Origin of the sequence: Cellulomonas terrae, assembly GCF_007990265.1 — a bacterium.
GTDB classification, from domain to species: Bacteria; Actinomycetota; Actinomycetes; order Actinomycetales; family Cellulomonadaceae; genus Cellulomonas; species Cellulomonas terrae.
This window is the reverse complement of sequence record NZ_BJWH01000011.1, coordinates 1-56,137: the sequence shown is the minus strand read 5'-3', so window position 1 is coordinate 56,137 and position 56,137 is coordinate 1. Positions and strand designations below refer to the sequence as shown.

The 56,137-nt window shown below is 72.6% G+C and carries 53 protein-coding genes (1 of these 53 cut by a window edge); 26 read left to right on the top strand and 27 right to left on the bottom strand.

Annotated elements, in window-relative coordinates:
• Both pucL and CTE05_RS11485 read left to right on the top strand, forming a co-directional pair.
• Positions 1–427, top strand: the final stretch of a protein-coding gene (pucL, locus tag CTE05_RS11490; RefSeq protein ID WP_146846273.1) for a factor-independent urate hydroxylase. It extends 467 nt beyond the left edge of the window; the window shows 427 of its 894 coding nt (coding positions 468–894); its start codon lies off the left edge, out of view; it ends in the stop codon at positions 425–427.
• On the top strand, positions 424–897 hold the full coding sequence (locus tag CTE05_RS11485; protein WP_146846272.1) for a nucleoside deaminase: 474 nt from the start codon (positions 424–426) through the stop codon (positions 895–897). The genes pucL and CTE05_RS11485 overlap by 4 nt, the downstream gene beginning before the upstream one ends.
• A 4-nt stretch (positions 898–901) precedes the next feature.
• Here CTE05_RS11485 and uraH read toward each other — a convergent pair whose 3' ends face one another.
• Together uraH and CTE05_RS11475 are read right to left on the bottom strand one after the other, a co-directional pair.
• Positions 902–1,234: a hydroxyisourate hydrolase gene (gene uraH / locus CTE05_RS11480; RefSeq protein ID WP_146846271.1), complete on the bottom strand. Its 333-nt coding sequence runs from the start codon at positions 1,232–1,234 to the stop codon at positions 902–904.
• Entirely contained in the window at positions 1,231–1,695 is a 465-nt protein-coding gene (locus tag CTE05_RS11475) for a 2-oxo-4-hydroxy-4-carboxy-5-ureidoimidazoline decarboxylase (RefSeq protein ID WP_186814836.1), read from the bottom strand. The genes uraH and CTE05_RS11475 overlap by 4 nt, the downstream gene beginning before the upstream one ends.
• Positions 1,696–1,745: 50 nt before the next feature.
• On the opposite strand from CTE05_RS11475, the gene CTE05_RS11470 reads away from it, so the two are divergent.
• On the top strand, positions 1,746–2,360 hold the full coding sequence (locus tag CTE05_RS11470) for a nucleotidyltransferase family protein (RefSeq protein ID WP_222595468.1): 615 nt from the start codon (positions 1,746–1,748) through the stop codon (positions 2,358–2,360).
• Positions 2,357–2,737 (top strand): YciI family protein, encoded by a 381-nt coding sequence (locus CTE05_RS11465; RefSeq protein WP_146846269.1) that lies wholly within the window; start codon positions 2,357–2,359, stop codon positions 2,735–2,737. Before CTE05_RS11470 ends, CTE05_RS11465 begins: the two co-directional genes overlap by 4 nt.
• 196 nt (positions 2,738–2,933) lie before the next feature.
• On the opposite strand, the gene CTE05_RS11460 is transcribed toward CTE05_RS11465, so the two are convergent.
• A complete protein-coding gene (locus tag CTE05_RS11460; RefSeq protein WP_146846268.1) occupies positions 2,934–3,311 on the bottom strand; it encodes a VOC family protein in 378 nt (125 codons plus the stop codon).
• A gap of 53 nt (positions 3,312–3,364) precedes the next feature.
• Between CTE05_RS11460 and dinB the strand changes: the two genes are divergently transcribed.
• Complete coding sequence (gene dinB / locus CTE05_RS11455; RefSeq protein ID WP_371863368.1) at positions 3,365–4,555, top strand: DNA polymerase IV; 1,191 nt, start codon at positions 3,365–3,367, stop codon at positions 4,553–4,555.
• Positions 4,556–4,557: 2 nt separating this feature from the next.
• Here the strand turns inward: dinB and CTE05_RS11450 are convergent, their stop codons facing one another.
• Positions 4,558–5,961, bottom strand: a complete 1,404-nt coding sequence (locus CTE05_RS11450) for a dicarboxylate/amino acid:cation symporter (protein ID WP_146846266.1) — start codon at positions 5,959–5,961, stop codon at positions 4,558–4,560.
• A 95-nt stretch (positions 5,962–6,056) separates the two neighbouring features.
• Here CTE05_RS11450 and CTE05_RS20295 point away from each other — a divergent pair, with 95 nt between their 5' ends.
• The 4 genes from CTE05_RS20295 to CTE05_RS11435 all read left to right on the top strand — a co-directional run bounded on the left by CTE05_RS20295 (position 6,057) and on the right by CTE05_RS11435 (position 8,416).
• Entirely contained in the window at positions 6,057–6,203 is a 147-nt protein-coding gene (locus tag CTE05_RS20295) for a hypothetical protein (RefSeq protein ID WP_186814835.1), read from the top strand.
• Positions 6,204–6,264: 61 nt separating this feature from the next.
• A complete protein-coding gene (locus tag CTE05_RS11445; RefSeq protein ID WP_146846265.1) occupies positions 6,265–7,134 on the top strand; it encodes an alpha/beta fold hydrolase in 870 nt (289 codons plus the stop codon).
• A 66-nt stretch (positions 7,135–7,200) separates the two neighbouring features.
• The gene (locus CTE05_RS11440) at positions 7,201–7,509 is read left to right on the top strand and encodes a DUF5808 domain-containing protein (protein WP_146846264.1); all 309 of its coding nucleotides are present in this window, start codon (positions 7,201–7,203) and stop codon (positions 7,507–7,509) included.
• 82 nt (positions 7,510–7,591) lie between these two features.
• The gene (locus CTE05_RS11435; RefSeq protein WP_146846263.1) at positions 7,592–8,416 is read left to right on the top strand and encodes an alpha/beta fold hydrolase; all 825 of its coding nucleotides are present in this window, start codon (positions 7,592–7,594) and stop codon (positions 8,414–8,416) included.
• Between the two features lie 45 nt (positions 8,417–8,461).
• Here the strand turns inward: CTE05_RS11435 and CTE05_RS11430 are convergent, their stop codons facing one another.
• From CTE05_RS11430 to CTE05_RS11395, 8 genes are all read right to left on the bottom strand, one after another.
• Entirely contained in the window at positions 8,462–9,724 is a 1,263-nt protein-coding gene (locus CTE05_RS11430) for an alkaline phosphatase (RefSeq protein WP_222595467.1), read from the bottom strand.
• Positions 9,725–9,872: 148 nt separating this feature from the next.
• Positions 9,873–10,847, bottom strand: coding sequence for a class I mannose-6-phosphate isomerase (locus CTE05_RS11425; protein ID WP_146846261.1), 975 nt, complete (start codon positions 10,845–10,847; stop codon positions 9,873–9,875).
• Positions 10,844–11,788 (bottom strand): DUF4432 family protein, encoded by a 945-nt coding sequence (locus CTE05_RS11420; protein WP_186814834.1) that lies wholly within the window; start codon positions 11,786–11,788, stop codon positions 10,844–10,846. The genes CTE05_RS11425 and CTE05_RS11420 overlap by 4 nt, the downstream gene beginning before the upstream one ends.
• Positions 11,785–12,975 (bottom strand): ADP-dependent glucokinase/phosphofructokinase, encoded by a 1,191-nt coding sequence (locus CTE05_RS11415; RefSeq protein ID WP_146846259.1) that lies wholly within the window; start codon positions 12,973–12,975, stop codon positions 11,785–11,787. Before CTE05_RS11415 ends, CTE05_RS11420 begins: the two co-directional genes overlap by 4 nt.
• Positions 12,976–13,008: 33 nt before the next feature.
• Positions 13,009–13,869, bottom strand: a complete 861-nt coding sequence (locus CTE05_RS11410; protein ID WP_246123551.1) for a ketose-bisphosphate aldolase — start codon at positions 13,867–13,869, stop codon at positions 13,009–13,011.
• Positions 13,870–13,921: 52 nt separating this feature from the next.
• Positions 13,922–14,806, bottom strand: a complete 885-nt coding sequence (locus CTE05_RS11405) for a carbohydrate ABC transporter permease (RefSeq protein ID WP_146846258.1) — start codon at positions 14,804–14,806, stop codon at positions 13,922–13,924.
• Position 14,807: 1 nt separating this feature from the next.
• Positions 14,808–15,770, bottom strand: a complete 963-nt coding sequence (locus CTE05_RS11400; protein ID WP_146846257.1) for a carbohydrate ABC transporter permease — start codon at positions 15,768–15,770, stop codon at positions 14,808–14,810.
• Between the two features lie 78 nt (positions 15,771–15,848).
• Complete coding sequence (locus CTE05_RS11395) at positions 15,849–17,138, bottom strand: ABC transporter substrate-binding protein (protein ID WP_146846256.1); 1,290 nt, start codon at positions 17,136–17,138, stop codon at positions 15,849–15,851.
• Positions 17,139–17,400: 262 nt separating this feature from the next.
• Here CTE05_RS11395 and CTE05_RS11390 point away from each other — a divergent pair, with 262 nt between their 5' ends.
• Complete coding sequence (locus tag CTE05_RS11390) at positions 17,401–18,219, top strand: DeoR/GlpR family DNA-binding transcription regulator (RefSeq protein WP_146846255.1); 819 nt, start codon at positions 17,401–17,403, stop codon at positions 18,217–18,219.
• On the opposite strand, the gene CTE05_RS11385 is transcribed toward CTE05_RS11390, so the two are convergent.
• The 3 genes from CTE05_RS11385 to CTE05_RS11375 form a co-directional block, all read right to left on the bottom strand.
• Complete coding sequence (locus CTE05_RS11385; protein WP_146846254.1) at positions 18,194–18,601, bottom strand: hypothetical protein; 408 nt, start codon at positions 18,599–18,601, stop codon at positions 18,194–18,196. The two genes, CTE05_RS11390 and CTE05_RS11385, sit on opposite strands and share 26 nt — an antisense overlap.
• A complete protein-coding gene (locus CTE05_RS11380) occupies positions 18,598–20,121 on the bottom strand; it encodes an alpha/beta fold hydrolase (RefSeq protein ID WP_146846253.1) in 1,524 nt (507 codons plus the stop codon). The genes CTE05_RS11385 and CTE05_RS11380 overlap by 4 nt, the downstream gene beginning before the upstream one ends.
• A 150-nt stretch (positions 20,122–20,271) precedes the next feature.
• Complete coding sequence (locus CTE05_RS11375; protein ID WP_222595466.1) at positions 20,272–20,835, bottom strand: putative glycolipid-binding domain-containing protein; 564 nt, start codon at positions 20,833–20,835, stop codon at positions 20,272–20,274.
• A gap of 119 nt (positions 20,836–20,954) precedes the next feature.
• Here CTE05_RS11375 and CTE05_RS11370 point away from each other — a divergent pair, with 119 nt between their 5' ends.
• A complete protein-coding gene (locus CTE05_RS11370) occupies positions 20,955–21,377 on the top strand; it encodes a hypothetical protein (RefSeq protein WP_146846251.1) in 423 nt (140 codons plus the stop codon).
• Between the two features lie 55 nt (positions 21,378–21,432).
• Here CTE05_RS11370 and CTE05_RS11365 read toward each other — a convergent pair whose 3' ends face one another.
• Genes CTE05_RS11365 through CTE05_RS11345 form a run of 5 tightly spaced genes read right to left on the bottom strand, consistent with a single transcriptional unit; the run spans position 21,433 to position 27,452 of the window.
• A complete protein-coding gene (locus CTE05_RS11365) occupies positions 21,433–22,236 on the bottom strand; it encodes an HpcH/HpaI aldolase/citrate lyase family protein (protein WP_146846250.1) in 804 nt (267 codons plus the stop codon).
• Positions 22,224–22,691, bottom strand: coding sequence for a MaoC family dehydratase (locus tag CTE05_RS11360; protein ID WP_146846249.1), 468 nt, complete (start codon positions 22,689–22,691; stop codon positions 22,224–22,226). The genes CTE05_RS11365 and CTE05_RS11360 overlap by 13 nt, the downstream gene beginning before the upstream one ends.
• Entirely contained in the window at positions 22,688–23,863 is a 1,176-nt protein-coding gene (locus CTE05_RS11355; protein ID WP_146846248.1) for an acyl-CoA dehydrogenase family protein, read from the bottom strand. Before CTE05_RS11355 ends, CTE05_RS11360 begins: the two co-directional genes overlap by 4 nt.
• Complete coding sequence (locus CTE05_RS11350) at positions 23,860–25,848, bottom strand: acetyl/propionyl/methylcrotonyl-CoA carboxylase subunit alpha (RefSeq protein ID WP_146846247.1); 1,989 nt, start codon at positions 25,846–25,848, stop codon at positions 23,860–23,862. Before CTE05_RS11350 ends, CTE05_RS11355 begins: the two co-directional genes overlap by 4 nt.
• A gap of 5 nt (positions 25,849–25,853) precedes the next feature.
• Positions 25,854–27,452, bottom strand: a complete 1,599-nt coding sequence (locus CTE05_RS11345) for a carboxyl transferase domain-containing protein (protein ID WP_146846246.1) — start codon at positions 27,450–27,452, stop codon at positions 25,854–25,856.
• 115 nt (positions 27,453–27,567) lie between these two features.
• Between CTE05_RS11345 and CTE05_RS11340 the strand changes: the two genes are divergently transcribed.
• The 3 genes from CTE05_RS11340 (at position 27,568) to CTE05_RS11330 (ending at position 30,563) form a co-directional block, all read left to right on the top strand.
• Positions 27,568–28,188, top strand: coding sequence for an SACE_7040 family transcriptional regulator (locus tag CTE05_RS11340; RefSeq protein WP_146846245.1), 621 nt, complete (start codon positions 27,568–27,570; stop codon positions 28,186–28,188).
• 151 nt (positions 28,189–28,339) lie between these two features.
• Positions 28,340–29,305, top strand: a complete 966-nt coding sequence (gene sigJ, locus CTE05_RS11335) for an RNA polymerase sigma factor SigJ (RefSeq protein ID WP_246123550.1) — start codon at positions 28,340–28,342, stop codon at positions 29,303–29,305.
• Positions 29,306–29,387: 82 nt separating this feature from the next.
• Complete coding sequence (locus tag CTE05_RS11330) at positions 29,388–30,563, top strand: NAD(P)/FAD-dependent oxidoreductase (RefSeq protein WP_146846244.1); 1,176 nt, start codon at positions 29,388–29,390, stop codon at positions 30,561–30,563.
• A gap of 52 nt (positions 30,564–30,615) precedes the next feature.
• On the opposite strand, the gene CTE05_RS11325 is transcribed toward CTE05_RS11330, so the two are convergent.
• From CTE05_RS11325 to pdhA, 3 genes are read right to left on the bottom strand one after another with little or no spacing between them, the layout of a single operon-like run.
• Positions 30,616–32,025 (bottom strand): dihydrolipoamide acetyltransferase family protein, encoded by a 1,410-nt coding sequence (locus CTE05_RS11325; RefSeq protein WP_146846243.1) that lies wholly within the window; start codon positions 32,023–32,025, stop codon positions 30,616–30,618.
• Positions 32,022–33,029, bottom strand: a complete 1,008-nt coding sequence (locus CTE05_RS11320) for an alpha-ketoacid dehydrogenase subunit beta (RefSeq protein WP_146846242.1) — start codon at positions 33,027–33,029, stop codon at positions 32,022–32,024. The genes CTE05_RS11325 and CTE05_RS11320 overlap by 4 nt, the downstream gene beginning before the upstream one ends.
• The gene (pdhA, locus tag CTE05_RS11315) at positions 33,029–34,150 is read right to left on the bottom strand and encodes a pyruvate dehydrogenase (acetyl-transferring) E1 component subunit alpha (RefSeq protein ID WP_146846241.1); all 1,122 of its coding nucleotides are present in this window, start codon (positions 34,148–34,150) and stop codon (positions 33,029–33,031) included. The genes CTE05_RS11320 and pdhA overlap by 1 nt, the downstream gene beginning before the upstream one ends.
• A 144-nt stretch (positions 34,151–34,294) precedes the next feature.
• Between pdhA and CTE05_RS11310 the strand changes: the two genes are divergently transcribed.
• Genes CTE05_RS11310 through CTE05_RS11295 form a run of 4 tightly spaced genes read left to right on the top strand, consistent with a single transcriptional unit; the run spans position 34,295 to position 37,381 of the window.
• On the top strand, positions 34,295–35,059 hold the full coding sequence (locus CTE05_RS11310) for a CoA transferase subunit A (RefSeq protein WP_146846240.1): 765 nt from the start codon (positions 34,295–34,297) through the stop codon (positions 35,057–35,059).
• The gene (locus tag CTE05_RS11305) at positions 35,056–35,709 is read left to right on the top strand and encodes a CoA transferase subunit B (RefSeq protein WP_146846239.1); all 654 of its coding nucleotides are present in this window, start codon (positions 35,056–35,058) and stop codon (positions 35,707–35,709) included. Before CTE05_RS11310 ends, CTE05_RS11305 begins: the two co-directional genes overlap by 4 nt.
• Positions 35,706–36,884 (top strand): acetyl-CoA C-acetyltransferase, encoded by a 1,179-nt coding sequence (locus CTE05_RS11300; RefSeq protein WP_146846238.1) that lies wholly within the window; start codon positions 35,706–35,708, stop codon positions 36,882–36,884. Before CTE05_RS11305 ends, CTE05_RS11300 begins: the two co-directional genes overlap by 4 nt.
• Positions 36,884–37,381, top strand: coding sequence for an ATP-binding protein (locus CTE05_RS11295; protein ID WP_146846237.1), 498 nt, complete (start codon positions 36,884–36,886; stop codon positions 37,379–37,381). The genes CTE05_RS11300 and CTE05_RS11295 overlap by 1 nt, the downstream gene beginning before the upstream one ends.
• Before the next feature lie 6 nt (positions 37,382–37,387).
• On the opposite strand, the gene CTE05_RS11290 is transcribed toward CTE05_RS11295, so the two are convergent.
• On the bottom strand, positions 37,388–37,999 hold the full coding sequence (locus CTE05_RS11290; protein ID WP_186814833.1) for a CGNR zinc finger domain-containing protein: 612 nt from the start codon (positions 37,997–37,999) through the stop codon (positions 37,388–37,390).
• 98 nt (positions 38,000–38,097) lie between these two features.
• On the opposite strand from CTE05_RS11290, the gene CTE05_RS11285 reads away from it, so the two are divergent.
• The 4 genes from CTE05_RS11285 (at position 38,098) to recD (ending at position 46,699) form a co-directional block, all read left to right on the top strand.
• The gene (locus CTE05_RS11285) at positions 38,098–38,295 is read left to right on the top strand and encodes a hypothetical protein (protein ID WP_146846235.1); all 198 of its coding nucleotides are present in this window, start codon (positions 38,098–38,100) and stop codon (positions 38,293–38,295) included.
• 138 nt (positions 38,296–38,433) lie between these two features.
• Positions 38,434–41,760, top strand: a complete 3,327-nt coding sequence (recC, locus tag CTE05_RS11280; protein WP_246123549.1) for an exodeoxyribonuclease V subunit gamma — start codon at positions 38,434–38,436, stop codon at positions 41,758–41,760.
• Positions 41,757–45,038, top strand: coding sequence for a UvrD-helicase domain-containing protein (locus tag CTE05_RS11275; RefSeq protein WP_146846233.1), 3,282 nt, complete (start codon positions 41,757–41,759; stop codon positions 45,036–45,038). The genes recC and CTE05_RS11275 overlap by 4 nt, the downstream gene beginning before the upstream one ends.
• Entirely contained in the window at positions 45,035–46,699 is a 1,665-nt protein-coding gene (gene recD, locus CTE05_RS11270; RefSeq protein ID WP_146846232.1) for an exodeoxyribonuclease V subunit alpha, read from the top strand. The genes CTE05_RS11275 and recD overlap by 4 nt, the downstream gene beginning before the upstream one ends.
• Positions 46,700–46,794: 95 nt before the next feature.
• On the opposite strand, the gene CTE05_RS11265 is transcribed toward recD, so the two are convergent.
• The 3 genes from CTE05_RS11265 to CTE05_RS11255 form a co-directional block, all read right to left on the bottom strand.
• On the bottom strand, positions 46,795–47,250 hold the full coding sequence (locus CTE05_RS11265) for a hypothetical protein (protein WP_146846231.1): 456 nt from the start codon (positions 47,248–47,250) through the stop codon (positions 46,795–46,797).
• A gap of 199 nt (positions 47,251–47,449) precedes the next feature.
• The gene (locus CTE05_RS11260; RefSeq protein WP_146846230.1) at positions 47,450–49,729 is read right to left on the bottom strand and encodes a beta-L-arabinofuranosidase domain-containing protein; all 2,280 of its coding nucleotides are present in this window, start codon (positions 49,727–49,729) and stop codon (positions 47,450–47,452) included.
• A 112-nt stretch (positions 49,730–49,841) separates the two neighbouring features.
• Entirely contained in the window at positions 49,842–51,059 is a 1,218-nt protein-coding gene (locus tag CTE05_RS11255) for an ROK family transcriptional regulator (RefSeq protein WP_146846229.1), read from the bottom strand.
• 74 nt (positions 51,060–51,133) lie between these two features.
• On the opposite strand from CTE05_RS11255, the gene CTE05_RS11250 reads away from it, so the two are divergent.
• The 4 genes from CTE05_RS11250 to CTE05_RS11235 are packed head-to-tail and all read left to right on the top strand — an operon-like array spanning position 51,134 to position 55,996.
• Positions 51,134–52,816 carry a glycoside hydrolase family 13 protein gene (locus CTE05_RS11250; RefSeq protein ID WP_146846228.1) on the top strand — a complete coding sequence of 561 codons (1,683 nt, stop codon included), beginning with the start codon at positions 51,134–51,136 and terminating at the stop codon, positions 52,814–52,816.
• A gap of 42 nt (positions 52,817–52,858) precedes the next feature.
• Complete coding sequence (locus tag CTE05_RS11245) at positions 52,859–54,142, top strand: ABC transporter substrate-binding protein (RefSeq protein ID WP_146846227.1); 1,284 nt, start codon at positions 52,859–52,861, stop codon at positions 54,140–54,142.
• Positions 54,143–54,170: 28 nt separating this feature from the next.
• Positions 54,171–55,097, top strand: a complete 927-nt coding sequence (locus CTE05_RS11240) for a carbohydrate ABC transporter permease (protein WP_146846226.1) — start codon at positions 54,171–54,173, stop codon at positions 55,095–55,097.
• A complete protein-coding gene (locus CTE05_RS11235) occupies positions 55,097–55,996 on the top strand; it encodes a carbohydrate ABC transporter permease (RefSeq protein ID WP_146846225.1) in 900 nt (299 codons plus the stop codon). Before CTE05_RS11240 ends, CTE05_RS11235 begins: the two co-directional genes overlap by 1 nt.
• The last annotated feature ends 141 nt before the right edge of the window (positions 55,997–56,137 follow it).

Below are 56,137 nucleotides of genomic sequence, written 5' to 3'. Positions count from 1 at the left end.
GGAGTTCCGCGGCTTCCTCACGGACGGGTACACGACGCTCGCCGAGGCCTCGGACCGGGTGCTCGCGACGTCGCTCGTGGCCCAGTGGCGGTACGCGGGAACCGACCTCGACTTCGACGGCACCTATGCCCGGGTCCGCGAGGTCCTGCTCACCACGTTCGCCGCCGAGCACTCCCTTGCCCTGCAGCAGACGCTGTGGCAGATGGGCGAGGCCGTCCTCGACGCCGTGCCCGAGGTCGTCGAGATCCGGTTCGCCGCTCCGAACAAGCACCACTTCCTCGCGGACCTGAGCCCGTTCGGGCTGGAGAACCCTGGCGAGGTCTTCTTCGCGGCCGACCGCCCGTACGGGCTGATCGAGGCGGTGGTCGTCCGCGACGGCGCCCCGGACGCGGGCGACGCCTGGACGCGATCGGTGGGTGCGCCGTGACCCCCGAGGACGAGAGCTGGCTGTCGCAGGCCGTCGCGCTCGCGACCGCCAACGTCGCCGACGGTGGAGGCCCCTTCGGTGCGATCGTCGTGCGCGCGGGGGTCGTGATCGGCGCCGGTCAGAACCGGGTGACGCGGGACAACGACCCGACCGCGCACGCGGAGGTCCTGGCCATCCGCGCGGCCTGCCGGACGATCGGGACCTTCTCGCTGGAGGGCTCGACCGTCTACACGTCGTGCGAGCCCTGCCCCCTGTGCCTGGCCGCGTGCCTGTGGGCGCGCGTGGACCGCGTCGTGTTCGCGGCCGACCGCACGGACGCCGCTCGCGCGGGTTTCGACGACAGCGTCTTCTACGACCTGTTCGCGTCCGATCCCGCCACCTGGCCGATGCCCGTGCTCGGGCACCGGGTCCCGACGGCGTCGGCGCCGATGGACGCGTGGCTGGCTCGGCCGACGCGCGTCGAGTACTGAGCCGTCAGCTTCCGCGGTACGTCGAGTACGCGAACGGGCTGAGCAGCAACGGCACGTGGTAGTGCTCGTCGGCGACCACGTCGAACACCACGACGACCTCGGGGTGGAACCCGACCTGCCCCGTCGCCGCGAAGTACGCGGCGGTGTCGAAGACGAACCGGTAGCGCCCGGGCGGTACCGCGTCGGGGCCGAGCGACCGCGCCCGCCCGTCGGCGTCGGTCACCTCGGCGGCGAGCTCGGTCCACGCCCCGGAGGCGAGGACCGCGAGGGTCACCGGAACACCCGCGGCGGGCCGGCCGAGGGCGGTGTCGAGGACGTGCGTGCTGAGCCGGCTCATGAGGCGAACAGGGTCGGCAGGCGCAGGAGCGCGATCTGGCGGAGCTCGTCGGCGACCACGGCGGCCTCCTCGGCGTCGGAGAGCCCGAGCCGGCGGTGCAGCTCGGTGAGGATCTCCATGCGGCTGCGGCCGGCGGCGCGGATGAGGAAGATGCGGCCGAACCGCTGCTCGTACGTCTCGTTGCCGACGGCCATGGCCTCGACGAGCGCGGGGTCGTCGGTCGCGGACGCCGCCTGCTCGGCGCTGCTCAGGCCGGTCGCCCGCTCGCCGATCCGGGGGTGGGCGGCGAGAGCCTCGTCGACCTCCGACGGGGTCAGCCGGCGGGCGGCGAGGTCCGCGACACCGACGAGCGCGTCGACGGAGGGGTACGGGCAGCCGGACGCGACCTCGTCGACCCACCGCGTCACGTGCAGGGCGGTCGCCAGGCGCGTCCGCGTCTCGGGTCCGTCGTCGATCGTCAAGGCTGCCTCCCGGTAGCGCTCCGCACGCGCGCACTGGCACCGTACGGGACGTGCCTCCCACCGACGCAAGCCTGAGCGGCATCGTGCTCGCCGCCGGAGCGGGTACGCGGCACGGTGGCCCGAAGGCGCTCGTGGTGCCGTGGCTCGCCGACGCGGTGCGGTTGCTGCTCGACGGGGGCTGCGGCAGCGTCGTGGTGGTCCTGGGCGCGGCGGCCGACGAGGCGCGCGCGCTGGTTCCCGACGACGCGCGCGTCACCTGCGTCGTCGCGCCGCGGTGGTCCGACGGGCTGGGCGCGTCGCTGCGCACGGGTCTGGCGCACGCCGACGGCGACGCCGTCGTGGTCACGCTCGTGGACCTGCCCGGCACGCCCGTGAGCGTCGTCGGGCGCCTGACCACCACGTGGGACCGCAGCACGCTCCGCCAGGCGGTCTACGACGGGCGCCCGGGGCACCCGGTGGTCATCGGCGCTGATCACTGGGCCGGCCTGGCCGACACCCTCACGGGCGACCGGGGCGCTCGCGGCTACCTGGTCGCGCACGGCGTCGAGGAGGTCGAGTGCGGCGACCTGCACCACGGGCTGGACATCGACGAGCAGAGCGTGTCGAGACCTGCTCGCTCTCCGCGTCATGCCCCGACAGCACCCGACCAAGGAGGCACACCGTGAAGTACTTGATCCTCATCCACGCCAACCCCAAGCCGTGGGCGCACCCGACGTCCCGGTTCACCGACGAGGGCCGCGCGCTGGCGGTCGCCGAGCACGACGAGGCGGACCGCCGGTTCGACGGGCTGCTCGGGGAGCTCTCGGCGAACGGCGAGCTCGTCACGGCGGAGGCTCTGGCCGACCCCGCGTCGGCCACGGTGTACCGCTGGCGCAGCGGGGACTCCCTGGCCAGCGAGGGACCCTACGCCGAGACGCAGGAGCACCTGGCGGGGTTCTTCCTCGTCGACTGCGCCACGCGCGAGCGTGCGGAGGAGGTCGCGGCGCAGTTCGCCGGGCCTGGGAGCGTCGCGGAGCTGCGGCCGGCGTACGTCTGGGAGTGAGCGGTCGGGTCTCCCCGCTGACCAGGACGAACGTCCCTGGTGGCTGCGGGGCGGCCCGACGAGGATCGGACGCGTGAACGCACCCTGGTGGCGACTGCCGGACCCGGACCGGCAGACCACGAACGACCGCACCGTCCGCGTCGAGAGCGACGACGACACCGCCGACCTCCTCCCGCCGTTCTACGACTGACGAGCGCTACCCGACGGGCCTCGACCGCGTCGCGAACTCCTCCGACACCGGCGGCAGCAGGCAGAAGAGCAGCCCGACGGGGTCGACCATCACGGCGTAGTCGTCGTAGCGCGTGCGGACGGTCGCACCGAGCCCTTCCAGCCGCGCGATCTCGGCGTCGAGGTCGTCGGTCTCGATGTCGAGGTGGAAGCGCGGGCCGTCGTGACCGCCGAGGCTCTGGGTGGCCACGTGCGGCAGGGACGCGGCGTCGCGCAGGGCGACGAACGGCTCCCCCGGGATCGGGTGCGGGGTCGCGTCGAGGGCGCCTGCCCAGAACGTGGTGACGACGTCGATGTCGGCCGCGGGGGCGTCGATGATGACCTCGCGGAGCATGATCCGGTGCATGGCGGGACCTTAGTGGCTGGCGCAGTGTCAGACCTCTGTTCGAACATGTGTTCGTGCGCTCCACCATCCTGCATGCCGACCTCGACGCCTTCTACGCGTCCGTCGAGCAGCGCGACGACCCCCGCCTGCGCAACCGGCCGGTCGCCGTGGGCGGCGGCGGGGTGATCCTGGCGGCGTCGTACGAGGCGAAGCGCCGCGGCGTGACGACCCCGATGGGAGGCCGGCAGGCGCGAGCGCTGTGCCCCGGACTCATCATCGTCAGGCCACGGTTCGACGCGTACGTCGAGGCCAGCAAGGCCGTGTTCGAGCTGTTCCACCAGACCACACCGCTGGTCCAGGGCGTGTCGATCGACGAGGCGTTCCTCGATGTCGGCGGCCTGCACAAGATCGACGTCGCGCCCGTCGACATCGCGGCGCGGCTGCGCGCGCAGGTCCGGGACGTCGTCGGGCTGCCCATCACGGTCGGCGTGGCGCGCACGCCGTTCCTGGCCAAGGTCGCGTCGCGGGTGGCCAAGCCGGACGGGCTGCTGCTGGTGCTCCCGGCCGACGAGGAGTCGTTCCTGCACCCGCTGCCCGTGGAGATGCTGTGGGGCGTCGGCGAGGTCACGGCCTCGAAGCTGCACGCGTACGGGCTGCGCACCGCCGGGGATGTCGCGGCGCTCCCCCAGTCGGTTCTCGTGGCGGCGCTCGGTCCGGCCGGTGGCCGGCACCTCTACGCGGTCGTGCACGGGCACACGCCGGCCCGGGTCGAGGTCGGCCGGTCGCGCGGTTCCATCGGTGCGCAGCGTGCGATCGGGCACGGGCCGCACGACCAGGCGTTCGTCCGCGCCGCGCTGCTCGGGCTCGTCGACCGGGTGTGCCGACGGATGCGCAAGGCCGACCGGATCGCGCGGACGGTCGTGCTGCGGCTGCGCTTCGAGGACTACACCAAGGCCACCCGGTCGCGGTCGGTCGCCGCCGGGACCGACTCGTCCGAGGACATCGCTGCTGTGGCCCTCGAGCTGCTGGAGGCTGCCGGTCCCCTCATCCGCGAGCGCGGGATCACGCTCGTGGGGGTCGCGCTGACGGGGCTGTCGTCGGACCGGTTCGTGCAGCTGACCCTCCCGCTCGACCACCCCGACCACGGCGGGCTCGACGAGGCGGTCGACGCGGTGGCGGTGCGGTTCGGCACGCAGGCGGTGGTGCGCGCGAGCCTGCTGCGGCGCGGCGAGGGGATCGCCGTGCCGCTGCTGCCGGACGCGTGAGGTCAGCCGACGGCGACCGGCTCCGGTCGACGGTCCTCGGCGTCCACGTCGGCGTCGGCGGGCTCGTCGTCGGAGAACAGGTCCTCCGCCGATGCCGACGCGTACCGCTCCACGTCGAGGATCCCCTCGCGCTTCGCGACGATCGTCGGCACCAGCGCCTGCCCCGCGACGTTCACGGCCGTGCGGCCCATGTCGAGGATCGGGTCGATGGCCAGCAGGAGGCCGACGCCCGCGAGCGGCAGCCCGAGGGTCGACAGGGTGAGGGTCAGCATGACCACGGCCCCGGTCAGCCCGGCGGTCGCGGCGGAGCCGACCACGGAGACGAACGCGATGAGCAGGTAGTCCGTGACCGACAGGTCGATGCCGAAGAGCTGCGCGACGAAGATCGCGGAGATCGCCGGGTAGATCGAGGCGCAGCCGTCCATCTTCGTGGTGGCCGCCAGCGGCACGGCGAACGACGCGTACGAGCGCGGCACTCCGAGGTTGCGCTCGACGACGCGCTGCGTCACGGGCAGCGTGCCCACCGACGACCGGGACACGAACGCGAGCTCGATGGCGGGCCAGGCGCCGCGGAAGAAGCTGAGGATGCCGAGGCCGTTGGTCCGCAGGATCACGGGGTAGACCACGAACAGCACGAGGGCCAGGCCGGTGTAGATCGCGACGGCGAACGACCCGAGCGGCGCCAGCAGGTCCCACCCGTAGGTCGCGACGGCGCGGCCGATGAGGCCGAGGGTGCCCAGCGGCGCGAGGCGGATGACCCACCAGAGGATCTTCTGGACGACCGCGAGCGCCGACCGTGTGAAGCCGAGGAACGGCTCGGCGGCCTTCCCGGTGCGCAGCGCGGCGATCCCGACGACGATCGCGACGACCACGATCTGCAGCACGTTGAACGAGATGCCGGTGGTCAGGGTCCCGTCGTCCGCGGCCTGGGTGCTGGCGCCGAGGCCGAGGAAGTTGCTCGGGATCAGGCCGTTGAGGAAGTCGAGCCAGCTGCCGGTGGTGCCCACCTCGGAGCCCGCCTCGGGGCTGAGGGTCGAGCTGTTGCCCGGCTGGAACACGAGGCCCAGGCCGATGCCGATCGCGACGGAGATCGCGGCGGTGATCGCGAACCAGAGCAGCGTCTGCCAGGCGAGCCGCGCGGCGTTGGTGACCTGCTGCAGGTTGGCGATCGAGGCGACGATCGCGAGGAAGACCAGCGGCGGCACGATCGTCTTGAGCAGCGTGACGAACGACGAGCCGATGGTGTCGAGCGTCGTGGTCAGCCAGTTGGGGTCCCCGGCGGCGGTGGGGCCCAGCTGCAGCGCGACCCAGCCGAGCAGGACGCCCAGAGCGAGGCCGAGCAGGACCTGGACGGAGAAGGACGGGAGGCGCAGCCGGCGACGGCGCGGCGTGGTGGTCTCGGACACGGGGCTCCCCGGGGGGTGTGGCGGCGGCCGGTGTCTCCAGCCTCCGTTCGCAACCGGCCGACCCCGCCGTCTTCTTCCGAGACGGTGGTCACACCGTGAACAGGGGCACGGACCTGACGGCCGTCCGCACGGGCAGCGACGCGGCCGGGTGCGGCACGTGGACGCTGCTGCCGATGGACGACGGGACCTGGACGCTGACCAGCGGCGGGACGACGCAGCCGGTGCGGGTGCTGCTGCCCTGACCTGCGCGGCCGTGACGGCGACGAGATACTGGCGAGACCTCGCCGCCGACAGGAGAACACCGTGCCGAAGACCACGCTCACCCTGGACGTGCCGGGGGCGACCCTCACCTACGACATCCGTGGTTCGCTCCCGGCGGCGGACGGGCGCGTGCCGCTGCTGCTCGTCGGTCAGCCGATGGACGCGTCCGGCTTCGGCACGCTCGCGTCCCACTTCCCCGACCGGACGGTCGTGACGTACGACCCGCGGGGCCTGGGCCGCAGCACCCGCAGCGACGGCGACCTGACGAACTCACCCCAGCAGCAGGCCGAGGACCTGCACCGCCTGATCGGCGAGCTCGGCGGGAGCGTCGACCTGTTCGGCAGCAGCGGCGGCGCCGTCACCGGGCTGCACCTGGTGGCGACACACCCGCAGGACGTCCGCGTCCTGGTCGCCCACGAGCCGCCTGTGCTGTCCGTCCTGCCCGACGCCGCGCAGGCGTTCGCCGCCGAGCAGCGCGTCCAGGAGGTCTACCACCAGCGGGGGTGGGGCGCGGGGATGGCGGCGTTCATCGCCCTGACGTCCGTGCAGGGCCCGTTCCCCGACGACTTCGGCCGCGAGCTGCCCGACCCGGCGACGTTCGGGCTGCCGACGGCCGACGACGGGTCCCGCGTCGACCCGCTGCTCTCCGGCGCCTCGAACGCCGTGACGGCGTATCGTCCCGACGTGGCCGCCCTCACCGGCGCACCGACGCGGGTGGTCGTCGCGGGCGGCGTCGAGAGCCAGGACACGCTGACCTGGCGCACGTCGGCGGCGCTGGCCGACGCCCTCGGGCAGCCGTTGACGGTGTTCCCCAGCAACCACGGCGGGTTCCTCGGTGGTGAGTTCGGCCAGGCGGGCCAGCCGGAGGCGTTCGCCGCCCGGCTGCGCGAGGTGCTCGACGGCGCGGGGTGAGTGCTGGAGGCCCGGCACCCGGCGGGTGGACGATGGGGGTGAGCACCCGCCGACCAAGGAGTCGAGATGGCATCGCAGGACGAGCGCGCGACAGGGATGGACCTCCAGAAGCTGATCCGCCTGATCACCTTGGGACTGGCGGTGGCCGCCGTCGTCAAGGAGCTGCGGACGCCACCCGAGGAACGCCAGTGGAACGGAGTCCTGGGCTTCGTGCCCTACGACTTCCGCGTCCCGACCCTCGCCCGGGTCAAGGAACGCATGTGGGACCCGGAGAGCGCCCACCTGATCAGCCCCCGGGTGTTCGGCGTCGGGTGGACCCTCAACGTCGGCCGGCTGGTCGAGCTCGTCCGGCAGCGGGTCGCCTCCGCCGACTGACGTCCGCCGACGCCTCGCGGCGCCCGTGAGCCACACCTACGCTCGGGAAGGTCTGCGACACCGAGCCACGGGAGTACGTTCAATGGGCACCATCACCACGACGGACGGCACGGAGATCTTCTACAAGGACTGGGGTTCGGGCCAGCCGCTCGTCTTCAGCCACGGCTGGCCGTTGTCGGCCGACGACTGGGACACCCAGCTGCTGTTCTTCCTCCAGCACGGGTACCGGGTCGTCGCGCACGACCGCCGGGGTCACGGCCGCTCCACCCAGACGAGCGACGGCCACGACATGGACCACTACGCCGACGACCTGGCGGCGCTCACCGAGCACCTTGACCTGCGCGACGCCGTCCACATCGGGCACTCCACCGGGGGTGGCGAGGTCGTGCACTACATCGCCCGGCACGGCGAGAGCCGCGTGGCCAAGGCGGTCCTGATCAGCGCCGTCCCACCGATCATGGTGCAGACGGAGGCGAACCCGGGCGGGCTGCCGAAGGAGGTCTTCGACGGTCTGCAGGAGCAGGTGGCCACCAACCGGTCGAACTTCTACCGCGACCTGGCCGCGAACCAGTTCTACGGGTTCAACCGCCCGGGCCGTGAGCCGTCCGAGGCGATCATCGAGAACTGGTGGCGCCAGGGGATGATGGGCGGCGCGAAGGCGCACTACGACGGCATCGTCGCGTTCTCCCAGACCGACTTCACGGAGGACCTGAAGAAGATCACGGTCCCCACGCTGGTGATGCACGGCGACGACGACCAGGTGGTCCCCTACGCCGACTCCGCCCCCCTGTCCGCCGAGCTGCTCCAGAACAGCACCCTGAAGACGTACGCCGGGTTCCCGCACGGGATGCCGACCACGGAGGCCGCGACGATCAACGCGGACCTGCTGGAGTTCCTCCGCTCGTGAGCACCGACGAGGGCGGCGGCGCCTGCCGCCGCCCTCGTCGTGCCGTCAGCGCCGGCCGCGCATCGCGTCCAGGACCACCGTGAACACGTCGGTGTTGTCCTGCGCCCGAGCCAGTCGCTCGGCCCGCGGGCCCTCGGCCGTCAGCGGGGTCGCGGCACCGGTGTGCCCGCCCGTCGTCCAGTCGATCGTGAACTCCAGGTCGCTGTTCGCGATCGGGAACGGCCCGTCCTCGAGGCTCTGGGTGACCCCGGGGTCCGTGCTCGCGGTGTCGCCGGACTCGTCGTCCGGGTCGACGTTCTCGATCGCCATCCCGCCCGTCTCGTGGTCCCCGACGACGACGACGAGCGTGTCCTTGTGCTTCGCGACGTACTCGCGGACCAGCGCCACGGTCGCGTCCAGCGCCTGCCCGGCCTGGATGGTGCGAGCAGCGTTGTTGTTGTGCGCGAACTCGTCGATGGCCTCCTCCTCGACGACCAGGAAGAAGCCCTGCCGGTCGCGCGAGAGGATGTCGAGCGCCTTGGCGGTCATCGTGGTGAGCGGCACCACGGGGGCGTACTCGTCGCCCTGACCCTCCGGGAACTGCTCGAACATCTCCTCGTTGGCGAACAGGCCGAGGACCTTGTCGGACCGCGTCGCTGCGAGCTCGCCGGGGGTGCTGACGTAGTCGTAGCCCAGGCCCTCGGCCCGCTCGACGAGGTTGCCGATCGTGCTCTTGCTCACCTCGGGCCGCGGGTCCGCGGGGTCGTCCGGGTAGGCGCCCGGGTCGCCCACGGGGTACCACCAGTCCTCGCCCCCACCCAGGATGACGTCCGGCTTGGTCACCTCCAGGAACTGCCGGGCGATCTCGGTCTGGGTGCCCCGGTCGGGCACGTGTGACCCGAACGCGGCGGGGGTGGCGTCCGTGACCTGGGCCGTCGTGACCAGCCCGGTCGCCTTGCGCAGGTCCTTCGCGTGCTCCAGGAGCGTCTTGACCGGGTTCCCGTTCACGTCCACCGACACCGCGCCGTTGTACGTCAGAACGCCGGCCGCGAACGCCGTGGCGCCGGCGGCCGAGTCGGTGACGGCATCCTCCGGGTCCAGCGAGTCGGTGTGCGTCCAACCGGCGTACCGCAGCGAGTCCATCTGCAGCTGCCCGTCCTTGCCGACGGTCGCCAGCCGCGTGGCGTCCCGCGCCGCGAGGCTCAGGCCGTCGCCGACCATGAAGATGACGTTCTTCGCGACGGCCCGGTCACCGCCGCGGCCGTGGTCTCGTTCGTCGCGGTCACCGCCACCGGCGATCCCGGAGGTGGTGAGCCCTGCTGCGAGCACGGCTGCGCTGCCGGCTCCTAACCATGCCTGTCGTGAGTTGAGCATCGTGTGTCGTCCCCCGGACTTCGTCGTCCCTCGACGTCCGGCCTGTTCTCGACCGTGCCGTCCATCGTTCGACCGTTCGGGTGACGGCGCATCCCGGGGCGCTCTAGGGACGAGGCGGGCGGCAGACGACGACCTGGAGGTCCCCGTCCAGCGCGACCGGTCCCGCAGCGGCGGGCAGGAGCACCGTGCGCCCTCGACGCAGGGCCGAGGACCCGTCGAGCGTGCCCGCACCGTCGACCACGACGAGCACGGCGAGGCCCGCGTCGAGCACCTGCGGACCGGTCCAGCGCTCCACGCGGAAGAACGCCGCCGCGTCGGGCAGCAGGTCCCCCGACGACGCCGCCGTCGCACCGCGCAGGCGCGCGATCTCGTCGGCGGACCACCCGCGACGGTCGACGGCGCCGAGCGCGACGTCAAACCCGAGTCCCAGGTGTCCGTCGGTGGCCCCGTCGATCGGGAACCCCGACCACTCCAGCAGGATCGACAGGTCGGTCGGCTCCTGCAGCTCCACGACGAGCGCGCCCTCCCCGATGGCGTGCGGGAGCCCCGCGGGGACCAGCACAGCGTCGCCGGCGGCGAGGTCGAGGACGTGCATCGCGCCGAGCATCGCGTCGGTGTCCTGTGTCCGGACCCAGCGCGCCAGCTCGTCGACGCCGACGTCCCGCGCGAATCCGAGGTGCACCCGGGCGGGCTCGAGCACGACCCACGCCTCCGTCTTGCCGTGCGCGAGCCCCAGGTGCTCCGCGGCGAACGGGACGTCGGGGTGGGCGTGCACCGGCAGGCGCTGGCCGGCGTCGAGCAGCTTGACCAGCAGTGCCGGGTCCGACCCGAACGCGGCGACGTGCTCGGCGCCGAGCCACGCCACCGGGTCGGCCTCGATGGCGTCGCGGAGCAACCGGCCGTCGGGCAGCACCGTCAGCCCGACGGGCTCGTGGCCGAACACCGACGTCGCCGAACCCACCCAGTCCTCCGGCTCGTGGCTGGCCGACGGGCCGGTCCCGCGCAGCTCGGCGATCTGGCGACCTCCCGCGTAGAACCTGTCGGCCGGCTGGTTGGCGGGCAGGTACAGCGGCTTCATGACATCCCTTCGACGGCGATGCGGACACCCGTGCGCCAGGTCGCGCCGGGGACGAGGACGGGGGCCCCGGCGTGCGGGAGGTCCCGCTCGGGACCGAACAGCGGGGCGTTCGTGGGCTCCACTCCGAGCACGTACGCGTCGCGCGCGGGCCAGCTCCACGTGCACAGCCGGGGCAGGGTCGCGCCGGTCCAGGTCACGACGAGGTCGGGGAAGAGGTCGTCGCCGACGAGCGTTGCCCGTGCCTCGCGCACGCCCAGGTGCTCGGCGACCACGGGGACGAGGCCGGGCGCCGGCTCGGGGGTGACCAGCGGGTGGCGGTCTGCCGGGAGCGGCTCGCGGACGACCCACTCGTCGGCGTCGACGTCCAGGCGGGCGCCCGGTCGCAGGAAGGGTGCGCCGAGGTTGACGTGGTAGAGCAGCGGGACGCCCACGGACCGGTCCCCGACGTTGCGCACGACGTCGCTGACCTCGACGGCGGGCGTGCCCGTGGACGCCACGACCGACCGCTCGACGAGGATCCGTGGACCGCCCAGCGAGGTGTGCGCGACCGTGCCCGTCACGCAGACCTGCCACCCGTCGCCCACCCGCTCGCGTGACCAGTGCACGTCGGTCGCGGGCGTCAGGTGGTGGGTGCCGTGCTGGCCCGACGAGCCGCGCGGCTCGCCGATGTTGTCGGGGCCGCACGTGGCCAGGAGTCCGCCGAGGAAGCGCGCCTCCCAGTCCCGCCCCGGGCCGGGGTCGACGGGGTTCGGGGACCGCCACGCCACGGGTGTCGAGCCCCACCACGTCGCGCCCAGGTCCAGCCCGCGGCCCGGCAGGACGTCGAACGCGAGCCCGCCCGCGAGGCGCACCGCGATGACCCCGCCACGGTCGTCCACGCTCGCGAGCGCGTCCGGCCGGGAGACGCGGCCGTCGTCCGTCAGCTCGCCCCAGCCCGTCACGGCAGGTCCAGCGCAGCGAGGAAGCCGCCGACGAACGAGTCGCCGAGCCCGATGGTCGTCGGGGTGGCGACGCCGCTCAGGTCGAGGGCGGGAACGACGCACGCGTCGGGACCGAGCAGGTCGGCGACGTCGGACACGAGCTGCTGGGCGGTCGTGCCCGGGGTCAGGGAGGCGGTCGCCGCGTAGTCCTCGGGCGTGAACCCGTCGCCCATCCAGTAGCGGGTGCTCGCCATCGTGATCCCGCCGACGAGCGCGGACCGCAGCGAGGTCGCCCGCTGCCCGACCGCCAGCGCCCAGTACTTGGTGTGCACGACGAGGGTCGGTGCCGGGACGACCTCGTGCAGCTCCCGGACGGCCTTCGCGACGGTCGGCGCGTCGAGCAGGTCCACCGGCCGGCCGAGGTAGGCCTGCATCTCGTCCTCGTTGAGGCTGTAGACGTCCGCGCACCACACCATCTCGTCACGGACGCGCCGGCTCAGCGCCGGCACGTGATACCCCGCGTCCTCGAAGACGACGAGCGCGTCCGGCGGGAGGGCCCGCATCGCGTCGCGCACCTGCGCCAGACGCGACTCGAGCACCGCCGGGTCCTGGATGACGTTGAACGACGACAGCAGGAAGACGTCGGCCGCGCGCAGGGCGTCGGGCAGGTCCGGGGCGATGCGCAGCTCGCGGTGCGGCGGGTCGTTGGCGAAGATGACGCGGTTCGGGTGCGGCGCCACCAGCTCGACGCCACCGACGCGCACGCGTGCGCCCGCCGGGTACTGCACGATCAGGTGCGGGTCGAGGGTGTCCTCGACCGCGCTCGACACGTAGTCGACGGACGCCGGGAGGAGCCGGCGGACGTTGTCGTCGATCGAGACGAGGTGCATCGTGCTCGGGATGCCGAGCACGTCCATCGCGATCGCCGCCCGCACGCACGTCCCCCCGAGCGTGACCTCCTTGGAGAACCGTGCCGCGAACTCCTCGACGATGCCGGAGGAGGCGACGAACCGCTCTCCCCCGACACCGTCGCGGACGAACGCGAGCAGGGTCCGCACGAGGTCGCGCACGGAGTCGACCGGGGCCATCCGGTCGAGGTCGTCCGGGCCGATCCCGAGCTCGGCGGCGAGCTGCTCGAGCACGGCCGGGTCCCAGCGGATCTCGTAGTCGACCGTCCCACCCATGCCCAGCACGAACGTCGTGCTCATCGATCGACTGCCCTCTCTCGCGTCAGGACGTGCTCAGTACAGGTCGGCCTTGCCGGCGGCGTCGAACAGGTGGATCTTCTGCGCCGCGACCTCCTGCATGGCCTCGATGCAGGGCGGCTGGATGAGCAGCGGCTCGCGCAGGCTGGTGTCCGCGAGGACCTCGCGCATCTTGTCGTGGTACGCGACCTTGATGTCGCTGGAGATGTTGATCTTGTTCACGCCGAGCTTGACCGCCTGGCCGATCTCGCCGTCCGGGTTGCCGGAGCCGCCGTGCAGGACCAGCGGGATGGGCAGCAGGGCCTTGATCTGCTGGAGCAGCTCGAGCCGGAGCTCCGGGGTGACGTGCTTGGGGTACAGGCCGTGCGCGGTGCCGATGGCGATCGCGAGGCTGTCGACGCCGGTGCGCTGGACGTACTCGACGGCCTCGGCCGGGTCGGTGAACGCGATCTGCGACATGAGCACGCCGTCCTCGGCCTGCTCGTCGAGCTTGCCGATCGTGCCCAGCTCACCCTCGACGGAGACACCGACGGCGTGGGCGGTCTCGACGACCTTCGCGGTGATCGCGACGTTGTCCTCGAAGGGCTCCATCGACGCGTCGATCATGGCCGAGGTGAACCCGTACTGGATGGCCTCCAGCACCTGCTCGTAGGAGCCGCCGTGGTCCCAGTGGATGGCGACGGGGACCGAGGAGCGGTGCGCGCGCTGGATCAGCGCGGGCAGGGCGTCGCGGCCCAGGTGGGCCACCTCGTCGGGGTGGATCGCGACGATGAGCGGGGCGTTCAGCTTCTCGGAGATCTCGAAGATCCCCTTGCCCATCGCGTAGTCGCTGATGTTGAAGGCGGGGATGGCGAAATAGTTCTCGTTCGCCACCGCGAGCAGGTCTCGGCCGTTCATCAACATGATGTGTGTCAACTTTCCTGTGTGGGTGTTTCTCAGGGAGGGGGGTCTAGATCTTCACGGCGCCGGCGGTCATCCCCCCGATGAAGTAGCGCTGGAAGAAGAGGAAGAGAATGAGAACGGGAATGCAGCCGAGAATGCTCATGGCCATCATCTCGTTCCATTCGTACGAGTGCTGGCCCATGAGGAGCTGGATGCCGATGGGCACCGTGCGCATGTCCTCTGTCCTGGTCAGGGTCAGGGCGAACAGGAACTCGTTCCAGCAGATCATGAACGTGTACACGCCGACGGACACCAGACCGGGCACGGAGATGGGCATGAGAATGCGCCACAGGGCGGTGAGCGGACCGGCTCCGTCGACCTTGACGGCCTCGTCCAGCTCTTTCGGGAGGGTGTTGAAATAGCCCGTCATCATGATGATCGCGTAGGGCAGCGTGAACACCATGTAGGTGAGGATCAGGCCCTGATAGGTGTTGTAGAGCTTGAGCGCGACGACGAGGCCGAAGTACGGGATCAGCAGCGTGATGGGCGGGACCGCCTGGACGGACACGACGATCACGTTGATCGTCTTCTTGCCCCAGAACTCGTACCTGCTGAACGCGTACGCGGCGTGCACCGCGACGATCAGCGACAGCGCGGTCACCGACAGGGCGATGACGTAGCTGTTGAGGAAGAACCGCAGCTTGGTCGGGTCGGTGAGGATCGTCGTGTACGCGTCGAACGAGAAGCCCGGCGTGACGAGGCGCGGCGGGAACTCGAAGATCTCCGGGTTGGTCTTGAACGAGCTGGAGAGCATCCAGACCACGGGGAGCGCGGCGAAGCACGCACCCAGGACCAGAGCCACGACGAGCGCGGCCCGCTGGCTGGTCTTCTTCGGCGGGGTGCGCAGCGCGGGCTGCTCGGACGTGGTGGGGCGGGTGGCCAGCGTGGTCATCTCAGTCCCTCGCCTTCTGGTGCCGCACGTAGAAGAACGCGAGAACCATCGACATGAGGAGCACGAGGACCGCGGACGCGGAGGCGACGGAGAACTCGTACTCGGTGAACGCGAGCTTGTACGTGAAGGTCGAGAGGACCTCGGTGGAGTTGATGGGCCCGCCGCCGGTGGTCATCCAGATCAGGGCGAACTGCTGTGTCGTCCAGATGAAGTCCAGGAGCGCCATCGAGATGATGATCGGCCGCAGCTGCGGGAGCGTGACGTTGCGGAACTGGGCCACCACGCCGGCGCCGTCGACCTTCGCGGCCTCGTAGAGCTCGCGCGGGATGCCCTGCAGGCCGGCCAGCAGCGAGATCATGAAGAACGGGTAGCCGGACCAGATGTTGATGAACGTCACGGCGGCGAGCGCGGTCGACGGGTTGGCCAGCCACTCCGTCGAGCCGTCGGTGATCCCCGTCGACCCGAGCAGGTAGTTGACGACGCCGTTCGGGCTGAGCAGCAGCCGCCACAGGACCGCGACGATCGCCACCGTGAACAGCCACGGCAGGATGTACAGGACCCGGAAGAACGCCTTCGTGCGGTCCTTCAGCAGCGGCGAGTTGAGCATGAGCGCGAACGCCAGGCCGATGACGAAGTGCACGACGACCGACGAGATGGTGAACACCAGCGTGTTGCGCACCGCGGTGAAGAACACCGGGTCGGTGAGCACCTCGAGGTAGTTCTCGAAGCCCACGAACGCGGGGTTCTTGTTGGTGATCACCCGGTCGAGCAGCGAGTAGCTGACGACCATGATGATCGGCGTGATCATCAGGATGATCAGCAGCACCCCGGTCGGGGTGAGGAATCCGTAGGGCGTCAGCGTCCGCTTGATCCGGCCGATGGTGCGGGTCCGGGCGGAGTCGGCACCGGGCGGCGGTGCGGCCTTCACGGGTCCCGCCTTCGCGGGAGTGGCTGTCTGTGACATGGGCTCGCGGCTCTCTCCTGAGGGGGCGGGCCGCGCCGGTCGTGCCTCCGGCGCGGCCCGGGTTCCGGGCTGGGTGGCCTAGAACTCCTCTTCCCACTTGGTCTGGGCCGCGGCGAGCGCGTCCTGCATCGACTGCTGGCCGTCGAGCGCCTTCTGGAACTCCTCACCGAAGTCCCGCATGAGCTGCTCGGCGACGGGCAGGCCCGTGAACTCGTTGGCCGGGAAGCCGGACTGGTAGATCTCGAACGCGGTGCCGAACAGCTCGTCCTCCTCGACGAAGTCGGGGACGGAGGCCGTGTTGCCCGGGAAGGCGTTGGCGATCGAGGAGAGCTCGCTGTTGACGTCCTCGCTCATCAGGAACTCGACGAGCTTGAACGCCTCCTCCTTGTGCTCGGAGTTCTCGGCGATGCCGATGCCCCACGAGGCGTAGGGGATGCCGCGCTCACCGGTGTACCCGTCCTCGGCCGGGATCGCCGAGATGCTGAAGTTCAGGTCCGGGTTGGACTCGCGGATGAGGTTCACGTGGGCGAGCGAGTCGATCATCATGCCGACCCGGCCGTTGCTGAACTCCTCGACCTTGTCCTGCTCCTTCATGGTGAACGACCCGGGTGCGATGACGCCGTCGTCCCAGAGGCCCTGGATGAAGTCCGTGGCGCTGGTGACGTCCTCGTTGTCGGTCAGCGCGGGCTGCCCGCCGTCGAGCATCGACCCACCGGACGCCCACACCCAGGACATGACGTCGTTCTGGATGCCGTTGGGGGCTTCGAGCGACAGCGGGAGGATCCAGCCGTACGTGTTCTCGCTCGTGGTCTTGGCCGCCGCGTCCGCGAACTCGGAACGCGTGGTGGGCGGCGCGGTGACGCCGGCGCCGGCGAGCAGGTCGTCGTTGGTGAACATCGGGTACACGAAGTTCACGACGGGGATCATGTACGTCCTGTCGTCCACCTTGACCTGGCTGGCCAGCTGCGACTCGTCGTAGCCCGCCTCGGACATCACCGCGGACAGGTCCGTGATCGCGCCCTGGTCGGCGAAGTCGCTCACCCATGCGCCGTCCAGGCCGACGACGTCGGACATCGTCCCGGCGGCGGCGCCGGCGACGACCTGCTCCTTCGTCGAGGCGTACGGCCCCGACAGCAGGTCGACCGTGATGCCCGGGTTCTCCGACTCGAACTGGTCCATCAGCTCGCGGAACGCACCGTCGGGGAGCTCGGGCTCCCACCACTGCGAGAACTCGAGGGTGACGTCGCCGCCGTCCTCCCCGCCCGTGCCTCCGCTGTCCGAGCCGCCCCCACCGGAGCACGCCGCGAGTGCGAGCGATGCGACACCGGTGAGTGCAATGAAGCGTCCAACGTGAGCGCCCTTGCCCATGACTCTCCCCATCCTCAGATCCTGCCGCTTCGTGCGACTGTGTGCGCACTTTTGCGTGTTTCCGCCAACGTAGACCCGAGAAACTGCGCCGTCAAGCAGTGCTTGCCCGTCGCAACCACCCTCCGGCACCGCCCTCGCGCGCCTGAGATGTCCCCGATTTCGCCCTGATCTGGGCAGATGACCGATTCCATCGGTGCAGATTGGCTCGATCACACCTTGCGTTTTCTCGCACAAACCCGCATCGCTGTGGTTCAGTACTCCCATGTCTGCGACCTCCGACGGCTCCGCACGCCGCCTGCCCGCGGGCCGCAAGGCCGATCTGGCGGCCTACGTGGCCGAGCAGGGACAGGTGACCGTGGCGATCCTGGCCGAGCGGTTCGACGTCTCCCCCGACACCATCCGCCGCGACCTCGACGCCCTCGACGCCGACGGCGTCCTCATCCGCACGCACGGTGGAGCGATCAGCCCGCAGGCGGTCCCCCGCCCCGACACCGGCGTCGACGTCCGGCTGCGGATCCAGACCTCGGCGAAGGACCAGATCGGGGCGCTCGCGGCCGGCCTCGTGCGCGACGGCGCGTCGCTCATGATCAACGCGGGCACCACGACGCTGGCCGTCGCGCGCCACCTCGCCGAGCACCGCGACCTCACCGTCGCGACGAACTCGCTGCGGTTGCCGACGGAGATCAGCCCGCAGGCGTTCCGCGACCTGTACGTGTTCGGGGGCGTCGTCCGGCTCAGCGCCCAGGGCACCATCGGGGCCGTCGCGTTCCCGACGGAGAACGGCGCCGACCGCGACATCCGCTGCGACCTCGCGCTGATCGGCGTCGGTGCCGTGAGCGCCGACGCCGGCTACTCGACGAGCAACCTCGGCGAGGCCGCGATGATGAGCGCCATGATGGACCGCTCGGCGAAGGTCGCCGTCCTCGCCGACTCGACGAAGTTCGGCCGCCGCCTGTTCGCGCAGATCGCGGAGCTGGGCCGTGCCGACTACCTGGTGACCGAGGCACCGCCGCCAGCGGACCTGGCGGCCGCGCTGGAGTCCGCGGGCGTCGAGGTCATCCTGCCGGCCGACGTCGGCTGATCCGCTCGACCAGCACCGGGGCGACCGCCATCGTCAGCGGGACGAACCCCCACAGGCGGCCGGCCCGCAGGTCGTAGTCGGCGACGAGGTCGGACAGCGGAAGGCCTCGCACGGCTCCGGCACCGAGCTCGAACGCCAGCGTGCCCGCGCTCCACCCGAGCCCGACCCGCAGGGCGGTCGTGCGGTCGGGCAGCGGGTGCCTCCGCTGCAGCACCGACGCCGTCGCGACGATCGTCGTGACCAGCACGCCGGTGGACACCTGGTGCGCCCGCAGCGTCCCGAGCCGCGGCACGAGGACGCGCTCCCGCAGGCCACCGTTCGCGACCGCCGCCCCCGCGATCCCGCACCAGGCGAGCGTCCACGCACCGCGCGTCGTCGTCATCGCTCCCCCACCAGGGGAAGGACCTCGTCCGCCAGCAGCCGGTCGACCGCGTCGGCCTGCTCGAACGCGACCGCGTGCGCGGCACCCTCGAACGTCAGCAGCCTCTTCGTCGGTGCGTCCAGCGCGGCATACCACTCGAGGGCGAGGTCGCGCCGACCGTCGAGCTCCGCCGCCCCGTCCAGCACGAACACCGGGACCTCCAGCCGCGGCACCTCGCGCCGCAGGTCCAGACCCTGAAGCTGCGGGTACATCACCGAGAACGTGTCGATGAGGCCCCGGAGCACGTCGACCTTGTCGACGAGCCGGTACTCGGGGCCCCGGATCCCGAACGCGTCCAGCCCGGAGGCGGCACCGCGGTCCAGGTAGCCCTGGGACGGTGTGTACGCGCCGTACAGGTGGTCGTAGGCCAGCATGACGTCGGCGTTCGACCAGGGCAGGTCGGCGTACGGCGGCTCACCGGTCCGCTCGGTCAGCGCGGCCGTCGCAGCGTCGTCGGTCCGGGCCGCGTAGGCGACGAGGTCACGGTAGATGCGTCGGTCGGTCTCGGTGACGTCGACCATCTGCCCGCTGCCGAGGTACGCGTGGAACAGGTCGGGCCGCCGCTCGACGGCCAGGACGCCGAGGATCGTGCCCCAGGACTCCCCCAGGAGCACGACCTTGTCCTCGCCGAAGCGAGCGCGCAGGTACTCGGTCAGCTCGATGACGTCGGCGACCGCGCGGTCGAGCGTGGCCTCCTCGGTCGGCAGGAGCGCGGCGTAGGACGTGCCGTTGCCCCGCTGGTCGAAGGTCGCGAAGACCACGTCGTCGACCCACGGCTCGGACAGCGCCCGGGCCAGCGCGAGGTCGGACTGGCCCGGGCCGCCCGACAGGTAGAGCAACACGGGTGCGTCCGGGTCCGCGGCCCTGACCAGGACGGTGTGCGGATCACCACCGAGGAGCACCGTGTCGAGCGTGGCGATGCTGCCGGGCACCACGTCCCCGTCGGCGTCGCGCACGGGCGGAGTGGAGGCCGGCAGCGCGACCACCACGGCGAGGCCGAAGGTGAGCACGCCGAGGACCGTCGTGGTCACGCGCCCTGGCGCGCCGGCGCCGACGCGCGCGCCGAGGACCATCGGCAGGACGAGCAGGACGCCGTGCACCCCGCGCCCGAGCACGAGTGCGAGCAGCCCCCAGATCGAGTCGACCCGGACGTCGTGCACCGTGGGCAGGAGCACGTCGCTGCGGGCGAGCTCGACGGCGGCGAGGTACGCGGCCGCCAGCGGGATCACCACCCACGCCGTGCCGACCACCCGCCCGCCGACGACACCGAGCCCGGCTCCGGTCGCCATCACGACCAGAGCACCGAGCGTGGACACCGGGCCGAGCGGTGCCACCTGCCCGCCGACCAGCCCTGCGACGGCGGCCAGCGCGAGGACGGCGGCCCACGGCAGCCAGCGCCGGGCGCCCGCCCACAGCCGCCCGGGCGGCGCGTGCGGGGCGGGACGTTCCTCGACCGGGACGGGATGCGTCGTGCTGGCCATGGCTGCCTCCGCGGGGGCGGGCCGAGCGCCTGCGAGCCTCGGTGACCTGCACGACGCGCCGGCCGGCCCTCTCCCAGCCTGCTCGCCGACGCACCCGCCACCAGATCCGTTGGTCCCTAGTGCGCGACGGGCCGCGCGGATCGCTCCACGCTAGGAGAACCGCACCGCGATGCCCGGGTACTCGACCACAAGCAGGTCGTCGTCGTAGACGAGCTCGGCCTCGAAGCCACCTTCGGACGTGTACGCGAAGCGGTGGTCGTCGAGACGCCGGTACGTCTGGTCCAGCCGGCGCACCGTCAGGTCGAGCGCCTGGACGTACGCGGCGGACGCGACGACGACCTCGTCGACCGGCATCGTCAGCCGGTGCACGGGCAGCGTGTTGGTGCAGGCCGACGCCTCGAGGTCGACGTCGACGAGCCCGTCCAGCTGCGGTGCGGCGGAGCCGTCCAGGGTCCAGCTGCCCTGCCCGTCCGAGCGCAGGTGGATGCTCCGGCGCCCTCCTACGGTGTCGGAGGTGACGCGCACCTCGCGGGTGACCCACCCCTCGTCGTGCGTGATCTCGTACGACACCGCGTAGGCCCTGCCGTCCTCGATCGCGGACGTGTGACCCCGCAGCCGGCCCGGTTCGAGGTAGACCACCTCGAACCCGTCGACCGCGTCGACGAACCGCCAGGCGGCGAACGGCGGGAGCCGTCCGGTGCTCGATCTCTTCACCCGCTCGCCTCCCAGACCTCGGAGTAGCATCCGATTTGTCCTGTTATGCGGCTTCCGACGACGAATTCCCGCATGTCCCGACGCCCCCATCCCTCACACACCCACCGAGGAGAAATCCCGTGAGGAAGCTCATCGCACTTCTCAGCGCTGTCGTCCTGGCAATCCTAGGAATCAGCGTGGTCACGTCCGCGTACGCCAGCCCCGGACATCCCCACCAGGTCACCTACTCGGGCCAGGGTCTGAATGCCGACGGGACTCTCCAGGACGACCGCTGCGACGACGGCACGGAGCCGTACCTGCTGTTCATCCTGACCGCCAACAAGGCCACCGCTGCCGACATCACGCTCCCCTCCGGGACGTTCCCGATGGTGCAGTCGGGCAACGGCGCCTACAAGTTCATGGCCGACTACCAGAACCCCGTCTCGCTGATCGGGGTCGCGGTCGCCAGCTACGACGGCGTCAAGACGAACGCCCAGTTCGTGATCAGCCACGGCTGCGAGGGCGACACGTATCCGCCGTCGTCCACCCCGCCGACCTCCTGACACCTCCGACGACCCCGAGGGCAGCCACCCGCGAGACGGTGGCTGCCCTCGTGCGTCAGCCCGCGCGGCGAAGGACCTCCTCGGCGTGCTTCAGCACGGGACCGTCGACCAGCCGCCCCTCCCAGCGGAACGCGCCGTGCTGCCCCACCGCTGCGGCGAGCACGCCGCGCGCCCACGCGACCTCCGCGTCTGCCGGCCGGTACGCGGCGCGGACCACGTCGACCTGCGAGGGGTGGATGCACGCCGTCGCCGCGAAGCCGCTGGCGGCGGCGTCCGTCGCCTCCGCGGCCAGGCCGTCGACGTCACCGATGTCGAGGTGCACCGCGTCGATCGCGGCCCTGCCGTGCGCCCCCGCCGCGACCAGCACGACGGACCGTGCGTGCACGGCGACGTCCCGGTAGGACCCGTCAGGACGTCGGCTGGACGTGCCGCCGAGCGACGCGACGAGGTCCTCGGCACCCCACATGAGACCGACGACGTTCGGCCGCGCGGCGATCTCCGCGGCGTGCACCACGCCGGCGGCGGTCTCGACGAGCGCCACCACGTCGTACCGGGCCAGCACGCGGACGTCGGCGGCGGACGACGTCTTGGCGAGCATGACCGTCCGGTACGGAGTCGTCCGCAGCGCGGCGAGGTCGTCGTCGAGGTCGGCCGTGCCGACGGGGTTGACGCGCACGATCGTGCGTTCCGGGTCGAGCGCGCTCGCGGCCAGGTGCGACCGGGCCGCCGCCTTGGCGTCCGGGTTCACCGCGTCCTCCAGGTCGAGGATCACGGTGTCGGACCGCGCGGCGGCCTTCTCGTACCGCTCGGGACGGTCCGCGGGGCAGAAGAGCAGCGCCGGCCCTCTCACGGACGGCACCGGAACAGGACGGTGCGCGTGGCCGTGGCGACGACGACGTCGTCCTGGTTGCGGCCGGTGTGCTCGAGCGTGACGACCCCCTGTCCGGGCCGGGACTCCGAGAGCCGCTTGTCCACCACGACGGTCGACGAGTACAGCGTGTCGCCGTGGAACAGCGGGTGCGGGAACCGGACGTCGGTGAACCCGAGGTTCGCGACGATCGTGCCCTGCGTGAGCTGCGCGACCGAGCTCCCGACGAGGACGGCCAGCGTCATCATCGAGTTCACGAGCCGCTGCCCGAACGGCTGCTCGGCGGACCACGCGGCGTCCAGGTGCAGGGCCTGCGGGTTCATGGTCAGCGTCGAGAACACGACGTTGTCCGCCTCGGTCATCGTGCGCCCCGGCCGGTGCACGTACCGGACGTCGAGGTCGAGCTCCTCGTAGTACAGCCCGCGCTGCTCGATGTCCGTCGTCATCGCGGCGCCCCGGAGAAGCCCAGCTCCCGTGCGATCACCATGAGCTGCACCTGCGTGGTCCCTTCGCCGATCTCCAGGATCTTCGAGTCGCGGTAGTGCCGTGCGACGGGGTTCTCGTTCATCACGCCGTACCCGCCGAAGATCTGCGTCGCGTCGCGCGCGTTGTCCATCGCCGCCTCGCTGCCGATGAGCTTGGCCAGGCTGGCCTCCAGCTTGAACGGCTGGCCGGCGTCGAGCCGGTGGGCGGCGTCGAGCCACGCCAGCCGTGCGGCGTGCACGCGGGCGTCCATGCGGGCGATGGTGAACGCGATGTGCTGGTTGTCGCCGATGGGGTGCCCGAACACGTTGCGGCTCTTGGCGTACCGCATCGCCTCCTCGAGGCAGCCCTGCGCGGCTCCCGTGCAGAGCGCGGCGAACGCGACGCGGCCCTCGTCGAGCGTCTGGATGAACTGGGCGAACCCCCGCCCGCGCTCGCCGAGCAGGTTCACCTCGGGGACGCGCACGTCCTCGAACCGCAGCGGGTGGGTGTCGGAGGTGTGCCAGCCGACCTTGTCGTAGGCGGGCAGGACGGTGAACCCGGGGGTGCCGCTGGGCACCAGGATCGCGGTGAGCTCCTTCTTGACCGACCCGTCCGCGCGGACCGTCTCCCCGGTCACCGCGGTGATGGTCACGAGCCGGGTGATCTGCGACCCGGAGTTGGTGATGAACTGCTTGGTCCCGTTGATGACCCACTCGCCGTCGTCGAGGACCGCGGTGGTCTTCGTGCCCGCCGCGTCCGACCCGGCGTCCGCCTCCGTGAGCCCGAACGCCGCGAGCGCCTCGCCGCGGGCCAGCATCGGGATCCACTCCCGCTTCTGCGCCTCGGTCCCGCTGCGCCACACCGGCATCGCGCCGAGCCCGACGCCGGCCTCGAGCGTCACCGCGATCGACTGGTCGACGCGCGCGAGCTGCTCGACCGCCAGGCAGAGGTCGACGTAGTCACGCCCCTGCCCGCCGTACTCGACGGGGAAGGGCAGCCCGAACAGCCCCATCTCCCCCATCTGGGCGAGGATCTCGTACGGCAGCTCGCGCTTCGTGTCGTACTCGTACGCCGCGGGGGCCACGACGGTGTCGGCGAAGTCGCGCACCTCGTCGCGGAGCTTCTGCTGCTCGGGGGTGAGGTCGTAGGTCATGCCGGGGTCCCTTCGTCGGGGTGGCCGGTGATGGTGGCCACCACGTGGTCGAGTGCCACCTGGTCGGTCGGTCGGACCGTGAGGGTGACGATGCCGTCGCTGGGCGCGACGACCCGGTGCTCCATCTTCATCGCCTCGATGGTGAGGAGGGTCTGGCCGGCCACGACGCTGTCGCCGGTCTCCGCCTCCACCGAGACGACCGTGCCGGGCATGGGGGAACGCACCTGCGGGTCGACGGGACGGGTGCCCCGGGTGAGGGCGGCCAGGTCGTCGGCGAGCCGTTCGACGCGTGTGCGGAACGGGAGCTCGAACGCCGCCCCGTGGTCGCCCACCCACGTCGTCGAGCCGGCGGTCACCAGGCGCAGGGGGTGCACGACACCGTCGAGCTCGAGGTCGGCAGCGTCCCGTCCGCGCCGCACGAGCCGTGCCGGGACCGGGTCGGCGGAGCCCACCGTGACGGTGTCGCCCAGGACGGACACCTCGACGTCGCCCACCTCGTAGCGGGTCGGTCGACGTGCGCCGAGCCGCCAGCCGTCGGACCCCCATGCGCCCTCGGTGACCGCGTGCCGCCACAGCGCCGCCGCGACGACGTGGACGGTTCCGGCTCCGCCCTGCGGATCGTGACGACGTCGTCCTGCCCGGCGGGACGACACCTCCGGGGTGTCGGACGGTGTCTCGTGCTGCGCGGACAGGCGCGCGAGCAGCCCGGTGTCGAGCCGCCCCGCGCGCACGTCGGGGTCCGCGAGGATCTGCCGCAGGTAGGACACGTTGGTGCGGACGCCCAGGATCGTCGTCCGGGACAGGGCCGCGTCCAGCCGCGCGATCGCCGTCGACCGGTCCGGTCCCCACGCGACGACCTTGGCGAGCATCGGGTCGTACGAGGACCCGATCTCCAGCCCCTGCCGCAGCGCGCTGTCGACGCGGATGCCGTCGCCGGTCGGCTCGTCGAGCACGTGCACGGTTCCCGCGGACGGCAGGAAGTCCCGCGACGGGTCCTCTGCGTAGACGCGGGCCTCGATCGCGTGACCGGTCAGGACGACGTCGTCCTGCGTCGCGGCGAGCGACTCCCCCGCAGCCACCCGCAGCTGCCACTCGACCAGGTCCAGCCCGGTGACCAGCTCGGTGACGGGGTGCTCCACCTGCAGCCGCGTGTTCATCTCCATGAAGAAGAACTCCGTCGGCGCCTCGTCGGACACCAGGAACTCCACAGTCCCCGCTCCGACGTACCCGACGCTGCGGGCCACCTCGCACGCAGCCTCGCCGATGCGCGCACGCGTCTGCTCGTCGAGCAGCGGCGACGGCGCCTCCTCGACGACCTTCTGGTGCCGGCGCTGCAGCGAGCACTCCCGCTCGCCGAGGTGGATGACCGCGCCGCGCTCGTCGGCCAGCAGCTGCACCTCGATGTGCCGCGGGCGCCTGACCAGCCGTTCGATCAGCAGGGTGTCGTCGCCGAACGCCGCCGCGGCGACCCGGCGGGCGCCGACGAGGGCGTCGGCCAGGTCCTCGGCCCGCTCGACGACCGTCATGCCCTTGCCGCCTCCGCCCGCCGACGGCTTGACCAGCAGCGGGTACCCGACGCGGGCGGCGGACTCGGCGTCGATCGAAGACGAGCCCGGGATCACCGGCACGCCCGCGGCGCTCACGTGCTCCTTCGCGCGGATCTTGTCGCCCATGACCTCCAGCGCCTTGACGCCCGGGCCGACGAACACGATGCCTGCCGCCTCGCACGCCCGCGCGAGGTCCGCGTTCTCGGAGAGGAACCCGTAGCCGGGGTGGATCGCGTCAACACCCCGTGCCGCGGCCACGACCGACGCGATGGACAGGTAGCTGTCGATCCGGACCGCGGTGTCCGCGCGCTCGACGTGCAGGGCGTCACGGTCCGCGTCGGTGTAGACGGCGACGGCCCGGATCCCGAGCCTGTGGAGCGTCGCCATGACCCGGCAGGCGATCTCCCCGCGGTTGGCGACGAGCACGCTCGTGAACATGGCGCTCACATCCGGAAGAGCCCGAGGCGGGGCTCGCTCAGGGGGACGGTCGCGCACACGTCGAGGGCCATCCCGAGCACGCGTCGGGTGTCCGCGGGGTCGATGATCCCGTCGTCCCACAGCCGCGCGGTCGAGTAGTAAGGGCTGCCCTGCGTCTCGTACTGGTCGCGCAGCTGCTTGCGGAACGTCTCCTCGTCCTGCGCGGACCACTCGTCACCCAGCTGCTCGCGGCGGATGGTCGCCAGGACGGACGACGCCTGCGGTCCGCCCATGACCGAGATCCGGCTCGCGGGCCACATCCACAGGAACCGCGGCGAGTACGCGCGCCCGCACATGGAGTAGTTCCCGGCGCCGAAGGAGCCGCCGATCACCACCGTCAGCTTGGGTACGCGCGTCGTCGCGACGGCCGTGACCATCTTGGCGCCGTGCTTCGCGATGCCGCCCGCCTCGTAGTCCTTGCCGACCATGAACCCGTTCACGTTCTGCAGGAACACCAGCGGGATGCCGCGCTGGTCGCACAGCTCGATGAAGTGGGCGCCCTTGAGCGCGGACTCGCTGAACAGCACCCCGTTGTTGGCGACGATCCCGACGGGGTGCCCGTGCAGGCGAGCGAACCCGGTCACCAGCGTCGTGCCGTACTCACGCTTGAACTCGTGGAGCTCGCTGCCGTCGACCAGCCGCGCGATCACCTCGTGCACGTCGTACGCGGTCTGCAGGTCGGTGGGCACGACGCCGTAGAGCTGCGCCTCGTCGACCTTGGGCGGCCGGCTCTCGTGCACGTCCCACGCCGTCGTCGTCGGGGCGGGCAGGGTCGCGACGATGTCCCGGACGATCTGCAGCGCGTGCGCGTCGTTCTCCGCCAGGTGGTCGGTGACGCCCGAGGTGCGCGAGTGCAGCTCGCCGCCGCCGAGGTCCTCCGCGGTCACCACCTCGCCGGTCGCCGCCCTCACCAGGGGCGGCCCGGCCAGGAAGATCGTGCCCTGACCGCGCACGATCACGGTCTCGTCGCTCATCGCCGGCACGTACGCGCCGCCCGCGGTGCACGAGCCCATCACGCACGCGACCTGCGGGATGCCCTCCGCGGACATCCGGGCCTGGTGGAAGAAGATCCGGCCGAAGTGGTCGCGGTCCGGGAACACCTCGTCCTGCTTGGGCAGGAACGCTCCGCCGGAGTCGACGAGGTAGATGCAGGGCAGCCGGTTCTCCAGCGCGATCTCCTGGGCCCGCAGGTGCTTCTTGACCGTCAGCGGGTAGTAGGTGCCGCCCTTCACGGTCGCGTCGTTGGACAGGACCATGACGTGCCGGCCGTGCACGAGCCCGATCCCCGCGATGACGCCGGCGCCGGGCGCCTCCCCGTCGTAGAGACCGTCGGCGGCGAGCGGCGCGACCTCGAGGAACGGGCTGCCGTCGTCCAGGAGCACGTCGATCCGCTCGCGCGGGAGCAGCTTGCCGCGAGCCACGTGCCGCTCCCGCGAGCGCTCCGGGCCGCCCAGCGAGGCCCGTCGGAGCCGGCCCTTCAGCTCCGCGACGAGAGCGCGCTGCTGCGCGTCGTTCGTGGTGAACGAGGACCCGGCAGGGTCGGCTGCCGTGCTGAGCATCTCCATCGACGCTGTCTCCGCGGGGGTGGTGGGAGATTCTATTCCAGTTAGTGATCACTAACTGGAATGAGGTTAGTCTGCGATCACGTCGTTGTCACGTCGTCCCCGAGAGCAGGAGCCGATGTCCGACCAGCTGGACACCCCACCGGCCACGCTGACGGCGCGCGTCCGCGCCAAGGCCGAGCGCCGCGACGCGCTGCTGTCGTCGGCGGCGCAGTTGTTCGCCAGCCGCGGGTTCGACGGCGTCTCGATCGAGGACCTGGGCTCGTCGGTCGGCGTCAGCGGACCCGCGGTCTACCGCCACTTCCCCAGCAAGCAGGCGGTGCTCGCCGCGCTGCTGGTCGGTGTCAGCGACGGGCTGCTCGCCGGGGGGCGGGCGGTCGTGGAGCAGGCCGACGACGACGCCGACGCCCTGCGGGCGCTCGTGCGGTTCCACGCCGACTTCGCCCTGCGCGACCCCGACGTCATCCGCGTGCAGGACCGCGACCTCGCCGCGCTCTCCCCGCAGGACCGCGAGTCGGTCCGCGGCCTGCAGCGACGCTACGTCGACCTGTGGGTCGACGTGCTCGCCGGCCTGAGCCCGACCACCGACCGCGCCGAGCTCCGCCTCCGGGCGCAGGCGACGTTCGGCCTCCTCAACTCGACCCCGCACAGCGCCCGCTCGGTGTCGTCGGCCCGAACCCGGTCCCTGCTGCAGGAGATGGCCCTGGCCGCTCTGGGCAGCAGCACGACCAAGCCCTGAGTGCCGTTCACCGGTCCGGTCGCGCGACCCAGGGCTTGGTCTCACCAGCCCGCGGACGCGACCAAGCCACGAGTGTCGTCCTGAGAGCTCGCTGCGGCACTCAGGGCTTGGTCCCGACGACGGGACCCCGATGCCGTCGTAAGGTCGGCGCGTGAGCGTGCGGGGTGTGGACGACGAGATCCAGCCGGGCGACGTCGCGGTGTTCGAGGGCCTCCGGCCGCGGCTCGAAGCCATCGCGTACCGGCTCCTCGGGTCCGCGGCGGAGGCCGAGGACGTCGCCCAGGAGACGTTCCTGCGCTGGCAGGCCGCCGACCGCGGGCAGGTCCGCGTGCCGGCTGCGTGGCTGACCCGCGTGCTCACCAACCTCTGCCTGACCCACCTGCAGTCGGCACGGGCACGTCGCGAGGTCTACGTCGGCCAGTGGCTGCCCGAGCCGCTCCTCGACGGGGACCCGATGCTCGGTCCGGTTGAGACGGTCGAGCAGCGCGAGTCGGTGTCGACCGCCGTCCTGGTGCTCATGGAGCGGCTCACCCCGACCGAGCGCGCGGTCTACGTGCTGCGCGAGGCGTTCGCGTACCCCCACGCGGAGATCGCCGAGATGCTCGACATCACCGAGTCCGGCAGCCAGCAGGTCCTCCACCGCGCCAAGGAGCACCTGGGCAGCCGTGGCGCGCGGACCGAGGTCGACCGTGACGCCGCGCGGAAGGTGGTCGAGGAGTTCCTGGCGGCCGCGACGAGCGGGCGGACCGAGCCGCTCGTGCGGCTGCTGACCGCCGACGCGATGGGCGCGGGCGACGGCGGCGGCAAGGTCCCCGCGCGTGCGGACGTCATCGTCGGCGCCCAGGCCGTCGCCCACTTCCTGCGCGGGCTGCTGCGGCCCAGCGACGCCAAGCGGAGGCTCATCGGAGGGTCGCCCGAGGCCTTCGCGTGGACCGCGAACGGCAGCCCCGCGCTGGTGGTCGCGGTCGGCGACCGGCTGGTCGGTGTCATGACGCTCGAGACGACGGCGGACGGGGTCGCTGCGGTGCTGAGCCAGGCCAACCCCGACAAGCTCGAGCGCGCGACGCGGGTGTGGGCCGCGACGGACCACGGGGAGCCGCTGCCGACCGGCTGGTGAGGCACGTCACATCCGACCGCTGTCAGGGATCGGGTCGCCGTCCAGTTCAGGAGGCACCACCGATCCACGACAGGGAGCTCCCATGAAGCACCGCATCGTCATCCTCGGAGCCGGCTACGCCGGGACCATCGCTGCCGGGCGCCTGGCCCGGCGCCTGCACGACGACGACGTCGAGATCACGCTGGTCAACGCGGAGCCGGACTTCGTCGAGCGGGTCCGGATGCACCAGCTCGCGACCGGCCAGCACCTGCGCGACCGCCCGCTCCGCGAGCTGCTCGCCGGGACGGGCGTGACCCTGCGCGTCGCGCGCGTGACCTCGGTCGACGTCGACACGAGGAGCATCGCCCTCGACGACGGGTCCGACCTCGGCTACGACACCCTCGTCTACGCCCTGGGCAGCGCCCGCGACGACCACGGCGTGCGCGGCGTGTTCGAGCACGCGCACGAGGTCGCCAGCCGGCCGGGCGCCCTCCGCCTGCGTCAGCGGCTGCACGCGCTCGCACCGGGTAGCCGCGTCGTGGTCGTCGGCGGCGGTCTGACCGGCATCGAGGCCGCCAGCGAGATCGCCGAGTCGTTCGAGCACCTCGACGTGGCGATCGCCGTCCGCGGGTCGTTCGGCGACTGGCTCTCGCCGTCGGGGCAGCGCCACCTGCGCGGGACGTTCGACCGCCTCGGCGTCACCGTCCACGAGCGGACCGGGGTCTCGCGCGTCGACGCCACGTCCGTGACCGCCGACGACGGCGCGACGATCCCAGCGGACGTCACCGTCTGGGCCGCCGGGTTCGCGGCGCACCCGATCGCCGCCTCGTCCGGGCTGGCCGTCACCGACCGCGGCCAGATCGTCGTGGACGAGACCATGCGCTCGGTCTCCCACCCCGACGTGTACGCCGTCGGGGACGCCGCACTCGGTCACACCACCGTGGGGACACCGCTGCGGATGTCCTGCGCGTCCGGCGTCCCGATGGCCTGGCAGGCCGCGGACTCGATCGTCGCGCGCCTGACCGGGGGGAAGCTCCCGCACACTCCCCTGACCTACGTGCACCAGTGCATCAGCCTCGGCCGGCGGGACGGGCTCATCCAGTTCGTGACCCCCGACGACCGCGCACGGTCCTTCGCCCCCGGCGGTCGGCTGATGGCCCGCTACAAGGAGCTCATCTGCACCGGAGCCGCGTGGGCGGTCACCCACCCGGTCCCGTACCCGACCCGCCGCCGTCGCGTCGCGACGACGACCGTGCCGGTGGTCGCCGCGGCGCGTTGACGCCGTCCCGGAGTCGCCTCCGCCCGAAGGGTCCGGGCGGAGGCGCGTCCGATCAGACCATCCCGAGGACCGCGCCCGGTCGCGCGAGGATCGTGCCGACGTCGGCGAGGAAGCGTGCCGCCTCGGCGCCGTCGACCAGGCGGTGGTCGAACGACAGGCTCAGCGTCATCACGCTGCGCAGCGCGACCTGGTCCTGGAACTCCCACGGTTGACGCCGGATCGCGCCCGTCGCGAGGATCGCCGCCTGCCCGGGCACGAGGATCGGTGTACCCGTGTCGACGCCGAAGACCCCGATGTTGGTGATCGTGATCGTCCCGCCGGCCAGGTCCGCGGGCGTCGTCGTGCCCGCCCGGGCCTCCTCCGTGAGGTGCGCGATCGCGTCGGCGAGGGCGGGCAGCCGCAGGTGGTCGGCGTCCTTGATGCACGGGACGAGCAGCCCTCGTGGGGTCGCCGCGGCGATGCCGAGGTTCACGAACCCGTACTGGACGATCTCTCCCGCGGCCTCGTCCCAGTGGGCGTTGACCGACGGGTTGCGGCCGACGGCGATGGTCACCGCCTTGGCGACGAGCGTGAGGATCGAGATGCGGTGACCCTGCAGGGCGCGGTCCGCCCGGAACGCCTCCAGCAGCTCGAGGGTCGGTGTGACGTCGACCGTCAGCGACGTCGACGCGTGCGGTGCGGTGAACGCGCTCGCCACCATCGCGGCAGCCGTCTGCTTGCGGACGCCGGCGACCGGGGTACGGGTCTCGCGCGCCGACTCCGAGCGGGTCGGCGCCGGCGCGGGTCGTGCCAGCCCGGGTCGGTGCGCCGCCGACAGCGCGTCGGGCCGGCGCGCGGCCGGGGAAACCTCGACGCCCGAGACCGCGCGCAGGACGTCCTCGCGGGTGATCATGCCGTCCTTGCCGGAGCCGACCATCTTGTTCAGGTCGACCCCGAGGTCGTGCGCGAGCTTGCGGACCGGCGGCAGCACCTTCGGCCCGATCCGGCCGCCCGCGAGCGCGAGCCCGACGTCGTCGGCGACGGCGTGCGCCGCGGCCCAGTCCGCCGACCTCGACCGGCGCCGGGGTCGCGACGTCCCCTCGACCAGGGGGCCGTACCCGACGAGCACCGAGGTGCGCTCAGGCGCAGCCGGTTCCGTCGCTACGGCCGGTTCCTTCGAGGAGTCGTCCGTCGTCGGGGCCGGCTGCGGCTCGGCAGCGACCTCGGCCGTCGCCGGTTCCTCCACCGCGATCGTCAGGAGCGCCGTCCCGACCGGTACCGTCACGCCGGGCTCGACGAGCAGCTCGGCGACGGTCCCGGCGTACGGCGACGGCAGCTGGACCAAGGCCTTCGCGGTCTCCACCTCGGCGACGACCTGGTTGAGCTCGACGGTGTCCCCGACGGCCACGACCCACTCCACGAGGTCGGACTCGGTCAGCCCTTCGCCGAGGTCCGGCAGCGTCACGGTCTTGATCGTCGTCATGACGCCCTCCATCCGGTCAGCGAGTGCTGTCTGCCCATCACGCGGTCGACGGCGTCGAGCATCCGGTCGAGGTTGGGCAGGAAGTGCTCCTCGACCTTCGCGGCCGGGTACGGGGTGTCGAAGCCGGTCACCCGGGCGGGCGCCGCCTTGAGGACGTCGAAGCAGCGGTCGGTGATGCTCGCGACGATCTCCGCGCCGAGGCCGCCGCTGCCCTGTGCCTCGTGCGAGACGACGAGCCGGCCGGTCTTGCGGACGGACACCTCGAGCGTGTCGAGGTCCACCGGCGAGAGCGACCGCAGGTCGACGACCTCGACCGAGAGACCCTCGTCCTGCGCGGCGAGCGCGGCGTCGCGCGCCGTGATGACGAGCGGTCCGTAGGTGGCGAGCGTGACGTCGGTGCCCTCGACGACGACGCGGGCCCGGTCGAGCAGCGGCGCGTCGTGCATCGACTCGTCGACCTCGCCCTTGACCCAGTACCGGCGCTTGGGCTCGAAGAAGACCACGGGGTCGTCGCACGCGATCGCCTGCCGGATCATCGTGTGGGCGTCCTGCGGGCTCGCGCACGTGACCACCCGCAGCCCGGGCGTGTGGGCGAAGTAGGCCTCGGGCGACTCGGAGTGGTGCTCGACCGCCCCGATGCCGCCGCCGTACGGGATCCGGACGGTGATCGGCATGCGCACCGCACCGCCGGTCCGGTAGTGGATCCGCGCCACCTGGGTGACGAGCTGGTCGACGGCCGGGTACACGAACCCGTCGAACTGGATCTCCACGACCGGCCGGTACCCGCGGTAGGCGAGGCCGACGGCGACGCCCATGATCCCGGCCTCGGCCAGCGGGGTGTCCATGACGCGGTCCGTGCCGAAGTCGCGCTGCAGCCCGTCGGTCACCCGGAACACTCCCCCGAGCGTGCCGATGTCCTCGCCGAGCAGGACCACCGTGGGGTCGTCGTCGAGCGCGTGCCGCAAGCCGCTGTTGAGGGCGGCCGCGAGGGTCATCGTGGCCATCACGCCTCCTCGTCGAACATCGCGAGGTACGCGGCGTACTGGCTGCGCTGCCGCTCCAGCTCGGGGGTCGGTTCGACGAACACGTCCTCGAAGAGGCTCAGCGGCTCCGGGGTGGGCAGGCCGTAGCAGCCCTCGCGCATCTGCGTCGCGAAGGTGTCGGCCTTCGCCTTGATGGCTGCCGCGCGCTCGTCGGTCAGTGCGCCCCTGGCGGTCAGCAGCCGTTCGATCCGGGCGATCGGGTCCTTCGCCGCCCACTCCACCTTGTCCGACGGGTCGACGTAGCGGGTGGGGTCGTCGGACGTCGTGTGCGGGCCCATCCGGTACGTGACGGCCTCGATGAACGTCGGACCGTCGCCGCCTCGCGCCCGGTCGAGGGCGACCCGCGTCGCGGCGAGCACCGCGAGGACGTCGTTGCCGTCGACCCGGATGCTGGGGATCCCGTAGCCGGCCGCGCGGTCCGCGATCGGGCGCTGGGTCTGCAGGCCGACCGGCTCGGAGATCGCCCACTGGTTGTTCTGGCAGAAGAAGATCACCGGGGCGCGGAACGTCGCCGCGAAGACCATCGCCTCGTGCACGTCGCCCTTGCTGGTGGCACCGTCGCCGAAGTACGCGACGGCCACGGAGTCGACACCGTCCTTGACGCAGCCGAGCGCGTACCCGGTGGCGTGCAAGGTCTGCGAGCCGATCATCACCTGCGGCGTCGCCATGCCGATGGCGCGCGGGTCCCAGCCCGCCAGTGCGGTCCCTCGCCACACGCGCATCAGGTCGGTCGGCTGGGCGCCGCGGCAGTACGCGACGCCGTTCTCGCGGTAGCTGCTGAACACGAAGTCGTCGCTGCGCAGCGCGCGGGCGGAGCCGATCTGCGCGGCCTCCTGACCCAGCAGCGGCGGCCACAGCCCGAGCTGTCCCTGGCGCTGGAGCGCGACGGCCTCGGTGTCGAAGCGGCGCACGACGACCATGTCCTCGTACAGCCGGAGGAGGTGCTCGTCGTCGATGTCCGCGACCACCGGGTCGTACTCCGGGTCGGGCGTCCGGACCCCCTCGGGGGTGACGAGCTGGAGCGCCTCGGCCTGCTGATGAGCAGGCAGGGCACGGCTGGGGGACACATCTGCACGCAACATGTTTCGCTCCGTCTGGTGGCGGAACCGTCGCTCTTGTGAAGCTAGGCCCCATTGCCTGATGTCTCGCCAGGGTAAGTCCACATCTTGGACTAGCGCGAGTGCCGACACGGCTGCACACAATGTCGTCGTCGACAGGAGGCAAGAATGGACAAGGTCGTCCAGTCCGCCGTCGAGGCGGTAGCCGACATCCCCGACGGGGCGACCCTCGCGGTCGGTGGGTTCGGCTTGTGCGGTATCCCGAGCGTGCTGATCCACGCTCTGCTCGACTCCGGCGTCACCGACCTGGAGGTGATCAGCAACAACTGCGGCGTGGACGACTGGGGGCTCGGGCTGCTGCTGCAGGCCGGTCGCATCCGGCGCATCGTCGCGTCGTACGTGGGCGAGAACAAGGAGTTCGCGCGGCAGTACCTGGCCGGGGAGCTCGAGGTGGAGCTCACCCCGCAGGGAACCCTCGCCGAACGTCTTCGTGCAGGTGGGAGCGGGATCGCCGCGTTCTACACGCGGACCGGGGTCGGAACCCTGGTCGCCGCCGGCGGGCTGCCGTGGCGGTACTCGGCCGACGGGTCGGTCCTCGTCTCCTCCCCCCCGAAACCGGTCGAGACGTTCACCGTGCGCGGCGAGTCGCACGAGTTCGTCCGGGAGGAGGCCATCACGGCCGACTACGCCCTGGTCCGCGCGGCCCGCGGCGACCGGCACGGGAACCTCGTGTTCCACGCCTCGGCGCGCAACTTCAACCCCCTGTGCGCGGCGGCCGGCGCCGTGACCATCGCGGAGGTCGAAGAGCTCGTCCCCGTCGGCTCGCTGGACCCCGACGCCATCCACCTGCCGGGGATCGTCGTGGACCGCGTGGTCGCACTTTCACCCGCCGAGGCCGCCGACAAGCGCATCGAGCGGAGGACGGTCTCATGAGCCTCACGCGCGAGCAGATGGCGGCGCGCGCCGCTCTGGAGCTGACCGACGGGTCCTACGTGAACCTCGGGATCGGGCTGCCGACGCTGGTGCCCGGGTTCGTCCCGCCCGGGGTCGAGGTGGTCCTGCAGTCGGAGAACGGGGTGCTCGGCGTCGGCCCGTACCCGTCGGACTCCGCCGTGGACCCCGACCTCATCAACGCCGGCAAGGAGACGATCACGATCGCTCCCGGGGCGTCGTACTTCGACTCGGCGACCTCCTTCGCGATGATCCGCGGCGGCAAGGTCGACGTCGCGATCCTCGGGGCGATGCAGGTGTCGTCGTCCGGGGACATCGCCAACTGGATGATCCCCGGGAAGATGGTCAAGGGCATGGGCGGCGCGATGGACCTCGTCCACGGGGCGCGCCGGATCGTCGTGCTCATGGAGCACGTCGCGCGCGACGGGTCCGCGAAGATCCTGCCCGAGTGCACGCTGCCGCTGACCGGGGTCGGCGTGGTGGACCGGATCATCACGGACCTCGCGGTGCTGGACGTGACCCCGGACGGGCTCGTCCTCCGGGAGTGCGCGCCCGGGGTCTCCGTCGACGAGGTGGTCGCGGCCACCCCGCAGGTGCCTCTGCTGGTGGACGAGAAGGTGGTGCTGTCATGAGGGACGTGGTGATCCTCTCGTTCGCCCGGACGCCGATGGCGCGACTCAACGGTGGGCTGTCGACCCTGTCGGCCGCGTCGCTGGGTGCCGTCGCCATCCGCGGTGCGCTGTCCCGCGCCGGGGTCGACCCGGCGTCCGTCGACCAGGTCCTCATGGGCCAGGTCGTCCAGGCCGGCGCGGGCCAGAACCCCGCCCGCCAGGCGGCGGTCGCCGCAGGGATCGGGTGGACCGTGCCCGCCACGACCCTCAACAAGGTCTGCCTCAGCGGGCTCACCGCGATCATCGACGCGGCCCGCACGATCCGCCTCGGCGAGGCCTCCGTCGTGGTCGCGGGCGGGCAGGAGTCGATGAGCCAGGCGCCGCACCTGCTCCCCGGCTCGCGTCGCGGGTGGACGTACGGGGACATCCAGGCCGTCGACTCGTTGGCGTTCGACGGCCTCACCGACGCGTTCGACCGCGAGTCCATGGGCTCCTCGACCGAGCGCGGCAACAAGGCGCTCTCGATCGCTCGGGAAGCCCAGGACCTCGTGGCCGCGGAGAGCCACCGCCGGGCGTCCGAGGCGGCGGCGTCCGGCGTCTTCGCCGCCGAGATCGAGCCGGTCGAGGTGCCGCAGCGACGCGGCGCGTCCGTGGTCGTCTCGACCGACGAGGGCCTCCGGCCCGACACGTCGCTGGAGTCCCTGGCCGCACTGCGCCCCGCGTTCTCCGCGGACGGCACCATCACCGCCGGCAACGCGTCCCCGCTCACCGACGGAGCGGCGGCGGTCGTCGTCGCGGCCCGCGAGGTCGCCGAGGCGCACGGGTGGACCTGGCTCGCGTCCGTCGGGTCGTCCGGGCAGGTCGCCGGACCCGACAACTCCCTGCACTCGCAGCCGTCGGCCGCGATCACCGCGGCCCTCGCCCGCGCCGGCTGGGACCTGTCGACCGTCGACCTCCTGGAGATCAACGAGGCGTTCGGGTCCGTCGTCGTCCAGTCGCTCGCCGACCTCGACTTCCCGCTCGACCGGACGAACATCCACGGCGGGGCCATCGCCCTCGGGCACCCGATCGGCGCGTCCGGAGCACGGCTCGCGGGACACGCGGCGGCCGAGCTCGGCCGCCGCGGGAGCGGACGCGCTGCCGTGGCGCTGTGCGGCGGTGGAGGGCAGGGCGAGGCCCTGCTGCTCTGGCGCTGATGGGGAGGCGGAACTACCTGGTCGAGGGCCTGTCCGGCACCGGCAAGACGACCGTCTGCGACGAGCTGGCGCGCCGCGGCTTCCACGCCGTCCACGGTGACCGCGCGCTGGCCTACTCGGGCGACCCCGTGACCGGTCAGCCGACGCCGCCGGGCGGGCGCGGGGAGCACATCTGGGACGTCGACACGGTCCGGGCGCTGGCCGCCGACCGGAGCGTCGCGGCGACGTTCTTCTGCGGCGGCACGCGGAACCTCGGGCGGTTCCGCGACCTGTTCGACGGCGTCTTCGTCCTCGAGGTCGACCACGACACGCTGCACCGGCGGCTCGACGAGCGACCCGACTCCGAGTGGGGCGACGGGGTGCCGACCCCGCGGGAGGACATCGTGCGCTGGCACCGGACGAGGGAGACCGTCCCGCAGGGCGGCGTGGTCATCGACGCCACCGCACCCGTCGAGCAGGTCGTCGACGCGATCCTGCGACGGTGCGACCTTCCCTGACGGTGCTCAGCGAGCCTCCGTGCGGTCCGCGCGGCGCCGCGCGGTGAGGCGCTTCGACTTCGCCTGGTTGCCGCAGTCCGTCATGCTGCACCACCGCCGGCTGCCGTTCTTCGAGGTGTCAACGAAGAGGTACTGGCAGCCGTCCTGGGAGGCGCACGCCTTGACCCGGCCGAGCGAGCTGCCCGTCGCCAGGTCGATCGCCGACTGCGCGACCCGCCAGCGCGGGAGGCGCAGGTCCGGGTCCCACGTCCAGCACAGGTCCTCCCCGGCCGGTTCGAGGCGAGCGTGCCGGAGGGCGTCCGTGTACGCCTCCTGCACCGCCGCGAGCTGGTCCGGGCGAGCAGCGCCGTCCTGCGCGTAGCCGTGGAACAGGGCGAACACGGACTCCCGGAGCGCTCGAGCACGGATCAGCTCGTCCCTCGCACCCTCGGGGTCGGCGTCCGCCCGTGCTCGAAGCGCCTCGGCCTCGGCGGTGGACAGACCACCGGCCCTCAGCGCCCAGCCGACGAGGTCGGCGTAGGTCGCGAGGTAGTCGAGCGGTTCCTCCAGCACGCGCCCGTCCACCGAGTTCGCGACGTCCAGGCACAGCGCGCCACCGACGAGCTCAGGAAGCTCCACGGCCATCTCCTCGTCCTCGCTACCGCCATCTCTTGTTTTGATGGTAGCACCGGCGTAGGCTACCGGTAATCAACGTTTTACCGGTAGCGGAGGTCATGATGATCGAGGGACTCGCACTCATCGGAGCTCGGGCCACATGGAACCTGCAGCACTCGGCGACGCCGGACGCGCCCGTGCTCCCGCACGAGGAGCGCCGCCGGCGCCGGCTTAGCGTGCGCCCCCACCTCGCCGCCACCCTGCGGTGGGCCGCCGAGCGGGTGGACCCTCTGACCGGCCCGAGGGTGATCCTGCGCTGACCGCGCGGATCCGAGGATCGGGACGGGGCAGGCCTGCAGCAGGCTGTGGGCGAACGACGGTTCGACGCCCAGGTCCCGATCCCCCCGCAGCCTGTGCACGACGCGATGACGACCACCTCGCGTGGCTACAGTGCCCACGTGAGCCCCGACGTGTCGACGACGACCGCCTCGGGCCTGCACGTCCACGTCGCGGAGCGCACGGACGTCCTGGTCGAAGCGCTGGCGGACGTGCTGGCCACGACCCCGGCCGACCCGTTCACGCCCGACGTCGTCGCGGTCCCCACGCGCGGCGTCGAGCGCTGGGTCGCGCAGCGGCTCTCCCACCGCCTGGGCGTCGGTACGGAGGCGGACGGCATCTGCGCGAACGTGCTGTTCCCGTCGCCGCACCGCCTGGTGAGCGAGGCACTGGTGACGTCCTCCGACGACGACCCGTGGAGCCCTGACCGGCTCGCGTGGCACGTGCTCGACGCGATCGACGCGCACCACGGCGCCGACTGGCTCCGCACCGTCAGCCGCTTCCTCGGCGACGACCAGGACGAGGTGCGTCGTGGTCGCCGGTTCCGGCTGGCGCAGCGGGTGGCCCGCCTCTTCGGCACCTACGACGTGCAGCGCCCGCAGATGGTGCACGCGTGGGCGGACGGTCGTGACGAGGACGGCTTCGGCACTCCTCTCCCGGACGACCTCGCATGGCAGCCGCGGCTGTGGCGCGAGGTCCGGGAGGCGGTCGACGAGGCGTCTCCGGCGGAACGGCTGGATGATGCGGTGCAGCGGCTGAGGGCGGACCCGTCCGGCGTCGACCTGCCGCCGCGGCTCTCGGTCTTCGGTGCCACGGCGCTCCCCGACGGTCACCTGCGCGTGCTCGACGCGCTGGCGGAGCACCGTGAGGTCCACCTGTGGCTGCCGCAGCCGTCGCTCGCGCTGTGGGGGCGGCTGGCGCCGAGGGGTTCCGCACGCAGGTCGGCCACGACGACCCCCGCGACGCACCCGCTGCTCGCCTCGATGGCGACCGACGCGATCGAGCTCGCGGCGCGAGTGCTGCAGCTGGACCCCGACGTCGCGGCCCTCCCCGCACCACCGCGCCCGGACACCGCCCTCGGCGCTCTCCAGGCCCGCATCGCCGACGACCGCACCGACGGCCCGACGCACGAGGCACCCGACGCCGATCGTTCCGTCCAGGTGCACGCCTGCCACGGCCGCTCGCGCCAGGTCGAGGTGCTCCGCGAGGTGGTCGTCGGTCTGCTCGCGGACGACGACACCCTCGAACCGCGCGACATCATCGTCATGTGCCCGGACGTCGAGGCGTTCGCCCCGCTCGTCGAGGCCGTGTTCGGCCCGGCGGCGGGCGCCGACGAGGGGGCGCCCGAGCACCCCGGGCGGACGCTGCGGGTCCGCATCGCCGACCGCGCACCGCGGAGCGCCAACCCGGTGCTCGCCGTCGTCGCGACCCTGCTGGAGCTCGCCGACTCGCGCGTGGGGGCGTCGGCCGTGGTCGACCTCGCCGGGCAGGCGCCCGTCCGCCGGCGGTTCGGCTTCGACGACGAGGAGCTCGACCGGGTGCGGGCGTGGGCGCTGGAGTCGGGGGTCCGGTGGGGCGAGGACGTGTCGCGACGCGAGCGCTACCAGATGGGCGCACTGCCCCAGGGAACGTGGGCGACCGCGCTGGACCGTCTCCTGCTCGGGGTGGCGATGGCCGAGGAGGACCAGCGCTTCGTCGGCACGGTCCTGCCCGTCGACGACGTCGGGTCGAGCGACGTGGACCTCGTCGGGCGCCTCGCGGAGTTCGTCGACCGGCTCACCGTGACGCTCCGCGAGCTCGGTGGGGTGCGACCGGCGGCCGACTGGTTCGCCTCCCTGGACCGCGCGGTCCACCTCCTCACCGACGTCGCACCCGCCGACCGCTGGCAGCAGGCCGAGGCCGCCCGGGCGATCGACGCGGTGCGGACCGCGACGAGCACCACCCTGCGTCTCGCGGACGTCGTCGCGCTGCTCGAACCGCACCTCGCGGGCCGGCCGACGCGGGCGAACTTCCGGACCGGTGCGCTGACCGTGTGCTCGCTCGCGCCGATGCGCGCCGTGCCGCACCGGGTGGTCGCGCTGCTCGGGATGGACGACGGGGCGTTCCCCCGAGGCTCGGGGCGCGACGGGGACGACATCCTTGCGCGCGACCCGCTCGTGGGTGAGCGCGACGTCCGCCAGGAGGACCGTCAGCTGTTCCTCGACGCGGTGACGAGCGCGCAGCAGCACCTCGCCGTCGTGTACTCCGGCGCGGACGAGCGGACCGGCGCGACGCGACCGCCCGCCGTCCCCGTCGGCGAGCTGCTCGACGCCCTCGACAACGCGGTGACGTGGCCGCAGGGAGCGACGGCCCGGGACCGGGTGGTGCACCATCCGCTCCAGACGGTCGACGAGCGCAACTTCGTCGCAGGGCTGCTCGGCCGCAGCGAGCCGTTCAGCTTCGACGTGCTCGACCTCGCCGCGGCGCGCACGAGGCACCACCCCACCCCGCCGGCGGCCGCCCCTCGGTTGCAGCCCCCCGACACCGACCACCTCGACCTCGAGGACCTGGCCTCCACCCTGGAGCACCCCGTCCGCGAGTTCTTCCGCAAGCGGCTCGGCGCCACCCTGCCCGGCGACGAGCCGCAGCTCGACGACCGCCTCCCCCTCGCGCTGGACGGCCTCGACCGCTGGGCCGTCGGTGACCGGCTGCTCCGGGCCGCGCTGGACGGCATCCCGCTCGACGACGCCGCCGCAGCGGAGCGTCGCCGCGGGCACATGCCCCCTGCGACCCTCGGCAGCGCCACCCTCCAGGAGATCCTCAGGCAGGTCGAACCGCTGCTCGCCGCGTCCCAGCGCTACCTCGCCGAGCCCGCGACCAGCGTCGACGTCACGATCCCGCTGGACGACGGCCGCGTGCTCACCGGCACGGTCAACGGCGTGCGCGGCGAGGTCCTGGTCCGCACCGTGTTCTCCAAGCTCGGCGCCAAGTACCGCCTGCGCGCCTGGGTCCAGCTGCTCGCGCTGGCCTGCGCCTTTCCGGACCGCACCTTCGAAGCCGTGACGATCGGCCGCGGACAGGTCCGTCCGTCGCGGGTCGCTCGGCTCACGGCGCCGGAGCACCCCCGGGCGATCCTGCAGCGGCTCGTCGCCCTCCACGACGAGGCGATGTGCGGACCGCTCCCGCTGCCGCTGGCGACGAGCCTGGCCTACGCGCACCCGCGCACGGGCGGCGGCGACGAGGCCGACGCGCTCGCCAGCGCCCGCACCGAGCTCGGGACCGCCGACGACGCGGCCGCGGGGCGGGGCGGGTTCGAGGCCGCCGACGCCTACCACCTGCTCGCCTTCGGTGACCCGGTCACGTTCGACCGGCTCCTGGTCGAGCGGGCCACCGGCTCCGAGTCCACCCGCTTCGGCGCACTGGCGATGGCCCTCTGGTCCGACCTCGTCGCGCACGAGGAGGTCGGATGACCGAGCCCTTCGACGTGTGCGGCCCGCTGCCGCAGGGCACGGTCGTGCTCGAGGCGAGCGCCGGCACGGGCAAGACGACGACGATCGCGTCGCTGGCCGCCCGCTACGTCGCCGAGGGCGTGGCGCGCCTGCCCGAGCTGATGCTCGTGACGTTCGGCCGGCTGGCCACGTCCGAGCTGCGCGAACGCGTCCGCGAGCGCCTGGTCGAGGTCGAGCGGGCGCTCCGGGACGACGCGCTCTCGGCAGACCCGGTCATCACCCTGCTGGCCGGCACGGACCGCGTCGTCCGGGCGCAGCGCCTCGCGGTCGCGCTGGCGGAGTTCGACGCCGCGACCATCACCACCACGCACGGGTTCTGCCAGCAGATGCTCACGTCGCTGGGCACGCTCGGTGACGTCGAGCCGGACGCGCGGCTGGTCCCGGACATCGCGTCGTTGGAGGCGGAGGTGGTCGACGACCTCTACCTGCGCAAGTACGCGTTCACGGGCTCCCCGACGCTGTCCGTGCAGGACGCCCGGACGATCGCGCACGAGGCGATCAGCGACGCCGCCGCGACGCTGGAACCTGCCGACGCGTCGTCGGGGCGGGCGCGCGACTCGTACGGCCTGGCCACGGCTGCCCGCCGCGAGCTGCTGCGGCGCAAGCGCGCGCTGCGCGTGCTCGACTACGACGACCTGCTGGTGCTCCTGCGGGACGCGCTGACCGACCCGGAGACGGGGGCCGCGGCCGCCGAGCGCGTCCGCTCCCGGTACCGCATCGTCATGGTCGACGAGTTCCAGGACACCGACCCGGTCCAGTGGGACATCCTGCGCACGGCGTTCCACGGGCACCGCACCCTCGTGCTCATCGGGGACCCGAAGCAGGCGGTGTACCGGTTCCGCGGCGCCGACGTCGCCACCTACCTGCGCGCCCGCGCCGTCGCGACCACGCAGACGCTGCACCGCAACTGGCGCGCCGACCCGGCCGTGCTCGACGGGCTCGCCCCGATCCTGTCCGGCACCGCGCTCGGCGACCCCCGCATCGTCGTCCACCCGATCGAGCCCGCGCGCACGGGCCGTCGCCTGCGCGGTGGGCCGGCGGTGCGCGTCCGGCAGATCACGCGCGCGGCCCTGGGCACCCCCGACGGTGCGGCGAACCCGCCCGTCGGCAAGGTCCGCGAGCTCGTCTACGCCGACGTCGCCGCGCAGGTCCTGCGCACCCTGGCCGAGGAGCAGCTGGCCGACGGCGAGGGGTGGCGGTCGGTCGAGCCCGGCGACATCGCGGTGCTCACGCGCGTCAACCGGGATGCCGTCGCGGTGCAGCGGGCGCTGACGACCGTCGGCGTGCCCGCGGTGATCTCGATGCTGTCCAGCGTCTTCGCGACGCCGTCCGCCCGCGACTGGCTGGTCCTGCTCTCGGCGCTCGCGCGGCCCGGTGTCGGTGGCTTCGTGTCGGCCGCGGCACTCACCCCGTTCATCGGCTGGACCGCGAGCGACCTCGCCGAGGCGTCCGACGAGCGCCGCGACCAGCTGGCCGACCTGCTGCGCACCTGGTCGCGCGTGCTCGACGACCACGGCGTCGCGTCCCTGCTCGAGGCCGCCGCCGCCCACGGCCTGCGCGAGCGGCTCGTCCGGCTGCCCGACGGCGAGCGCCGCCTGACCGACGTGCGGCACGTCGGCGAGGCGCTGCACGCCGCCGCGACGGACGACGGTCTCGGCGCCGCCGCGCTGCTCGAGTGGCTGCGTGCGCGTGTCGAGGAGGCCGGTCAGGACTACGCCGAGGAGCGCAGCCGGCGCCTGGAGACCGACACGGCGGCCGTGCAGGTCATCACCGTGCACGCCAGCAAGGGCCTGCAGTTCCCGGTCGTGCTCGTGCCGTTCCTGTGGGACAAGTACTCACCACCCAGCCCCGCGACCATCGGGTACGACCGGGACGACGTCCGGCTGCTGCACGTCGGAGGCAAGGGCAGCCCGGGGTACGACGAGGCGCGCGCGGCGGGTGCCGCCGCCGACGACGGCGAGGGCCTGCGCCTCGCGTACGTCGCCCTCACGCGGGCGACCAGCCAGGTCGTCGCCTGGTGGGCGCCCTCGGCGAACTCCGTCCGTGGTGCCCTGACGCGGCTCCTGCTCGGTGCCCGGGACTCCGACGGGAACCCCGCCGAGCTGGTGAGGTCGACCACCGACGCAGCGACGACCGGCACGCTGCGCGCGCTCGCGACCGACGCGCTCGACGTCGAGGTCGTGACGTCGGCGTCGGCCGTGAGCCCGTGGGCTCCCCCCGCGTCGCGTTCCACGGACCTGCGCGCCGCGACGCTCGACCGGCGGCCCGACGTGGCGTGGCGGCGGACCTCGTACTCGGCGTTGACGGCGGCCGCGCACGACGCCGCGACCGTCGGCACGCGCGTCGGGAGCGAGCCGGAGTCACCCGGGGTGGCGGACGAGCCCGAGGTGGTCCCGGTGCCGGGCGACGACCACGCCTCCGCGCGCGACGTCCCGTCGCCGATGGCCGACCTGCCGTCCGGCACCGCGTTCGGCACGTTCGTCCACCGCGTCCTGGAGCTCGTCGACACGAGCGCCGCTGACCTGGCCGCCGAGCTGACCGCCCGCTGCGCCGAGCTCGCACCGGACGCGTCGGCGACCGCGTCGGCGCTGCTCCCTTCTCTGCGCACCCCGCTCGGCCCGCTGACCGGCGACCTGTCGCTCGCCGCGATCGACCCCCGGGACCGCCTCGCGGAGCTCGACTTCGAGCTCCCGCTCGCGGGCGGCGACACCGGCCCCCTGCGAGGTGCGACGACCGTCCACGACCTCGCCGGCCTGCTGCGCGCGCACCTGCCCGCCGACGACGCCTTCGCCCCCTACGCCGACCGGCTCGACGCGCTCTCGCCCGCTCGCCTGCGGGGCTACCTCACCGGCTCGATCGATGCCGTGCTGCGGGTGCCGGCGGACGTCCCGGGTGGCTACCGGTACCTCGTCGTGGACTACAAGACGAACCGCCTCGGTCCGTTCGACGAGCCCCTCACGCTGTGGCACTACCGCCCGGCGTCGACGGTCGCCGCGATGATGGACGCCCACTACCCGCTGCAGCTCCTCCTGTACTCCGCGGCGTTGCACCGCTACCTGCGCTGGCGCCTCCCGACCTACGACCCGGGGGCGCACCTCGGCGGGGGCCTGTACCTGTTCCTGCGCGGGATGGCCGGCCCGACCACGCCGACGGTCGACGGCGTCCCGTTCGGTGTCGTCTCCTGGCGCCCGCCCGCCCCGCTCGTCGTCGCCCTCTCCGACCTGCTGGCGGGCTCATGACGACCACCGACGACCCGTACGCCGCGACAGTCCCGTGGCGCGAGACCGGCCTGCTCTCGGGCCTGACGTCGGCGGACGTGCACGTCGCGCGACGCCTCGGCGCGATCGGCGGCGAGGACGACGAACGCGTCCTGCTCGCCGCGGCGCTCGCCGTCCAGGCCCTGCGCAGCGGGTCGGTGTGCGTGGTCCTCGACGGAACCCCTGGCGGGGACGACGTGGTCCGTCGCAGCCCGCTCGTCGCCGACGGCCCGGACGGCCCCGCCGACCGCCCGCTGCGGTGGGTCGACGGCCGCCTCTACCTCGACCGCTACTGGCGCGACGAGCAGACGGTCCGGTCGGCGATGCACGAGCGTCTCGCCCGACCCGCCCCCGCCGACCCGGTCGCCCTGTCCGCGGCGATCGACCGCCTCTACCCGTCGGCCTCCGACGAGGCGCAGCGCGAGGCGCTCCGGACCGCCGCGACGTCGTACCTCACGGTCCTCACAGGTGGCCCCGGAACCGGCAAGACGACGACGGTCGCCCGGCTGGTCGCCGCCCTGCAGGCCGCCGCCGGCCCCGGCCTGCGCGTCGCGCTCGCGGCGCCGACGGGCAAGGCCGCCGCTCGGTTGCAGGAGTCGGTCAACACGGAGGTCGCCGCGCTCGACGGCGTCGGCCCGCTGCAGGCCACGACGATCCACCGGCTGCTCGGCCGCCCTCCCGGCACCACCACCCGCTTCCGCCACGACCGCCTGCGCCGGCTCCCGCACGACGTGGTGGTCGTCGACGAGTCCTCGATGGTGTCGCTGTCCCTCATGGCACGCCTGGTCGAGGCCCTCCGGCCGACCGCCCGCCTGGTGCTCGTCGGCGACCCGGACCAGCTCGCCAGCGTCGAGGCGGGTGCGGTGCTCGGCGACCTCGTCGCGGCGCTCCCCCGCGGCGTCGTCCGCCTGACCCGCGCGCACCGCTACGGCGCGTCCCTCGCCGCGCTCGCCGAGGCGATCCGGCACGGCGACGCCGACACGACCCTCGCGCTCCTGCGCTCCGGCGACGAGCACAGGTCCCTGGTCGAGCCGGCCGCCGACCGGTTGTCGCCGTCGGACCTGGTGGGACTGCGCGCGGACATCGAGGCCAGCGGCGCCGCGCTCGTCGATGCGGCGCGTGCCAACGACGCCCCTGCCGCGCTGCGAGCGCTCGGCACCCACCGCCTCCTGGTCGCCCACCGCGAAGGCCCGTTCGGGCTGGCTCACTGGGCGGCGACCGCCGAGGCGTGGATCGGGTCCGGCGCGGGCGCCTGGCCCGTCGGCCGGCCGCTGCTCGTCACGGAGAACGATCGCGCCAGCGGCCTCTACAACGGCGACACCGGCGTCGTGATCTCCGACGGGCTCGGCGGTGTCGTGGTCGCGTTCGGCGAGCCCGAGAACCCGCGGCTCGTCCGCCCGCACCGCCTGCCCGCCGTGCAGCCCGTCCACGCCATGACGGTCCACCGCGGTCAGGGCAGCCAGTTCGACCGCGTCACGCTCCTGCTGCCGCCCGCCACGTCCCCGCTGCTCACTCGCGAGCTGCTGTACACGGCGGTCACCCGTGCGCGTGAGAAGGTCCGCGTCATCGGGACGGAGGACGCCGTCCGCGCCGCCGTCGAGCGCCCGGTCCGGCGAGCGAGCGGGCTGCGCGAGCCCCGCTGACGGACCGCAGTCCCCACGGGCGACGCTTCGGCGGCTCGCCCGCACGCTCGGCGGCGCGGGACGTGACAGTCGGCCTCGTCGACCTCCGAGCCCGCCTACTTGTCGCGTGCGGGCTTCGGTGCCGCAGCGGCGTGGGCAGCCTTGCGCTCGTCGTTGCGCTGGTGCGCCGCCTCGGAGATCGCCTGCCCGTCGACGCCACCGTCGTGAGCCTGCGCCGAGACCCAAGCACCGAAGCTGTCGCTCCCCGGCTCGTCGGCCTCGCCGAGCTCGATCGTGGGATCGGTCACCGTCTCCGCGCTCGGCTCCCCGGAGGGCTCCGCGGGCGGTTCGACAGTCGGTTCGACAGTCGGTTCGGGCGTCGGCTCTGTCGTCGGCTCGACCGTCGGTTCCTCGGTGGGAGCAACGACGACCTGGTCACTGCCGTCGTTCGTCGTCGCGTCGGCGACTGCCGGAACGGCGACTGCCACGGTCAGCACACCGGCGGTGACCGCGATGGCGGTCCTCGCGCCGAGGTGGAGACGCGGGAACCTGGCCCGCGAGCTGCCGCCCATGACGACTCCTTCGTCGAGGTCGCGCGTACCGTCCGGGTGGCGGCGCAACGACAGTGCATGCCTCACGATCATCGGCACCTGCGCAGTCGCGCAGTAGTCCTGTCACTCGATCGCGCGTGCTCACCGCACGAGTCGGGGGTCGATGTGTGCCCGTCCGGCGGCCGTCGAGACGCCGGGCGAGCGGGCTGCGCGGGCCGCGCTAGGCCTCGACGAGCCGGATCCGGAGCACGTCCAGCGTGGGCAGCCCGTCGCGACCGTGCACGGACACCACGAGCCGTCCGTCCGGGTCGTCGCCCCGCACCGTGTCCGCGACCGGGTGGTGGGCGTGCCGGACGCCGGCCTCCACCCAGGTGCGGGCCGGCGGGCCCAGCACCGTCCCGTTGATCCGGAGCTCCTGCGCTCGCGGGTCGGCGGCGGTCGGCTCGATCGCCGTCACATGCAGCACGGTGCCAGCGCCGGCCGGGTCGTGGAGCGTGTAGGAGAACCAGCCGGTCGCGCTGCGGGTGTGCGTGCCCTCGACCGTGCGGGCACGGGTGTGCTCGCCCGCGAACGCGTGGTCGGCCTCGGGCTGCTGCTCGCCGGCGACGACCTCGGCGACGACGGCCGCGTGGGCCGACTCGGTCCGGTCGAGCGCCGCCAGCTCGGCGCGCCGCGCGTCGACGTCGGTGCCGACCGGCCAGTAGAGCGTGTACCGCGTGTCGTGGAGCAGGGCGAAGGGGCTGAGCCGGACGGTCGACGGCCGGTCGGCGCCCTCCTCCCACACCGTGAGGTCGACCCGCAGCGGGTCGCGGCTGACGAGCACCGCCGCGTCGACGGCGTCGCCGGTCGCGACCACCGGCGTGGCCGCGAGCGCTCGCGTCGGACCGGCCGCGACGTGACCCATCCGCTGCTCGTCGGCGAGGAGCCCGTCGAGCCGGTCCTGCCCGGCGGGCGCAGCCAGCACGACCGGCCCCCACCGCAGGGCCACCCAGCCGGAGCCGTCCGGCAGCGCCTCGGCCGCCAGGCCGGTCGCGAAGCGCACCGTCACCCGGTGGGACCCGGACCAGGTGCGTCGTAGGACGAGGTAGCCGTCGGCCACCTCGGCCTCGACGGGTTCGCCGTCGACCTCGACGTGCACGTCGCGCGCCCAACCGGGACGGCGCAGCCGCAGCCCCAGCGCGACCGGCGACGTCACGGCGAGGTCCAGCACGGCCGTGTCCGAGGTGAACAGGTCGGCGTCGAGCCGCGCCGTGAGCCCGCGTTCGGCCCAGTCGAGGGACGCCGCCAGGTAGAGGTTGACCACGAGGTCGCCGTCGGTGTGCGCGAAGACGAGGGAGCCGTACCGGGCGTGGTTCTCCATGCCGGACCCGACGCAGCACCACATGGACGTCCCGGGCTGGGAGTACACCCGGTAGTGGGCGGGCCGCAGCGGCGTGAAGTACACGAACCCACCGCGCATCGGGTGCTGCGACGAGAGCACGTGGTTGAGCGTCGCCCGCTCGTAGAAGTCCAGGGAGGAGACGTCGTCGGACGCGAGGAACAGCGACGCGGTGAGCTTGAGCATGTTGTACGTGTTGCACGTCTCGGGGCCCTGGCGCTCGGCGACCATCATCGTGAAGTCGTCGGTGGCGTGGAAGTGCTCGCGCACGCTGTTGCCGCCGATCGCGACCGTCCGGCGGGCGGTCACCGTGCGCCAGAAGAACTGCGCCGCATCGCGGTACCTGGGGTCGCCCGTGAGCGCGGCGAGCCGCGCGTAGCCGACGACCTTGGCGATCTGGGTGTTGGCGTGCAGCCCGTCGAGCACGTCGCGCCCCTCGGCGAGGGGGTCCAGCACCTCGCGGTGCGCGAAGCGCTGGGCCTCGGCGAGATACTCCGGCCGGCCGGTCACGTCGGCCAGGGCGGCGAACGTCTCGGTCATGCCGCCGAACTCGGTGTGCAGCATCTCCTCGAACGCCTCGTCGGACAGCCGTCGGCTCACCGAGAGCCACCAGTCGGCCCAGGCGGTCGCCATGGTCAGCGCTCGCGGCGACGCGCCGACGGTGGCCGCGTCCAGCAGACCCGCCACGGTCTTGTGCAGGTTGTACAGCGGGACCCACCGCCCGTTGAGGCTGAACGTGTCCGCGTCGACGACTCCCGCGGCGAGCTCCTCCCCGAGTGCCGCTCCCCCGGGCACGCCGCCCACGTACCCCGTGCCGACCGCCTGCTGGCACCGTTCGAGGACGTCGAGGACGTGCTCGACGCGGTCGCGCAGCCGCTGGTCCCCGGTCGCGGCCCACAGCTGCGCGCACGCCGACAGGTAGTGCCCGCCGATGTGGCCCCCCATCCCGTCGCCCTCCCAGTTGCCGTACCCGGGAGCCGGGGACTCCAGACCGGCCTCGCGCAGGTACGGCGCGCACAGCCGGTCGGGGTCGAGCGCGAGGACGTACCGGACGTCGGCGTCCTGGGCGTCCTTGCAGGGACCGTCCAGGAGCCGCACGTCGGCGAGCGGGAAGGAGTGCATCAGGCAGCGTTCCACGAGGCGGCCCCCGGAACCAGGCGGTCGGTGGCGTCCCGGTCGCTCGCGGCGGTGCGGACGGCTCCGTCGCGCACGGGGGTGACCACGGCGTGCCCCGTCAGCGCAGAGCGGCTGGCGCGATCTCCAGCGCGTGCTCGCGCACGTGGTCCAGGGCCCGCTTGACGGCGCCGACCGTCACGATGTCGCGGCCCAGCCGGGATGCGAGGACCTCGATGCCGGGCGGGTCGACGTACCGGTCGACGTCGCGCCGGACGAGCTCCAGCAGCGGTTCGCAGGACTCGGCGACGGCGCCGGCGATGATCACGCGCTCCGGGTCGTAGATGCTCGCGAACGTCGCGACGACGCGGGCCAGGAGCGCGGCGACGTGCTCGATGACGCTGACTGCGAGCGGGTCCTCGTCGCGGGCCGCCGCGAAGACGCTCGCCGCGTCGAGCGTCCCGGCGTCCAGCTCCTGCAGCGACGAGCCGGAGCGACCGTCCAGGCGCTGGAGCTGGGCGCGGGCGTCGTCGCGGACCAGCGCCGCGATGCCGTCGGCCGAGCCGACCCCTTCGACGAGGTCCAGGTAGCGCATCTCCCCGACCCCGCCGTGGGCTCCGCGCAGGAGGCGACCGTCGTCGACGACGCCCGCGCCGAACCGCTCGCCGGCGAGCAGCGTGACGTGGCACCGCGTCCCCGCGCCGTGGCCTCGCCAGTCCTCGGCCATGGCCGCGAGGTTGGCGTCGTTGTCGGTGAGGGTCGTCCATCCCAGCCGGTCGTGCAGGTGGGCGCCGATGTCGGGGTTCATCAGGTCCCAGAACGGGTTGTCCTCGAACGACGTGCGGCCGTCGCGGTCCACGGGGGCCGGGACGCCGACCGCCACGGCCAGCACGCTGCGGTGGGGGGCGCCGGCGTCCGCCAGGGCGGCGACCATCGTCTCCTCGATGAGCCTGAGCCGGCGGGTGGCGGTGCCGTCCGACGCTGCCACAGGGCGGACGGCGCGGGCGAGCGAGTCGCCCCTCAGGTCCGTCACGGTGGCGCTGATGCGGTGCTGGCCGGCGTCCACACCGACGAGGACCCCGGCGCGCGGGTCGAACGCGTAGCGGCGGGCCGGTCGCCCTTGGCGACGGTCGCCCTCGGTGCGCTGGCTCTCGAGCTCGACGACCCAGCCGAGCTCGATGAGCTCGTCGCAGACGTCGTGCACGGTGGCCCGCGACAGCCCGGTGGCCTCGATCAACGCCGATCCGGTGACGTCGTCGACGTCCCAGAGGTGCTCCAGCACGAGCCGCGCGCTGACGTCGCGCAGGTGCCGTGACGCCACCGGATTCCGGACAACCACTTGACCTCCTCGGTCGACGGTGCCACTTTAATGGTAGGTCTTAAATTTAGGACGTACATCAATCGGAGGAACGAGTGACGACCCTGGCAGCGACCGGCAGCAGCGCAACCGGCCCCCAGCAGCAGGACGCGACCTGGTGGCGGCAGGCTGTTGTCTACCAGATCTACCCGCGCAGCTTCGCCGACTCCAACGGCGACGGCATCGGCGACCTGCCCGGGATCGCGAGCAAGGTGCCCTACCTGCGCGAGCTGGGCGTCGACGCGGTCTGGCTGAGCCCGTTCTACCCGTCCGCGCTGGCCGACGGCGGCTACGACGTCGACGACTACCGGGACGTCGACCCGCGCATCGGGACGCTCGAGCAGTTCGACGACCTCCGGGCCGCGCTCCACCGTGCGGGTATCCGGCTCATCGTCGACATCGTCCCGAACCACACGTCCAACCGGCACGTCTGGTTCCAGGAGGCGCTCGCCTCGCCGCCGGGCTCACGGGCCCGCGAGCGCTACATCTTCCGACCGGGCCGCGGCGAGCACGGTGAGCTCCCGCCGAGCGACTGGACCTCCACGTTCGGCGGCCCGGCGTGGGAGCCCGTCGGCGACGGCGAGTGGTACCTGCACCTGTTCGCCCCGGAGCAGCCCGACCTCAACTGGGCCGACGACGAGGTGCGCCAGGAGTTCCTCACGACCCTGAGGTTCTGGGCCGACCGCGGGGTCGACGGGTTCCGCATCGACGTCGCGCACGCGCTGGCCAAGGACCTCACCGAGCCGCTCGCGAGCCAGGCGGACCTGGACGCGGACATCTGGCACGGGGCTCGTGGGGCTCACCCGCTCGAGGACCGCGACGAGGTGCACGACATCTACCGCGAGTGGCGCCGGCTGTTCAACGAGTACGACCCACCGCGCACCGCGGTCGCGGAAGCGTGGGTCCCGGCCCACCGGCGCTCCCGCTACGCCTCCCCCGACGGGCTGGGCCAGGCGTTCAACTTCGACCTCCTCGAGGCCGGGTGGGACGCGGCGACGTTCGCGGAGATCATCGACAGGAACCTCGAGCTCGCCCGCGAGTCCGGGGCGTCGTCCACGTGGGTGCTCTCCAACCACGACGTGGTGCGGCACGCCACGCGGTACGCCCTGCCCGAGGGCACCGACCTCAACGCGTGGCTCCTGCACGACGGCACCGAGCCCCACCCCGACGAGGAGCGCGGCCGCCGACGCGCACGCGCTGCGACCCTGCTCACCCTGGCCCTGCCCGGCTCCGCGTACCTCTACCAGGGCGAGGAGCTGGGCCTGCCCGAGGTGGCCGACCTCCCGGCCGACGCCCTCCAGGACCCGACGTTCCTGCGCTCCGGCGGCGAGCAGAAGGGACGCGACGGCTGCCGCGTGCCGCTGCCGTGGGCCGCGCAGGGCCCGACCCTCGGCTTCGGCGACCAGCTCGCGCACCTTCCGGTCCCCGCCGGGTTCGGTCGGTTCGCCGCGGAGCGCCAGGAGGCCGACGAGGCGTCGACCCTCAGCTTCTACCGGCGTGCGCTGTCCGAGAGGCGCCGCCTGCAGAGCGGCGAGACGCTGGAGTGGCTCACCTCCACGCACCCGACGGTCGTCGCGTTCCGGCGGCCCGGCGGCTGGACGTCCGTCACGAACTTCGGGAGCTCGCCGGTGCCGATGCCCCCCGGTTCCGTGATCGTGTCCAGCGCTCCGGTCGAGGGGCGAGAGGTACCGGCGGAGACGACCGTCTGGCTGCAGCAGGACCACTCGCACGACGACTGACCCCGGCACCCACGGGTGACTTCGACCAACGGAGGCGAAGGCATGACGTCCCAGACACCCCTGCTCTCGGCGGAGCTGAGCCGCCGCGGGTTCCTCCGCGGCATCGGCGTCGCGGGCGCCGGCCTCGCGCTCGCGTCGTGCGCCCGACCCACGGGCTCCGGACCGACGGAGATCGTCTTCTACCAGTCGAAGCCCGAGGTGATCGGGTACTTCGACGAGCTCATCGAGCAGTTCCACCAGACCCAGTCGCGCGTGCGGGTCCGCCACGACGCCGCGTCCAACCTGGCCGGAACGTTCGTGCGGGAGAACCCGCCGGACATCGGCTGCCTCAACTACAACTTCGAGGTCTCCCGCTATGTCGAGCGAGGAGCGCTGAGCGACCTCGGCGACATGCCCGAGGCCGACAGGATCCTCGACGAGCTCAAGCCGCTCATCGACGTCACGGCCACCTACCCGGACCGCACGAGCGTGATCCCGTACTCGCTCATGGCGGCAGCCGTGCTCTACAACCGGCAGATCTTCGCCGACCACGGCCTGACGGTCCCGACCACGTGGGACGAGCTCCTCGCCGTGTGCGACACGCTCCAGGCCGCGGGCGTCGCCCCGCTCTACAGCACGTTCAAGGACCCGTGGACGATCGCGCAGGGTTCGTTCGACTACTCGGTCGGCGGCACGGTCGACACCACGGAGTTCTTCAGCCAGCTCAAGCGGCAGGGCACCAACGTGGGACCGGACGCGCCGGTGTCGTTCGAGAAGCAGTTCCTCCCACCGGTCCGGCAGATGCAGCAGCTCGTCCAGTACTCCCAGGACAACGCCGAGAGCCGCGGCTACGGGGACGGGAACGTCGCGTTCGCGAACGGCGAGGCGGCCATGTACCTGCAGGGTCCGTGGGCGATCGGGGAGATCGCGAAGTCGAACCCGGACCTCGACGTCGGCGCGTTCCCCCTGCCGATGACGGACGACCCGGCCGACCGCAAGGTGCGGGTCAACATCGACCTGGCGCTGTGGATCCCCGAGGGGTCCCAGAAGAAGGAGGCAGCGCGCGAGTTCCTGTCGTTCCTCATGCAGCCCGAGATCATCGACGCCTACAACGCCCAGGCGCTCGGCTTCGGGGTGACGAAGGACGCCGCCCCGGTCACCAACGACACGCTGGTGGAGCTCAAGGAGTACTACGACCGGGCGGCCTTCTACCTGGGCGCGTCCCAGCTGGTCCCCCAGTCGATCCCGCTGCAGAACTACACGCAGTCCCTCGCCTCCGGGGCGGACCCGGAGCCGGTCCTCCGGACCCTCGACGCCGACTGGCGGCGCCTCGCCTTCCGTTCCTGACGACTCCCACCCCGAACGGAGACAGCACATGGCCACCACAGCAGCCACCCGACCGGTCGACCGCGACGTCGCGGCGAGGCCGTCGACGACGGTGGGTCGTCCCCGGGTCAACCGGACGTTCTACCTGTTCCTGCTGCCCACGCTCGTCCTCTTCACGCTCTGCATCACCCTGCCGGCGATCATGGGCATCACCTTCAGCTTCACCGACTCGGTCGGCTTCGGTGAGTTCGAGTTCATCGGCCTGACCAACTACGTCGCGCTCTTCTCGGACCCGGCGATCCGCAGCTCCTACCTGTTCACGATCGGGTTCGCCCTCGTGACCGTGCTCCTGGTGAACCTGGTCGCGTTCCTCCTCGCCGTCGGCCTGACCGCCAAGATCCGCGGGAAGATCGCGCTGCGCGCCGCGTTCGTGCTGCCCATGGTCATCTCGGGCATCGTCATCGCGTACGTCTTCAACTTCCTGTTCTCCAACTCGCTGCCGCAGCTCGGGCAGGCGGTGGGCATCACGGCGCTCGAGCAGAGCCTGCTGGCCAACCCCGACCTCGCCTGGGTGACGATCGTCATCGTGACCGCCTGGCAGGCGATCCCCAGCGCCCTGCTCATCTACATCGCCGGGATCCTGTCGATCCCGGCCGAGGTCTACGAGGCGGCGTCGATGGACGGCGCGTCCCCGGTGCGACGGCTGGTCTCCATCACGCTGCCGCTCGTCGCCGGGTACGTCGTGATCAACCTCGTCATCGGCTTCAAGAACTTCCTCAACGCCTACGACATCATCGTCGGCCTGACCAACGGCGGTCCGGGCACGGCGACCCGCAGCGTCGCCATGACGATCTTCTCCGGGTTCACCGGGGGCGACTACGCCTACCAGATGGCCAACGCGACGATCTTCTTCCTCATCGCCGTGGTCCTCGCCGTGATCCAGCTACGCCTCAACCGCGGAAGGAGCGCGTTCTGATGACCGCCCAGACCCTGGTCACCACGACCCCCGCCCAGGTACCGGTCCGTCCCCGCCGGCGCTTCCTCACCCGGGGAGGCGAGGACAACCCGAGCTGGGGCGTCACCCTCGTCCTCGTCGCGTGCACGCTCGCCGTCATCGTGCCGCTGTACGCGACGGTCACGATGGCCTTCAAGACCACCGAGCAGTCGGTCGACGGGCAGGTCTTCTCCCTGCCGTCCCCGGTCACCGTCGACGGGTTCGTGCAGGCGTGGGAGCTCACCGACTTCCCCCGCGCGTTCGCCATCTCGGTGTTCGTCACCGCGGTCACCGTCGTCGGCACCGTCGTCCTGGCGGCCTTCGCGGCCTACGCGATCGCCCGCAACTGGGACCACAAGGTGTTCCGGTGGTCCTTCTTCTACCTGCTCGCCGCGATGTTCCTGCCGTTCCCGGTGCTCGCCCTCTCCCAGGTCAAGCTCACGGGGATGGTCGGCCTCGCCAACCCGGTCGGCGTCGCGCTGCTGCACGTGATGTTCCAGCTGTCGTTCAGCGTCCTGCTGTTCACCGCGTTCATCCGCGGTCTGCCCGAGGAGCTCGAGGAGAGCGCCCGGCTCGACGGCGCCACGACGTGGGTGGTGTTCCGGCGCATCGTCTTCCCGATGATGGCGCCCATGAGCGCGACGGTCGCGATCTTCGCGTTCCTCGCCTCGTGGAACGACTTCATGATGCCGTCGCTCATCACCGCCGACTCCACGCTGCAGACCCTCCCGGTGCTGCAGAACATCTTCCAGACCCAGTTCAGCAGCAACTACAACGTCGCGTTCGCCTCGTACCTGATGGCCATGGCGCCGGCGATCATCGTGTACCTGTTCACCCAGCGCTGGGTGATGTCCGGGGTGACGCAGGGGGCGATCAAGTAGGAGGAGCCCGCAGGCGGCGCCCGCATGGCCGCGCCGACAGGCGTGTGCCAGTTTGGTCCCGTGCACCAAGCGCCCCGCGTCGCGTCGGACCGGCTCCGCGCACCCCGGTCCGGGGTGCGCCTGCCGGCGGTCACCGGCGGG

What these genes read in the sequence shown, in the direction of transcription:
- uraH (WP_146846271.1), bottom strand. Translation starts at nt 1,234, where the DNA reads ATGAGCCGGCTCAGCACGCACGTCCTCGACACCGCCCTCGGCCGGCCC.
- CTE05_RS11460 (WP_146846268.1), bottom strand. Translation starts at nt 3,311, where the DNA reads ATGCACCGGATCATGCTCCGCGAGGTCATCATCGACGCCCCCGCGGCC.
- CTE05_RS11440 (WP_146846264.1), top strand. Translation starts at nt 7,201, where the DNA reads ATGGCATCGCAGGACGAGCGCGCGACAGGGATGGACCTCCAGAAGCTG.
- CTE05_RS11435 (WP_146846263.1), top strand. Translation starts at nt 7,592, where the DNA reads ATGGGCACCATCACCACGACGGACGGCACGGAGATCTTCTACAAGGAC.
- CTE05_RS11425 (WP_146846261.1), bottom strand. Translation starts at nt 10,847, where the DNA reads ATGAAGCCGCTGTACCTGCCCGCCAACCAGCCGGCCGACAGGTTCTAC.
- CTE05_RS11415 (WP_146846259.1), bottom strand. Translation starts at nt 12,975, where the DNA reads ATGAGCACGACGTTCGTGCTGGGCATGGGTGGGACGGTCGACTACGAG.
- CTE05_RS11410 (WP_246123551.1), bottom strand. Translation starts at nt 13,869, where the DNA reads ATGAACGGCCGAGACCTGCTCGCGGTGGCGAACGAGAACTATTTCGCC.
- CTE05_RS11405 (WP_146846258.1), bottom strand. Translation starts at nt 14,806, where the DNA reads ATGACCACGCTGGCCACCCGCCCCACCACGTCCGAGCAGCCCGCGCTG.
- CTE05_RS11400 (WP_146846257.1), bottom strand. Translation starts at nt 15,770, where the DNA reads ATGTCACAGACAGCCACTCCCGCGAAGGCGGGACCCGTGAAGGCCGCA.
- CTE05_RS11395 (WP_146846256.1), bottom strand. Translation starts at nt 17,138, where the DNA reads ATGGGCAAGGGCGCTCACGTTGGACGCTTCATTGCACTCACCGGTGTC.
- CTE05_RS11390 (WP_146846255.1), top strand. Translation starts at nt 17,401, where the DNA reads ATGTCTGCGACCTCCGACGGCTCCGCACGCCGCCTGCCCGCGGGCCGC.
- CTE05_RS11385 (WP_146846254.1), bottom strand. Translation starts at nt 18,601, where the DNA reads ATGACGACGACGCGCGGTGCGTGGACGCTCGCCTGGTGCGGGATCGCG.
- CTE05_RS11380 (WP_146846253.1), bottom strand. Translation starts at nt 20,121, where the DNA reads ATGGCCAGCACGACGCATCCCGTCCCGGTCGAGGAACGTCCCGCCCCG.
- CTE05_RS11360 (WP_146846249.1), bottom strand. Translation starts at nt 22,691, where the DNA reads ATGACGACGGACATCGAGCAGCGCGGGCTGTACTACGAGGAGCTCGAC.
- CTE05_RS11355 (WP_146846248.1), bottom strand. Translation starts at nt 23,863, where the DNA reads ATGACCTACGACCTCACCCCCGAGCAGCAGAAGCTCCGCGACGAGGTG.
- CTE05_RS11350 (WP_146846247.1), bottom strand. Translation starts at nt 25,848, where the DNA reads ATGTTCACGAGCGTGCTCGTCGCCAACCGCGGGGAGATCGCCTGCCGG.
- CTE05_RS11345 (WP_146846246.1), bottom strand. Translation starts at nt 27,452, where the DNA reads ATGGAGATGCTCAGCACGGCAGCCGACCCTGCCGGGTCCTCGTTCACC.
- CTE05_RS11340 (WP_146846245.1), top strand. Translation starts at nt 27,568, where the DNA reads ATGTCCGACCAGCTGGACACCCCACCGGCCACGCTGACGGCGCGCGTC.
- CTE05_RS11330 (WP_146846244.1), top strand. Translation starts at nt 29,388, where the DNA reads ATGAAGCACCGCATCGTCATCCTCGGAGCCGGCTACGCCGGGACCATC.
- CTE05_RS11325 (WP_146846243.1), bottom strand. Translation starts at nt 32,025, where the DNA reads ATGACGACGATCAAGACCGTGACGCTGCCGGACCTCGGCGAAGGGCTG.
- CTE05_RS11320 (WP_146846242.1), bottom strand. Translation starts at nt 33,029, where the DNA reads ATGGCCACGATGACCCTCGCGGCCGCCCTCAACAGCGGCTTGCGGCAC.
- pdhA (WP_146846241.1), bottom strand. Translation starts at nt 34,150, where the DNA reads ATGTTGCGTGCAGATGTGTCCCCCAGCCGTGCCCTGCCTGCTCATCAG.
- CTE05_RS11310 (WP_146846240.1), top strand. Translation starts at nt 34,295, where the DNA reads ATGGACAAGGTCGTCCAGTCCGCCGTCGAGGCGGTAGCCGACATCCCC.
- CTE05_RS11305 (WP_146846239.1), top strand. Translation starts at nt 35,056, where the DNA reads ATGAGCCTCACGCGCGAGCAGATGGCGGCGCGCGCCGCTCTGGAGCTG.
- CTE05_RS11300 (WP_146846238.1), top strand. Translation starts at nt 35,706, where the DNA reads ATGAGGGACGTGGTGATCCTCTCGTTCGCCCGGACGCCGATGGCGCGA.
- CTE05_RS11295 (WP_146846237.1), top strand. Translation starts at nt 36,884, where the DNA reads ATGGGGAGGCGGAACTACCTGGTCGAGGGCCTGTCCGGCACCGGCAAG.
- CTE05_RS11285 (WP_146846235.1), top strand. Translation starts at nt 38,098, where the DNA reads ATGATCGAGGGACTCGCACTCATCGGAGCTCGGGCCACATGGAACCTG.
- CTE05_RS11275 (WP_146846233.1), top strand. Translation starts at nt 41,757, where the DNA reads ATGACCGAGCCCTTCGACGTGTGCGGCCCGCTGCCGCAGGGCACGGTC.
- recD (WP_146846232.1), top strand. Translation starts at nt 45,035, where the DNA reads ATGACGACCACCGACGACCCGTACGCCGCGACAGTCCCGTGGCGCGAG.
- CTE05_RS11265 (WP_146846231.1), bottom strand. Translation starts at nt 47,250, where the DNA reads ATGGGCGGCAGCTCGCGGGCCAGGTTCCCGCGTCTCCACCTCGGCGCG.
- CTE05_RS11260 (WP_146846230.1), bottom strand. Translation starts at nt 49,729, where the DNA reads ATGCACTCCTTCCCGCTCGCCGACGTGCGGCTCCTGGACGGTCCCTGC.
- CTE05_RS11245 (WP_146846227.1), top strand. Translation starts at nt 52,859, where the DNA reads ATGACGTCCCAGACACCCCTGCTCTCGGCGGAGCTGAGCCGCCGCGGG.
- CTE05_RS11240 (WP_146846226.1), top strand. Translation starts at nt 54,171, where the DNA reads ATGGCCACCACAGCAGCCACCCGACCGGTCGACCGCGACGTCGCGGCG.
- CTE05_RS11235 (WP_146846225.1), top strand. Translation starts at nt 55,097, where the DNA reads ATGACCGCCCAGACCCTGGTCACCACGACCCCCGCCCAGGTACCGGTC.